Annotated in this window: 41 protein-coding genes and 1 other RNA gene; 11 read left to right on the top strand and 31 right to left on the bottom strand. The window is 71.7% G+C overall.

Going from position 1 to position 57,671, the window contains the following annotated elements; translation table 11 throughout:
- Positions 1 to 169: 169 nt before the first annotated feature.
- The 8 genes from FHS39_RS05660 to ftsE all read right to left on the bottom strand — a co-directional run bounded on the left by FHS39_RS05660 (position 170) and on the right by ftsE (position 6,875).
- Entirely contained in the window at positions 170 to 928 is a 759-nt protein-coding gene (locus FHS39_RS05660) for a zf-HC2 domain-containing protein (RefSeq protein WP_184346871.1), read from the bottom strand.
- A complete protein-coding gene (locus tag FHS39_RS05655) occupies positions 925 to 1,464 on the bottom strand; it encodes a sigma-70 family RNA polymerase sigma factor (protein ID WP_184346869.1) in 540 nt (179 codons plus the stop codon). Before FHS39_RS05655 ends, FHS39_RS05660 begins: the two co-directional genes overlap by 4 nt.
- Positions 1,465 to 1,636: 172 nt before the next feature.
- Positions 1,637 to 2,818 (bottom strand): hypothetical protein, encoded by a 1,182-nt coding sequence (locus FHS39_RS05650; protein WP_184346867.1) that lies wholly within the window; start codon positions 2,816 to 2,818, stop codon positions 1,637 to 1,639.
- Positions 2,819 to 2,945: 127 nt separating this feature from the next.
- Positions 2,946 to 3,315: a transfer-messenger RNA gene (gene ssrA, locus FHS39_RS05645) on the bottom strand.
- 100 nt (positions 3,316 to 3,415) lie between these two features.
- On the bottom strand, positions 3,416 to 3,919 hold the full coding sequence (smpB, locus tag FHS39_RS05640; RefSeq protein ID WP_184346866.1) for an SsrA-binding protein SmpB: 504 nt from the start codon (positions 3,917 to 3,919) through the stop codon (positions 3,416 to 3,418).
- A gap of 18 nt (positions 3,920 to 3,937) precedes the next feature.
- Positions 3,938 to 5,137, bottom strand: a complete 1,200-nt coding sequence (locus tag FHS39_RS05635; RefSeq protein ID WP_184346859.1) for a S41 family peptidase — start codon at positions 5,135 to 5,137, stop codon at positions 3,938 to 3,940.
- Between the two features lie 116 nt (positions 5,138 to 5,253).
- On the bottom strand, positions 5,254 to 6,165 hold the full coding sequence (ftsX, locus tag FHS39_RS05630; protein WP_184346850.1) for a permease-like cell division protein FtsX: 912 nt from the start codon (positions 6,163 to 6,165) through the stop codon (positions 5,254 to 5,256).
- A gap of 20 nt (positions 6,166 to 6,185) precedes the next feature.
- Positions 6,186 to 6,875: a cell division ATP-binding protein FtsE gene (gene ftsE / locus FHS39_RS05625; protein WP_184346848.1), complete on the bottom strand. Its 690-nt coding sequence runs from the start codon at positions 6,873 to 6,875 to the stop codon at positions 6,186 to 6,188.
- A 276-nt stretch (positions 6,876 to 7,151) separates the two neighbouring features.
- On the opposite strand from ftsE, the gene FHS39_RS05620 reads away from it, so the two are divergent.
- Positions 7,152 to 7,346 (top strand): hypothetical protein, encoded by a 195-nt coding sequence (locus FHS39_RS05620; protein ID WP_184346846.1) that lies wholly within the window; start codon positions 7,152 to 7,154, stop codon positions 7,344 to 7,346.
- A 90-nt stretch (positions 7,347 to 7,436) separates the two neighbouring features.
- On the opposite strand, the gene FHS39_RS05615 is transcribed toward FHS39_RS05620, so the two are convergent.
- From FHS39_RS05615 to FHS39_RS05600, 4 genes are all read right to left on the bottom strand, one after another.
- Complete coding sequence (locus FHS39_RS05615; protein ID WP_184346844.1) at positions 7,437 to 8,471, bottom strand: hypothetical protein; 1,035 nt, start codon at positions 8,469 to 8,471, stop codon at positions 7,437 to 7,439.
- A 227-nt stretch (positions 8,472 to 8,698) separates the two neighbouring features.
- Positions 8,699 to 9,814 (bottom strand): peptide chain release factor 2, encoded by a 1,116-nt coding sequence (gene prfB, locus FHS39_RS05610; RefSeq protein ID WP_184346842.1) that lies wholly within the window; start codon positions 9,812 to 9,814, stop codon positions 8,699 to 8,701.
- A gap of 103 nt (positions 9,815 to 9,917) precedes the next feature.
- Positions 9,918 to 11,273 carry a serine/threonine-protein kinase gene (locus tag FHS39_RS05605; protein ID WP_184346840.1) on the bottom strand — a complete coding sequence of 452 codons (1,356 nt, stop codon included), beginning with the start codon at positions 11,271 to 11,273 and terminating at the stop codon, positions 9,918 to 9,920.
- Between the two features lie 173 nt (positions 11,274 to 11,446).
- The gene (locus tag FHS39_RS05600) at positions 11,447 to 13,204 is read right to left on the bottom strand and encodes a protein kinase domain-containing protein (protein ID WP_184346838.1); all 1,758 of its coding nucleotides are present in this window, start codon (positions 13,202 to 13,204) and stop codon (positions 11,447 to 11,449) included.
- Between the two features lie 533 nt (positions 13,205 to 13,737).
- On the opposite strand from FHS39_RS05600, the gene FHS39_RS05595 reads away from it, so the two are divergent.
- The 4 genes from FHS39_RS05595 to FHS39_RS05580 all read left to right on the top strand — a co-directional run bounded on the left by FHS39_RS05595 (position 13,738) and on the right by FHS39_RS05580 (position 21,137).
- On the top strand, positions 13,738 to 17,277 hold the full coding sequence (locus tag FHS39_RS05595; protein WP_184348657.1) for an FtsK/SpoIIIE domain-containing protein: 3,540 nt from the start codon (positions 13,738 to 13,740) through the stop codon (positions 17,275 to 17,277).
- Between the two features lie 240 nt (positions 17,278 to 17,517).
- A complete protein-coding gene (locus FHS39_RS05590) occupies positions 17,518 to 18,897 on the top strand; it encodes an ABC transporter substrate-binding protein (protein ID WP_184346836.1) in 1,380 nt (459 codons plus the stop codon).
- Between the two features lie 18 nt (positions 18,898 to 18,915).
- Positions 18,916 to 20,259, top strand: coding sequence for a carbohydrate ABC transporter permease (locus tag FHS39_RS05585; protein WP_184346828.1), 1,344 nt, complete (start codon positions 18,916 to 18,918; stop codon positions 20,257 to 20,259).
- Entirely contained in the window at positions 20,256 to 21,137 is an 882-nt protein-coding gene (locus FHS39_RS05580) for a carbohydrate ABC transporter permease (protein ID WP_184346827.1), read from the top strand. The genes FHS39_RS05585 and FHS39_RS05580 overlap by 4 nt, the downstream gene beginning before the upstream one ends.
- Before the next feature lie 32 nt (positions 21,138 to 21,169).
- Here the strand turns inward: FHS39_RS05580 and FHS39_RS05575 are convergent, their stop codons facing one another.
- Entirely contained in the window at positions 21,170 to 22,744 is a 1,575-nt protein-coding gene (locus FHS39_RS05575; protein WP_184346826.1) for a glycosyltransferase family 39 protein, read from the bottom strand.
- 83 nt (positions 22,745 to 22,827) lie between these two features.
- Here FHS39_RS05575 and FHS39_RS05570 point away from each other — a divergent pair, with 83 nt between their 5' ends.
- The gene (locus tag FHS39_RS05570) at positions 22,828 to 24,567 is read left to right on the top strand and encodes a glycosyltransferase family 2 protein (protein WP_184346825.1); all 1,740 of its coding nucleotides are present in this window, start codon (positions 22,828 to 22,830) and stop codon (positions 24,565 to 24,567) included.
- A 20-nt stretch (positions 24,568 to 24,587) separates the two neighbouring features.
- Here FHS39_RS05570 and FHS39_RS05565 read toward each other — a convergent pair whose 3' ends face one another.
- The 6 genes from FHS39_RS05565 to manB all read right to left on the bottom strand — a co-directional run bounded on the left by FHS39_RS05565 (position 24,588) and on the right by manB (position 33,405).
- Entirely contained in the window at positions 24,588 to 25,733 is a 1,146-nt protein-coding gene (locus FHS39_RS05565; protein ID WP_184346824.1) for a glycosyltransferase, read from the bottom strand.
- Positions 25,730 to 28,510 (bottom strand): bifunctional glycosyltransferase/CDP-glycerol:glycerophosphate glycerophosphotransferase, encoded by a 2,781-nt coding sequence (locus tag FHS39_RS05560; protein ID WP_184346823.1) that lies wholly within the window; start codon positions 28,508 to 28,510, stop codon positions 25,730 to 25,732. Before FHS39_RS05560 ends, FHS39_RS05565 begins: the two co-directional genes overlap by 4 nt.
- Positions 28,511 to 28,518: 8 nt before the next feature.
- Entirely contained in the window at positions 28,519 to 29,790 is a 1,272-nt protein-coding gene (locus FHS39_RS05555; protein WP_343069381.1) for a glycosyltransferase family 87 protein, read from the bottom strand.
- Positions 29,787 to 31,199, bottom strand: a complete 1,413-nt coding sequence (locus tag FHS39_RS05550; protein WP_246470011.1) for a hypothetical protein — start codon at positions 31,197 to 31,199, stop codon at positions 29,787 to 29,789. The genes FHS39_RS05555 and FHS39_RS05550 overlap by 4 nt, the downstream gene beginning before the upstream one ends.
- A 147-nt stretch (positions 31,200 to 31,346) precedes the next feature.
- Positions 31,347 to 32,207, bottom strand: a complete 861-nt coding sequence (locus FHS39_RS05545; protein WP_184346821.1) for a polyprenol monophosphomannose synthase — start codon at positions 32,205 to 32,207, stop codon at positions 31,347 to 31,349.
- A gap of 118 nt (positions 32,208 to 32,325) precedes the next feature.
- Positions 32,326 to 33,405 carry a mannose-1-phosphate guanylyltransferase gene (manB, locus tag FHS39_RS05540; protein ID WP_184346820.1) on the bottom strand — a complete coding sequence of 360 codons (1,080 nt, stop codon included), beginning with the start codon at positions 33,403 to 33,405 and terminating at the stop codon, positions 32,326 to 32,328.
- A gap of 174 nt (positions 33,406 to 33,579) precedes the next feature.
- Between manB and FHS39_RS05535 the strand changes: the two genes are divergently transcribed.
- Entirely contained in the window at positions 33,580 to 34,080 is a 501-nt protein-coding gene (locus tag FHS39_RS05535) for a GtrA family protein (protein ID WP_045932748.1), read from the top strand.
- Here FHS39_RS05535 and FHS39_RS05530 read toward each other — a convergent pair.
- The 4 genes from FHS39_RS05530 to FHS39_RS05515 form a co-directional block, all read right to left on the bottom strand.
- The gene (locus FHS39_RS05530) at positions 34,008 to 35,108 is read right to left on the bottom strand and encodes a hypothetical protein (protein WP_184346819.1); all 1,101 of its coding nucleotides are present in this window, start codon (positions 35,106 to 35,108) and stop codon (positions 34,008 to 34,010) included. The genes FHS39_RS05535 and FHS39_RS05530 overlap by 73 nt on opposite strands.
- Before the next feature lie 189 nt (positions 35,109 to 35,297).
- On the bottom strand, positions 35,298 to 40,304 hold the full coding sequence (locus FHS39_RS05525; RefSeq protein WP_184346818.1) for an NAD-glutamate dehydrogenase: 5,007 nt from the start codon (positions 40,302 to 40,304) through the stop codon (positions 35,298 to 35,300).
- A gap of 383 nt (positions 40,305 to 40,687) precedes the next feature.
- On the bottom strand, positions 40,688 to 41,350 hold the full coding sequence (locus FHS39_RS05520) for an HAD family hydrolase (protein WP_184346817.1): 663 nt from the start codon (positions 41,348 to 41,350) through the stop codon (positions 40,688 to 40,690).
- Positions 41,351 to 41,473: 123 nt separating this feature from the next.
- The gene (locus FHS39_RS05515) at positions 41,474 to 41,959 is read right to left on the bottom strand and encodes a DUF6912 family protein (RefSeq protein WP_184346816.1); all 486 of its coding nucleotides are present in this window, start codon (positions 41,957 to 41,959) and stop codon (positions 41,474 to 41,476) included.
- 310 nt (positions 41,960 to 42,269) lie between these two features.
- On the opposite strand from FHS39_RS05515, the gene FHS39_RS05510 reads away from it, so the two are divergent.
- Positions 42,270 to 42,707 carry an Rv3235 family protein gene (locus FHS39_RS05510; RefSeq protein WP_045932743.1) on the top strand — a complete coding sequence of 146 codons (438 nt, stop codon included), beginning with the start codon at positions 42,270 to 42,272 and terminating at the stop codon, positions 42,705 to 42,707.
- A gap of 59 nt (positions 42,708 to 42,766) precedes the next feature.
- Here FHS39_RS05510 and secA read toward each other — a convergent pair whose 3' ends face one another.
- On the bottom strand, positions 42,767 to 45,589 hold the full coding sequence (gene secA / locus FHS39_RS05505) for a preprotein translocase subunit SecA (protein WP_184346814.1): 2,823 nt from the start codon (positions 45,587 to 45,589) through the stop codon (positions 42,767 to 42,769).
- A gap of 226 nt (positions 45,590 to 45,815) precedes the next feature.
- Between secA and FHS39_RS05500 the strand changes: the two genes are divergently transcribed.
- Both FHS39_RS05500 and FHS39_RS05495 read left to right on the top strand, forming a co-directional pair.
- Complete coding sequence (locus FHS39_RS05500; protein WP_184346804.1) at positions 45,816 to 46,406, top strand: GNAT family N-acetyltransferase; 591 nt, start codon at positions 45,816 to 45,818, stop codon at positions 46,404 to 46,406.
- A gap of 54 nt (positions 46,407 to 46,460) precedes the next feature.
- Complete coding sequence (locus FHS39_RS05495; protein WP_184346802.1) at positions 46,461 to 47,672, top strand: winged helix-turn-helix domain-containing protein; 1,212 nt, start codon at positions 46,461 to 46,463, stop codon at positions 47,670 to 47,672.
- A gap of 37 nt (positions 47,673 to 47,709) precedes the next feature.
- Here FHS39_RS05495 and FHS39_RS05490 read toward each other — a convergent pair whose 3' ends face one another.
- The 7 genes from FHS39_RS05490 to mtnA form a co-directional block, all read right to left on the bottom strand.
- Positions 47,710 to 48,453 carry a response regulator gene (locus FHS39_RS05490; RefSeq protein ID WP_045932739.1) on the bottom strand — a complete coding sequence of 248 codons (744 nt, stop codon included), beginning with the start codon at positions 48,451 to 48,453 and terminating at the stop codon, positions 47,710 to 47,712.
- Between the two features lie 207 nt (positions 48,454 to 48,660).
- Positions 48,661 to 49,347: a ribosome hibernation-promoting factor, HPF/YfiA family gene (gene hpf / locus FHS39_RS05485; protein ID WP_045932738.1), complete on the bottom strand. Its 687-nt coding sequence runs from the start codon at positions 49,345 to 49,347 to the stop codon at positions 48,661 to 48,663.
- Positions 49,348 to 49,646: 299 nt separating this feature from the next.
- Positions 49,647 to 50,081, bottom strand: a complete 435-nt coding sequence (locus FHS39_RS25980) for a ComF family protein (RefSeq protein ID WP_425507739.1) — start codon at positions 50,079 to 50,081, stop codon at positions 49,647 to 49,649.
- Between the two features lie 483 nt (positions 50,082 to 50,564).
- Complete coding sequence (locus FHS39_RS05475) at positions 50,565 to 52,421, bottom strand: LpqB family beta-propeller domain-containing protein (protein WP_343069378.1); 1,857 nt, start codon at positions 52,419 to 52,421, stop codon at positions 50,565 to 50,567.
- Positions 52,405 to 54,399 (bottom strand): MtrAB system histidine kinase MtrB, encoded by a 1,995-nt coding sequence (mtrB, locus tag FHS39_RS05470; RefSeq protein WP_184346798.1) that lies wholly within the window; start codon positions 54,397 to 54,399, stop codon positions 52,405 to 52,407. Before mtrB ends, FHS39_RS05475 begins: the two co-directional genes overlap by 17 nt.
- Position 54,400: 1 nt before the next feature.
- A complete protein-coding gene (gene mtrA / locus FHS39_RS05465; RefSeq protein WP_010356958.1) occupies positions 54,401 to 55,078 on the bottom strand; it encodes a two-component system response regulator MtrA in 678 nt (225 codons plus the stop codon).
- On the bottom strand, positions 55,075 to 56,244 hold the full coding sequence (mtnA, locus tag FHS39_RS05460) for an S-methyl-5-thioribose-1-phosphate isomerase (RefSeq protein ID WP_045932736.1): 1,170 nt from the start codon (positions 56,242 to 56,244) through the stop codon (positions 55,075 to 55,077). Before mtnA ends, mtrA begins: the two co-directional genes overlap by 4 nt.
- 182 nt (positions 56,245 to 56,426) lie before the next feature.
- Between mtnA and FHS39_RS05455 the strand changes: the two genes are divergently transcribed.
- A complete protein-coding gene (locus tag FHS39_RS05455) occupies positions 56,427 to 57,476 on the top strand; it encodes a DUF7847 domain-containing protein (protein ID WP_246469970.1) in 1,050 nt (349 codons plus the stop codon).
- The last annotated feature ends 195 nt before the right edge of the window (positions 57,477 to 57,671 follow it).

Below are 57,671 nucleotides of genomic sequence, written 5' to 3'. Positions count from 1 at the left end.
GCCACGTGCGCGTCTGTGGCGTTCTGCGCGGCCACCCAGGCCCCCTTCTGCTGTGCGTAGGGCAGCCGTCAACCGTACGCGAACAGGGGGACCGCCCGCACCTGTCAGCAGATGAGGGGTTTGCCACGAGTGTCGGCTGTTGACGGATCAGCCGCAGGCACTCAGAACGTCAGACGCCGACCGTCGCCAGGTGCCTGCCGTCGAGCGTACGGACCTCGAAGCGGGCGATGTCCTGGTGGTTGAAGCCGGTGCCGCCGTGGGTGTACAGCGGCTCCTTGACCCACTTGCCGCCCTGTGTGCTGCCGTCGCCCTTGTCCATGCCGTAGCCGGAGGCCGGGACGGCCCAGGTGGTGACGATCTGCTCCTGGCCGTTCTTGCCGATGGCGACGAGATCGCAGGTCAGCGGGCCTTTGACGTGGGAGAGCTTGAGGGCGACGTGGGTGCCCCAGGGCTTGTCCTGGAGCGAGACGGTCGCGTCGACCTTGGTGTCGGGGTCGACGGCTCCGTACTTGTCGCCGTCCTCGTACATCTGCTTGGCGGCGCTGACGCTGCTGTGGTCCGGGGCGTTCTGCGCGGTGACGGCGGCGCCCGCCAGCGGCCCCGCGACGATCAGGGCGGCGGCCGCGGCGACCAGGAAGCGGCGGCGGGTCCGCTGGGTGCGGCGGGTGGCGGTGACGTCGTCGAGGAGCCGGTCGAGCACCTGAGGGCCGGGCCGGACGGTGAGGACGGCGGGGTCGGGGGTGGCTTCCTTGAGGTCGGCGAGGGGAAGGGCCAGACCCAGCAGGTCGTCGAGGTCCGCGGCGCAGCGCGGGCAGCCGGCGAGGTGCTCTTCGAAGCGGGTCGCGTCCGCCTCGTCGAGGACGCCGAGCGCGTAGGCACCGACGGCGGTGTGCTCGGTGTGCTCATGGTCCGGTGCCGGCTGGATCATGCCGTCACTCCTCGTTCCTCGAGCGAGAGCTTCATGGAGCGCAGCGCGTAGAACACCCGGGACCTGACGGTCCCCGGCGGCACGCCCAGCACCTCGGCTGCCTCGCTCACCGTACGTCCTTTGAAGTAGGTCTCGATCAGGGCCTCTCGGTGGGCGTCCGACAGGTCGCCCAGTGCGTCGGAAATGGTCATCAGGCGCAGCGCCCGGTCGATGTCGTCGGCGGCGGGCAGCAGCTCCAGGGGGCCGGGGTCGACCTCGCGGGGGCGGGCCTGACGGCTGCGGTGGGTGTCGATGACGATGCGCCGGGCGACGGTCACCAGCCAGGGCCGTACGGACCCGGAGGCGCCGCGCAGCCGGTCGGCGTTGCGCCAGGCGCGCAGCAGCGTCTCCTGGACGACGTCCTCGGCCCGCTGGCGGTCGCCCGCCACCAGGCGCAGCACGAAGGCGAGCAAGGGCCCCGCGTGCTCTTCGTAGAGCAACCGCATGAGGTCCTCGTCAGGACTGGTCCTGTCAGCCACGACGGCATCCTTGCGCAAGCCTTCCCCCTGGGTCGATAGCGCGAGTCGGTGATTCGCGAGGCGCTGCCGGGGTCGGGGGCCGGGACCCCCTTCGACGGGGAGTACGGGCCGGCTCGGCGTTCTGTTCAGCCGCGGCTCGAACAGGCCGGAAGGTTCGGACGGTCCTGGAGGTTCAGACGGCCCTGAAGGCTCACGGGGAGGTGCGCAGGCGGGCCCGCCTGCGCAGGAGCAGTACGCCCGCGGCGGCCCCCACAGCGGCCACCCCGGCGCTGCCGCCCGCGATCAGCATCGTGTGGTCCGGCCCGTCGTCCGCCGCGGCCGCGGGTGCGGACGCGGACGCGGACGCGGACGTGATGAACAGCTGGCCGGTCTTCTTGACCCGCCCGTGGTGGCTGACGACCGTGACCGGGTAGCGCCCGGCCTCCAGGCCGGAGCGGACCCGGGCGGGTCCGAAGTAGCGGGGGACGTCGCCGTCGCCGGCCTTGCTGTCGTCCCGCTTGAGCGGCACCGGGCGCTCGAAGGCGGGCGAGGTGGCGGTCAGCCGCTCGTCCTCGCCCGGGTCGGGCCAGGAATCGCGCCAGAGCACGTTGACGGTGCCGCCCGCCGCGACCTTGTGGTCGCGCGTCCTGGCCTTCTCCGGGCTGCCGGAGGCGGGGAAGAAGGCGGGGCCGCGCACCCGGCCCACGTAGTCGCTGTCCCCGGACCGGGCGGCGCGGACCTCCAGTGGCTTCTCCTCGATGCGGCGGCCGTCCGGACCGGCCAGCGCCACCTTGTACGTGCCGTCCTTGACCGTCGTCGGCAGCGCCACGAGCGCGGTGAACATCCGGGGGTTGTTCCAGTCCCCGCCGTTCGGGTCGTGCTTGAGGCGCACAGGGCGCTCGAAGGCGGGCGAGGTGGCGGTGAAGGAGGTGCCGCGCTCACCGGGGTAGAGGTCGTCGAACGAGATGCCCAGCCGCTCCCCCGGCCGCAGCACGTCTCCCGGGCTGGTCACCTGGAACACCGGCCGCTGGGCGGGCTTGACCTCCACCTTGTCCTCGGCGACGGCCTTGCCGCCCACATGGACGGTGAGCGGGTACGTACCGGGCTTGACGGTCATCGTGATCGCGGGGCGGGCGTGGTGGCCACGCCCGTCGTTCGCGTAGGGGGCCAGCCGGATCCTGTGCCGGAAGACGGGCGAGGTGACGGTGACGTCGCCGTGGCCGCGTATGCCCCGCACATCGATATCGATCAGCTCGCCCGGCCGGCTGCCGAAGGCGCCGTTGAGCAGGAGGTGCACCCCGCCCTTGCCGTCGTCGGCCTCGGCGGCGGCGATGCCGCCGAGCCAGAGCGCGCCCGTACCCGCCACGACGACAGCCGCTCGTGTCCACTTCACCGCGCCACCCCCTTGGTCGCTCTGTAAGAGGGCCGGCCCGGCCCGGTGGTTGCGTGCGCGCGGCTACGGCAGGGTACGGCAAAGGCCCCACCGCCGAAGGGCGGTGGGGCCTTTGCCTCACATGGGAAAGTGGAGATGGCGGGAATCGAACCCGCGTCCAACGGTGCAGAACCAGGGCTTCTCCGTGTGCAGTTCGCTGCGATTTTCTCGGCCTCGGAGATCACGCGAACAAGTCTCCGACAGGCCCAGCCACTGTTTGATTTCCCACCAGGTCCCGTGGCCGGACCTAGTGGTTTAGTTCCCTAGCTGATGCCAGGATCCGGGTCGGGAACAGCCCCGGGCTGACACTTCGCAAGTCGCTACTTAGGCAGCGAGGGCGAAGGAATCGCGCTTGGTGTTGGCGATTATTGGTTGCGACATATGGTTTACGAGATCATTGCCGCTTCCTCGACACGCTTCCCCTGCTTCGACATCCGCTGTCGAAACCGATCATCCCCATGTTGTGTTTTCAAGCTGCGCACCGGTTACCAGCCGGTGTGCGGTTCGCCCATCGTACGTGACCAACGCACGACGGTGCCAGCGTATTCCCGGCAGGGGCTAGCCCCGCTGAGCCCGCTGGGCCTGCTGACGCCTGCGGGCGGCCGCGATCGCCCGGTTCGACTCGCGCGTGTCCTGCTTCTCGCGCAGCGTCTGCCGCTTGTCGTACTCCTTCTTGCCCTTGGCCAGGGCGATCTCGACCTTGGCCCGGCCGTCCTTGAAGTAGATGGCGAGCGGCACGATGGTGTGCCCCGTCTCCTGCGACTTCGAGTCGAGCTTGTCGATCTCCGCCCGGTGCATCAGCAGCTTGCGCTTGCGGCGCGCGCTGTGGTTGGTCCACGTGCCCTGGGCGTACTCGGGGATGTGGGCCTGGTGCAGCCAGGCCTCGCCGCCGTCGATCTGCACGAAGCCGTCCACCAGCGAGGAACGACCCTGGCGCAGCGACTTCACCTCGGTGCCGGTCAGCACCATGCCGCACTCGTAGGTGTCCAGAATGTGGTAATCGTGGCGCGCCTTTTTGTTCTGCGCGACCAGTTTGCGACCCGTCTTCTCTTTCTTAGCCATAGCGTCGCCATTCTCGCACTAGGACCCACCCCCGAGGCCACTCAATACTGTGCGGGCCCGCTGCTCGGCGTCGCCGCGCGCGGCCAGGTCCGGCAGGATTCCGGCGCCGTCGACGGTGCGGCCGTGGGGGGTGCGGTAGTGGCCTACGGTCAGCTCGGCGACCGCGCCGCCGGGCAGCCGGCTGGGCATCTGCACCGAGCCTTTGCCGAAGGTCCGGGTGCCGACGACGACGGCGCGCCCGCGGTCCTGCAGGGCGCCGGTCAGCAGCTCGGCCGCGCTCATGGTGCCGCCGTCGACCAGGACGACCAGGGGCCGTGCGGTGTCCCCGCCGGCCTCCGCCTCCAGGGGGTGCGCCCGGCCGTGGACGTCGTAGGTGGCCACGAGGCCGCCGTCGAGGAAGGCGGAGGCGGCGGTGACGGCCTCGGCGACCAGGCCGCCGGAATTGCCCCGCAGGTCCAGCAGGATGCCCTCGCCGGGCCCGGCCGCCCGTACCGCGTGGCGGATGCGCTCGCCGGTGCCCTTGGTGAAGGCGACGGCCTTGATCCGGGTGACGGGCGGGTCCCGGTCGAGGAGCCGGGTCACTTCGACGCTCTCGGCGACCAGCCGCTGCCGGTGCAGGGTCCGCTCCCACCGCTTTGGCCCGCGCTGCAGCCCCAGGCGCACGGGCGTGCCGGGGGTGGCGGCGAGGCCCAGGGGGTTCACGGAGTGCTCGTCGCCCCGCAGCCGGGCGACGACCTCGGTGACCGGGCGGCCGGTGACCTCCACGCCGTCGATCGTGCGGATCCGGTCGCCGGGGGCGATCCCGGCGCGCTCGGCCGGGCTGCCGGACTGCACGCCGTCGACCTCTATCCGGCCGTCCCCGGTGCGCCGGGTGGTGAGGCCGACGCCGACGTACGAGCCGTTCAGCGCCTGCTCGAAGCCCTCGTACTCGCGGGAGGTGTAGACCGCGCTCCACTGGTCCGTGCCGCTGCGGGCCGCCTCGGCGGCGGCATCGGTGCCGGACTTCCCGTCGTCATCGCTCTCGACGGCGGCGCGCTCGACGGGCCTGGCGGCCGTACGGTCCGGCGGCGGCTCCCCGGCGGCCGGGGGCCCCTCGCGCCCGTCCGCGCCCCAGGAGCCGGTGGCGGCACCCACCGCCAGCACGCCGACGAAGACGAGTGTCAGCGCGGCCCCGCGGCGTACGCGGCGTGGCGGAGCGGACAGCGTCGGGCCGGGCATGCGCGTGAGTCTAGGACACGAAAGGGCGCCGTACGGGGAGTTGTCCGTACGGCGCCTTGACGCATGTCACCCCTTGGGGCACCGCCCCTGGGGCGGTGTCGGTGGTTACCGGGGCGTCACACCTTCAGGTACTTCCGCAGCGCCACGAAGGCCGCCAGCGCGGGCATCAGCAGGCCGATGGCGAGCACCAGCGGCAGCTTGGCCAGGACGGCGTTCCAGCCGATGAACTGGATGACGTCGATGTGGTGGGCGAGCCAGTTGTTCACCAGGAAGTACTGGCCGCCGACGAGCAGGACGCAGGCGAAGCCCGCACCGAGCAGCCCGGCGAAGGCGGCCTCCATGATGAACGGGATCTGGATGTAGAAGCTGGACGCACCGACCAGGCGCATGATCCCGGTCTCCCGGCGGCGGCTGAACGCCGAGACGCGGACCGTGTTGACGATCAGCATCAGGGCGACCACGAGCATCAGGGCCATCACGCCGAGTGCCGCGTAGTTCATGCCGTTGAGGAGGTTGAAGAGGTTCTCCAGCACGGTCTTCTGGTCCTGCACCACCTGCACGCCGGGGCGCTGCGAGAAGGCGCTGGAGATGACCGCGTACTTCGAGGGGTCCTTGAGCTTGACACGGAAGGACTCCTGCATCTGGTCGGGGGTCAGTGAGGCGGCGATCGGCGACTTGCCGAACTGCTCCTTGTAATGCTTGAAGGCCTCGTCCGCGGTCTCGAACTGGACGCTCTGGACGACCGGCATCTTCTCCAGGTCGGCCCGGATCTGCTTCTTCTGCTCGTCGGTGGCCGCACCCTTGGTGCAGGACGCATCCGATTCCGCGTCGACCTTGCTGCAGAGGAAGATCGAGACGTTGACCTTGTCGTACCAGTAGCCCTTCATCGTGCTGACCTGCTCGCGCATGAGCAGGGACCCTCCGAACAGGGCGAGCGACAGCGCCACCGAGACGATCACCGCGAAGGTCATCGTGAGATTGCGGCGGAGACCGACGCCGATCTCCGACAGGACGAACTGGGCGCGCATGGCGTCCTTTCAATGCTCTTTCAGTGCTGGTAGCCGTAGACGCCGCGCGACTGGTCGCGCACGAGACGGCCCTGTTCGAGTTCGATGACGCGCTTGCGCATCTGGTCCACGATCTGCTGGTCGTGGGTGGCCATGATCACGGTGGTGCCGGTCCGGTTGATCCGGTCCAGCAGCTTCATGATGCCGACGGAGGTCTGCGGGTCCAGGTTTCCGGTCGGCTCGTCGGCGATCAGCAGCATCGGGCGGTTGACGAACGCACGGGCGATCGCGACGCGCTGCTGCTCACCGCCGGAGAGCTCGCCCGGCATCCGCTCCTCCTTGCCGCCCAGCCCGACCAGCTCCAGGACCTGCGGCACGGCCTTGCGGATCTCGCCGCGCGGCTTGCCGATCACCTCTAGGGCGAAGGCGACGTTCTGGCCGACGGTCTTGTTGGGCAGCAGCCGGAAGTCCTGGAAGACGGTCCCCAACTGGCGGCGCATCTGGGGAACTTTCCAGTTCGAGAGCCGGGCGAGATCCTTGCCCAGCACGTGCACCTGGCCGTGGGAGGCCCGCTCCTCGCGCAACAGCAACCGAAGGAAGGTGGATTTACCGGACCCCGAGGAACCGACGAGGAAGACGAACTCGCCCTTCTCGATTTCGAGCGAGACGTCGCGGAGCGCCGGACGGTTCTGCTTGGGGTAGGACTTGGAGACGTTGTCGAATCGGATCACGAGTGCACCACGCGTCGACCTGGAGAGCGGCACGGAACGCCGCGTTCCGCGGCTCCCGTCGGTGTCCGTGACCATATCGAACCACCCGTGTACGCGCAGTCGGCATCCGGCGTTGACGCGTTTATTGCGGGGTCCACCGGGGACAAACCCAGGACAATCGGGCCCCGTATCGCGCCGAGGGGGACCGCCCGCGCCGGACGGCGGGAAAGCTGGCACAGTGGTAAGGGGAACCGCAGGGGTCTCTCGCGCGTTGGACGTACCGGAGGAGGACATCGCATGACATGCGACCGACTGGTGTGCGCCAATTGTGCGGCCCCCGTCAGCGAGGGCCGCTGCCCTGTGTGCCGGGCGAGCCGCGAGCGGTTGCAGCACCAGGAAGGCATCTTCGGCGGACTGACCCCGGCGGCCCTGGTGGTGCTGCTGGTGGCGCTCGTCGCCGTGGCCATGCTGGCCCGCGGTTTCGCGGGGTAGGCCGTTTTTTCTTTACGCGCGAGGCTTTACGCACAAGGCCCGGGGTGCCATGGCACCCCGGGCCTTGATGTTCTGCGACCGCGCCGGGCGTCAGGCCACGGTGTTGCGGTTGATCAGGCGCGGCAGCATCCGGAAGCCGATGCCGCCCGCGATCATCGTCGCGGCGCCGACCAGCAGGAACGTGGTCTGACCGGCACCGGTCTCGGCCAGCTGGCCGCTGCTCTGGGCCGGCTGAGCCTGGGCGGGCTGACCGGTCTGGGCCAGGTCTTCCTTGGGCTTGCCCTGCTGAACCGGGTTGCTGCCCGCGTTGTCGGTGCCGGTGTTGCAGTTGCCGTCGGTGTCCACCGGGCAGGTGTGGCCGTCGTCGCCGCCGCCGGTGGTGCCGCCGCTGCTCGCGTCGGTGCCGCCGGTGGAGCCGTGGTCGCCGCCGGAGGTGCCACCGCTGGTGCCGTGGTCACCGCCCGTGGTGCCGCCACCGGTCGTGCCGCCGCCGGAGGTGCCGTGGTCGCCGCCGGTCGTGCCACCGCCGGTCGTGCCGCCACCCGTGGTGCCGCCGCCGGTGGTGCCACCACCGGTCGTGCCACCGCCCGTGGTGCCACCGCCCGTCGTGCCGCCACCGGTCGTGCCGCCGCCAGTGGTGCCGCCACCGGTGGTGCCGCCACCCGTCGTCGTGCCGCCGCCAGTGGTGCCGCCGCCCGTCGTGTCGTCGCCACCGGTGGTGCCGCCACCGGTCGTGCCGCCACCGGTCGTGCCACCGCCGGTCGTGCCACCGCCGGTGGTGCCGCCCGTCGTGTCGTCGCCGCCCGTGGTGCCGCCGCCGGTCGTGGTGCCGCCGCCGGTCGTACCGCCGCCGGTCGTCTCACCACCCGTCGTGCCGCCACCGGTGGTGCTGCCACCCGTGGTGCCGCCGCCGGTCGTACCGCCCGTGCCTCCGGTGGCCGTGGGCTGCGGGATCTCGGTGGGGTCGGCGTGCGCGCCGCTCACGCCGGCCTTCACGCCGATCCCGCCGACCTCGACGTCGACACCAGCGGCCGAGGCCGCGCCGGCAGCCGTCAGCGAAGCGCCCGCGACGATCACCGCGCCGGCGGCTATTCGCGCAACGCGCAGCCGAGTCTTGTTGGTCATCTGTCTGCTACCCCCAGTAGCCGATCTCGTCAATGGAGCAGCTATGCACAGGGTGGTGGCGCACCGGGGGCCGCGTTACCGAACCGGCCGTACAAGAAGCCGGGACGCTCGCCCCCCGCCACACGCGCCCCAGTGATACGCATGCCGGACGCCAGCCTTCCCAGTTTTCCGGGCAGCGTCAAGGAAGTTACGGGCGTGATGTCCGGCTATGCAGGGGGTTGTTGGTGTTACTTGTCCTGCTGTTCCTGCTGCTTGCGCCAGCGGATACCGGCCTCGATGAAGCCGTCGATCTCGCCGTCGAGAACGGCCTGGGGGTTGCCGACCTCGCACTCGGTGCGCAGGTCCTTGACCATCTGGTACGGGTGCAGGACGTACGAACGCATCTGGTTGCCCCAGGAGCCGCCGCTGTCGCCCTTGAGCGCGTCCATCTTCGCCTGCTCCTCCTGGCGGCGGCGCTCGAGGAGCTTGGCCTGGAGGACGTTCATGGCGGTCGCCTTGTTCTGGATCTGCGAGCGCTCGTTCTGGCAGGAGACGACGATGCCGGTCGGAATGTGCGTCAGGCGCACCGCGGAGTCGGTGGTGTTGACCCCCTGGCCGCCGGGGCCGGAGGAGCGGTAGACGTCGACGCGCAGCTCGGACTCGTCGATCTCGACGTGGTCGGTCTGCTCGACGACCGGGAGGACCTCGACGCCGGCGAAGGACGTCTGGCGGCGGCCCTGGTTGTCGAAGGGCGAGATGCGCACCAGGCGGTGCGTGCCCTGCTCGACGGAGAGGGTGCCGTAGGCGTACGGGGCCTGGACGGCGAAGGTGGTCGACTTGATGCCGGCCTCTTCGGCGTACGAGGTCTCGTAGATCTCGGTCTTGTAACCGTGGCGCTCGGCCCAGCGCAGGTACATGCGCTGCAGGCGCTCGGCGAAGTCGGAGGCGTCGACGCCGCCGGCCTCGGCGCGGATGTTGACGAGCGCCTCGCGGGAGTCGTACTCGCCGGAGAGAAGGGTGCGGACCTCCATCTCGTCCAGCGCCTTGCGCACGGAGCCCAGCTCGGCCTCGGCCTCGGCGAGGGCGTCCGCGTCGTCCTCGGCCTCGGCGAGCTCGAAGAGGACGCCGAGGTCGTCGATGCGGCCCCGCAGCGTCTCGGTCTTGCGCAGCTCGGCCTGGAGGTGCGACAGCTTGCTGGTGATCTTCTGCGCGGCGTCCGGGTCGTCCCACAGGGACGGGGCCGCGGCCTGCTCCTCGAGCACGGCGATGTCGGCCCTCATCCTGTCGAGGTCCAGGACGGCCTCGATCGACCCCATGGTCGAGGAGAGGGACTTCAGCTCTTCGGATACATCAACGACTGCCACGCACCCAGCCTAACGGCTGCGCCGGGTTACACGGTCCGCCCGGTGCCGCATCGGTTTCCCGGGGCTCCGGGGCCGGAGCCCCGTTCAGGGCGTGTCCGGCCTGCTAGGGCGGGGGTGCCACCGATCCCGGGCCCTGGTCCGCCGGCTGCGGGTCGGTGCGGTGGACCCCCGGCGAGTGGGACCCGCCCGGCTTCGCGTCTCCCGTGTCGCCGCCGCCCGTCGCGAACCAGCCGCCGACCCCGGCCGCCGCGGCGACCGCCACGGCCACGGCCCCGAGCTTGAGGCGCCGCTTGCGCACCGCCTCCGCGGACCGGTAGCGCGCGGAGCCCGCACGGGGCTGCCCCGGCGCCCGGGGGGCCCGTGCCGTGCCGTGCGCGCCTCCTGCCAGCTCCTCCGGGCCGGGCACCCGCATGCTCGTGTGCGTGTCCCGGCTGGAGTCCGAGACGCCTCGCGGGACGAGCGGGACGACGCCGCGCCGCCTCGGTTCGGGCGCCGCCGCGGGGCGCGCGGCCCCGTGCTCGTACGCGCCGTCGGGCTCGGCGGCGGAGGGCGCCGTCTCCTCCTCCGGCTCGTCGATGTCGAGCGGCGGGATGCCGGCCAGGCCGGGCAGCAGCTCGCGCAGCCGCGCGGCCAGCTCCGAGGCGCGCAGCCGGGAGGCGGGGGCCTTGGCCAGGCACTGGACGACGAGCTGCCACAGCTCGTCGGGGATGCCGGGCAGCGGCGCCACGGTCTCCGTGACATGCCGCCTGAGCACCGCGCCGGGGTGCCCGCCGCCGAACGGCGTGAAGCCGGCCAGCAGCTCGTAGAGGACGGTGGCCAGGGCGTAGACGTCGACGGAGGCGCGCGGCGGCAGGCCCTCGATGATCTCGGGGGCGAGGTAGTCGGGGGTGCCGATGACGCTGCGCTGGCCGGAGACGCGGCCGCTCTCGCCCGTGCCCTGCCGCTCGCGGGCGGTGGGGCGGGGCGAGTCGACGAGGCGGGCGATGCCGAAGTCGGTGAGCAGCGCGGGGTGCGCGCCGCCGGGCCCCAGCGGGCCCTGCATATCGAGGAGGACGTTCTCCGGCTTGACGTCGCGGTGGATGATCCCGGCCGCGTGCGCGGCGGCCAGGGCGTCCGCGACGTCGGCGACTATCGCGACGGCGGCCTCGGGGGCCAGCCGGCGCTCGCGGTCGAGCCGGGTGCGCAGGTCGGTGCCGCGGACGAGGTCCATGACCAGGGCGAGGTCGGCGCCGTCGACGACGAGGTCGCGGACGCCGACCACATGGGGGTGGTCAAGGCCGAGAAGGGCCGCGCGCTCCTGCACGAACCGGCCGACGAGCTCCTGGTCGGAGGAGAGGTCCTCGCGCAGGAGCTTGATGGCGACGGGCCCCTCGGGGCCCTCGCCGAGCCACACCGTGCCGGCACTGCCGCGGCCGAGGACCTGGTGGGCGGTGTACCGGCTGCCGATCTTCCGTGCCAAGACTGATCCCCGACTCCTCCGTCATCCGACAGGCTCGCTGGCGACCAAGCTACGCGTCTGAGGGGGCGTTAGGGACACCGATTCAGTGCCAACCGTTACTTCTGAGGCAGAAAACACCCGTCGGGTGTCGACAAATCGACAGCCTTGTGCCCGGCAGTGGCCGTTTCGCCCGGCTACTTCTTCGACGCCACGTCGGAGATCCAGTTCTTGACGCTCGTGATCCAGTCCCACGCGGCATCCCAGAAGCTCTTGCCGTTGGCGACCCAGTCCTTGAGCGGCGTGAACTCCCACACCAGCCAGGACCCGATCACCAGGATCAGGATCATGAACAGACAGCCCTTGAGGCAGCCCAGCCCGGGGATGTGCATCGGGTTCGCGCTGCGCTGCCGCGGCGGGCGCGGCTCGCGGCGCGGGGCGGCGGGCTCCGGCGCGGGCGGCGGGGTGTACGGCTGCGGCTGGGGCGCCTGCGGCTGCTGGTAGCGGGGCTGCGACCGCTGCCGCCGGGGCTGCTGCTGCGGCTGGGCGTACTGCTGGGGCTGCGGCGCCGGGGGCTGCGGGGCGTACTGCTGCTGCCCGTACTGGCCGCCGTACGGCTGCTGGCCGTAGCCCTGGTGCTGCTGCGGCTGCTGGGGCGGCTGCTGTCCGGGGCGACGGGTGGGACGGCGGCGCAGCGGGTCCTCGCCGGGGTCGAGGTACTGCGTCTGCTCGTTGCGGTCGCGGGCGGCGGCCATCTGGTTCTGCCACGGGTGCGGGCCGTCGGACTGCGGCGGACCCGGCGGTACGGGCGGCATGGCGCGGGTGGGGTCGGCGCTGTTACCGGCCGGGCCGGAGCCCGTGGGCAGGACCTGGGTCGGGTCGGCGTGCAACCCCGGGCCGGCCGGCCCGGCACCCGTGCTGGGCAGGACGCTGGTGGCGGCGTTGGGGTCGTACCCGCCGGCGTTCGACGGCAGGACCTGGGTGGGGTCGGCGTCGCCGGGGACCGGGGCGGCGCCCTGGCCGGTGCCGGGGACGGTGGCGGGCTGCGGGTCGGGGGCGAGCAGGGCGCCCACACCGAGCGCGGCCTCCGCCTCGGCCGGGGAGGAGTGCACGCCGACGCCCGCGGCGACCACGCGCAGGGCGCGGGCGAGGTTCTCGGCGCTCGGCCGCTCCTCGGGCCGCTTGCGCAGGCAGCGCTCGATGACCGTCCAGAGCGGTTCGGGGACGGTCGTGGGGCGGCGCGGCTCGGCGCTCAGGTGCTGGTGCAGCACTTCGAGGGCGGTCGCGCCCGCGAACGGCGGGCGGCCGGTGACCAGCTCGTACAGCAGGATGCCCGCGCCGTAGATGTCGACGGCGGAGGTCTGCGGGCGGCCCTCGGCGGACTCGGGCGCGACGTAGGCGGGGGTGCCGACGAACTCGTGGGTGCGGGTCAGGCCGGGCGAGTCCGCCAGGCGGGCGATGCCGAAGTCGGTCAGCATCGGGTGCATCCGGCCGTCGTCGTCCTTCAGCAGGACGTTCGCGGGCTTGAGGTCGCGGTGGACGATGCCGTCGGCGTGGCTGGCGGCGAGCGCGTCGGCGATCTGCGCGGTCAGCAGGGATGCCGCGACCGGGGTGAAGGGGCCGTTCTCGCGCAGGTAGCGGTGCAGGTCCGGGCCGTCGACCAGGTCCATGACCAAGGCGAGCAGGTCGCCTTCGACGACGAGGTCGCGGGTGCGGACGATGTTGGGGTGGGTGAGCCGCAGCAGGACGGAGCGCTCGCGCAGGAAGCGCATCACGACGTCCGCGTCGTGGGCGAGCTCCTCCTTGAGGACCTTGATCGCGACCATCTCGCCGGGCTGCCCGGCCACGGCCGCCTCGGCGCCCGCGGTCTGGTTCTGGCGGGCTCGCCAGACGGTGCCCGTGGCACCGCGTCCGAGCGGCTCCTCGAGCAGGTATTTGCTGCCTACCGGCCGCACGTCATGCGCTCCCTGGTCGTGATCCTGTGGCCTGTGGCTTACTCGGCCCTTTGCCCACTGTAGTGCCGCCGTACGGACGGCCCGGCGCGTTCGATCCGTGGGGCTCCAGGGAAAGACGCGGGGCGTGGGCGGATGGTTGCCGGAGACCGGTGGCCACCCGCAAGGGACGCTCGCAGGACGCGCAGGGAACGCTCGTAAGAAACGACAAGAAAAACGACAGGAGTCAGGGCCGCGACGGACAGCGTTTCGGAACGAATCGGTCATGACTCGGGCGCGACCTGGCGCTTTTGTCTCCCGGTTGCCTCCCGGTCGTTTCCCGGTGCAATCGTTCAAGATCACGAATTGGCTCTCGCCGGGCGAGTCGCCGCGGGCAGGTGCGAGGATGCTCGCAAGCACGGATGCGGCGGGGAGGAGCGGGTGGCCCCGCGCGAACGTGGTGACCTGTACGTGCCGAAGCGCCCGTGCGTGGTGGGGGGAAGCCTGCCCTGGCCCCTGCCGAGCGCACCCCGGGCAGGAAGGGACCGTTGACGGCGATGCAGATCCGGCTGACCGTCCTCGGGCCGCTCAGCGGCCACACCGCGTGCGCTTGCGACGTGCTCGTGACCGCCCCCGCGGGGACCGCCCTCGCCGCCGTGGCGAGCGGCCTCGCCGCCGCCGTCGCGGCGGCCGGCTCCGACCTCGGCAGCGGTGCCGTCGTCGTCTACGCCGGTGCGGAGCGGCTCGACTCGCAGCGCTGCGCGCTGGGTGAGCCGCCGCTCGTCGACGGCGCGGTGCTCTCGCTGGGCGCCCCGGCCGACGTACCGCTGCCCGGCGTGCCGGAGTCCGCCGCACAGCTGCACGTCGTCTCCGGCCCGGACGCGGGCGGGGTGCACCTGCTGCACGGCGGCGAGGTCCGCATCGGCCGCTCCTCGTCCGCGGACGTCCCGCTGGATGACCCCGACGTCTCCCGCCTGCACTGCGCCGTCACCCTCACGGACTCGGGCACGGTGACCCTGCACGACCTGGGCTCGACGAACGGCACGTCCCTGGAGGGCAGCCCCATCGGCGCGGCCCCGGTGCCGCTGCCGTCCGGCGCGCTGATTCGCCTGGGCGAATCCACGCTCTCCCTCCACGACGCGACGGACGCCCGCTCGCGCACGGCGGTGCCGGTGGCACCGGACGGGGAGGGGCATGTGCGGGTGACGCCGGGGGGTGGTGGGGGGCTGCCGGCTTCTGGTGCGGCTGCTGGCATGGCTTCCGGCGCAGGCGAGGCGGGGGGCTGGGGTGCTCCTGGCTCGGGCCGGTACGCCGACAGCGGCGTGAATCCGAGCGGCGCGCCTCGCGATGGCGCAGGCGCGTACCCGAGCCGCGGGCTCCCCGGGCAGTACGGAGGAGACGCCGACCGTGCGCAGGGGATCACGCTCCCCGGGCAGTACGCGGGGCCGGACGAAGTCCAGGGCACGGCCGCCCGCTTCGGCGCCGGTGCGGCAAGCGGGACCGCACATCACGGGCCGGGCGCGCCCTCCGGCGGCACGACTTCCGGGCTCGGCACCGGTGGCCCCCTGGGCACATACGGCGCCCCGGCGGCAGCCGACGGCGCGGGCGGACCTGCCGGGCGGACCACCGGGGCAGCCGGAACAGGCGTCTTCGCCGCCCCCGCCGGGATCACCGCCTACCCCGCCGCGGGATACGGCACCAGCCCCGCCGGGCCCACCGGCGGCGGCACCGGGACCGCGTACTTCGACGGCGGCTCCGAACCGGCCGGCCACCTCACCCGCGGCGGCCGCGGCACCCCCCTGGCGCAGGGCGTCGAGGAAGCCGCACCCGCCCCCGAGGCCAAGCGCCAGCGCAACCGCGGCATAGGGGCCTGGGCGCGCCGCCTCGCCGGAGGACTCGGCGGGCAGCGTGGCACGGGACCCGACGGCATGCCGGGCGACGGGGACGCCGCGCCGGGCGAGGCCGAAAACCCGTACACCACCGCCGCCGCCATGCGCGAGCGCTGGCCCGACCCCGCCACCGTGCTGCTGACCGCCCTCGGGCCGGGCCCGCGGCTGTGGGAGCGCGGGCCGGACCACCCCGACCTGCTGACCGTCCGGCTCGGCACCACCGACCGCGGACAGCTGACCGCCGTGCCCGTGACCGTCGGGCTGCGCGAAGCCGGTTCGCTGGGCCTGGCCGGGCCGCGGCCGCGACTGTCCGGACTGACCCGCTCCGTCCTTGCACAGCTGGCGGCGCTGCACCCGCCCGCCACGCTCGAGTACGTGCTGATCAGCGCGGACCGCTCGCGCCCGATCGAGGAGCGGCTGGCGGAGTGGTCCTGGCTGGGCTGGCTGCCCCAGCTGCGGCCCGCGCACGGACAGGGCTGCCGGCTGCTGCTGGCCTACGACCGCGAGCAGGCGGAGGCCCGTACCGCCGAGCTCGTACGCCGCCTCGACGACGGCCCGTTGGGCCCCGGCTGGCCCACCGCCGCCCCGGAGGCGGTCGCGGCCACGGCGGCCCGCCACCAGGGGCCGTACACGGTGGTGATTGTGGACGGCGACCCCGGTTCGAGTGCGCTGCGCGAGACCGTCGCGCGGCTCGCCGTGAGCGGCCCGGCGGCCGGCATCCATCTGCTGTGCCTGGCGGAGGCCCCGGCCACCACACCGGCCTCGCCCGTCTCCGCCACGCTGGCGACGGCCCAGGCGGCCTCCCCCGCCTTCCCGCACTGCGGGGCGGTGGCGCTGCTCAGCGGGGACGTGGCCACGGTGGTGCAGGTCGTCCACCGCACGCCGGCGCCGGTTTCCGGTCCGTACGGGCCGGCCGTGCCCGCCGTGATCGGCGCGCTCGACGCCGTGTCGGAGGCGTGGGCCGAACGGTTCGCGCGGGCGCTGGCGCCCCTGCGCATGGCGGACGCCGCGGGCGCGCAGGGGCCGCACACCCGGATCGCCGCCGCCCTGCCGCGCACCGCGCGGCTCCTCGACGAACTGGGGCTGGCCCGGGCCACGCCCGCCTCGCTGACCGCCCGCTGGGCGGCCGCCATGGACCGGGGCGCCCGGCCGGGCGGCCGCGCCGTCGCGGTGCTGGGCGCGGGGCCGCACGGGCCGCTGGCGGTCGACCTGGCGGCGGACGGGCCGCACTTGCTGGTGGAGGGCGGTCCCGGCACCGGCAAGACGGAGCTGTTGCGCTCTCTGGCCGCTTCCCTGGCGGCTGCCGACCGGCCCGACCGGCTCTCGCTGGTCCTGGTCGACGGCGCGGCGGCCGAGCGCGGCGAGGGGCTGCGGGTGTGCACGGACCTGCCGCACGTGTCGACGTATCTGGCCGCGGCCGACCCGGTGCGGATGCGGGAGTTCGCGCAGGCGCTGACCTCCGAACTCAAGCGCCGCGCCGAACTGCTCGGCACGCTCGACTTCACCGCCTGGCACGACCGGCACGGCCCGGCCGGCCCGGCCGCCCCACCGAACGTCGTCGGCCCCCGCCGCCCCGCCGAGCCCGCAGGCGGCGACCTCGATCCGGCGCCCAGCGGCACGCTCAAGCTGCGCACGCAGCGCGGCGGAGCGACGCGTACGGCCGAGACGGCGCTGCCCCGCCTGGTCGTGCTCGTCGACGACTTCGACGCGCTCGTCGCCCCCGCACTGGGCAGTACGGGCCGGCCGGCGGCCGGTTCGGTGGTCCGTGCGCTGGAAGCCGTGGCCCGGGACGGCGAGCGGCTCGGCGTCCACCTCATCGCCGCGTCCGGCCGCCCGGACCGTACGGCCGATACGGCGGCCGTCGAACGGGCCGGGCTGCGGGCCGCCTTGGAGATCGCGCCGCCGTCCACGGACGCCGGCGCCTCGGGCGCCGACGGCGAACCGGCACCAGGGCGGGGGCGGCTGCAGCGCCCGGACGACGGGGCTACGACGCCCTTCCAGGCGGGCCGGGTGACGGGCCGCATCCCCCGCACGGCGACGCTCCGTCCGACGGTGGTCCCCCTGGACTGGACCCGCATGGGCGACCCGCCCACCCGCCGCCCCCTCCGCGAGCTGGGCAACGGCCCGACGGACCTGGCCCTCCTGGCCAGCGCCCTCCAGCGCGCCTCCCAGTCGGCAGGCGCAGAAGCGGCACCGCCCCTGCTGTAAGCCGCCCCTGCTGTAAGCCGCTCCTGTTGGAGCGGTCTCCTGTCACAACAAACGCAGTGGGTGTGACACCGCATCACATCCCGGTCACGATCACCGACTTGACGCCGGAGACGGTATTGCGGCCACCCGTCACCGGGCGTAGGACTGTCGCACGGGAGCGCGGGCGGAGCAGGCGCCGGAGCGGATGAGCGGCGCGTGCGCCGGGCCGTGCGACGGGGACCGGGCACGGGAGGTACCGCAATGCACATAGCAACGCGCAGCACACTCGCACTGGCCACCGCGGGGCTCCTGGCCCTGTCCGCCGCCGCTTGCAGCAGCGACAGCAGCGACGACAAGGGGAGCAGCGACGCCAAGAGCTCCAAGCCCGCCCCCGGCAACTCCGACGTCATCACCCACACCGTCCAACTCCCCAAGCTCAACGGCCAGAAGCTCAAGGTGACGGCCGTCTGGACGGGCGCCGAGCAGAAGAGCTTCACCAAGGTCCTCGACGAGTTCGCCAAGCGCACCGGCGCCGAGGTCTCCTACGTGCCCAGCGGCGACGACATGTCCGCCTTCGTCGGATCGAAGGTCGCGGGCGGCAACCCGCCGGACGTCGCCATGCTGCAGCAGCCCGGCGCGCTGCGCGAGTTCGCCCAGAAGGGCTGGCTCAAGCCGCTGAGCAGTGATGTCACAGCCCAGCTGAACAAGAACTTCGCCAAGGGCTGGCAGGATCTCGGCTCGTACGAGGGCAAGCAGTACGGGGTCTATTTCAAGGCCAGCAACAAGTCCCTGATCTGGTACAACACCAAGGTCTTCGAGGCGGCGGGGGTCAAGGAGCCCAAGACCTGGCCCGAGTTCCTGCGCACGGCGCAGGCGATCGCCGACTACGGCGTCTCCCCCGTCTCGGTCGGCGGCGCGGACGGCTGGACGCTCACCGACTGGTTCGAGAACATCTACCTTTCCCAGGCGGGCCGCGACAAGTACGACCAGCTGACCCAGCACAAGATCAAATGGACGGACCCGTCCGTCAAGGACGCCCTGACGGCGCTCGGCCAGCTCTTCGGCAAGAAGGAGCTGCTGGCGGGCGGCAACGACGGTGCACTGCAGACCCAGTTCCCCACTTCCGTCACCCAGACCTTCTCGGGTGGCCAGAAGGCGAAGGCCGCCATGGTCTTCGAGGGCGACTTCGCAGCCGCCAACATCACCGGGACCAAGGCGGAGATCGGCACGGACGCGAAGGTGTTCCCCTTCCCTGCGGTGGGGGCCGGCTCGCCCGTGGTGACGGGCGGCGACGTGGGCGTGGCGCTCAAGGACGGCCAGGCCGCGCAGGCACTGCTCACCTTCCTGGCATCGTCCGACGCCGCGCAGGTGTGGGCCCGGCAGGGCGGCTTCGTCTCGGCCAACAAGAACCTCGACCCGGCCGCCTACCCCGACGACTCCCTGCGGTCCATCGCCAAGGCCGTGGTCGCGGCGGGCGACGACTTCCGCTTCGACATGTCCGACCAGGCACCCGCCGCGTTCGGCGCCAAGCCGGGGCAGGGCGAGTGGAAGGACTTGCAGGACTTCCTGCGCAACCCCGGCGACGTGGCGGGCACCCAGCAACAGCTGGAGTCCGACGCGGCCAAAGCGTTCAAGAGCTGACGGGACGGGGCCGGCACCGTGACCACCGCCACCGCTCCCCCTCCGCCGGCCGCCCCCCGGGCCAAGCGCAAGGGCGTGCTCGGCACCCGGCCCTGGGTGGCCGCCTGCTTCCTGCTGCCCGCGCTCCTCCTGCTCGGGGCCCTGGTCGTCTACCCCATCGGCTACTCCGTCTACCGCAGCCTCTTCGACGCCTCCGGCAACGGCTTCGCCGGCCTCGACAACTACCACGAGGTCTTCACCGACGACCGCATCCGCACCGCCCTGAAGAACAACGTCATCTGGGTGATCGTCGCCCCCGCGCTCGCCACCGCACTCGGCCTGATCTTCGCGGTGCTGACCGAACGGGTGTGCTGGGGCACCGCCTTCAAGCTCGTCGTCTTCATGCCGATGGCGATCTCCATGCTCGCCGCGGGCATCATCTTCCGGCTGGTGTACGAGCAGAACCCGGACCGCGGCGTCGCCAACGCCGTGTGGGTGGGCATCCACGACACCTTCGCGCAGCCCGCGCCCTTCCCCGGCGCGCACCCCCGCCCGACCGGTGACCTCGCGGCCGCCGACGGCGGCTCGTTCGCCACCAAGTCGGCGGTACGGGCGGGCAGCCCGGTGGCGCTGCCGCTGGTGGCCGTCAAGCCCGAGGACGTCGCGGGCGCGAAGGAGGCGATCCCCGCCCGCGAGGTGGCCGGAAAGGTCACCGGCACGGTGTGGATGGACTTCACCCGGGGTGGCGGCGGGACAGCCGGCAAGATCGACGCGGGGGAGAGGGCCCTGGCGGGCGTGAAGATCGAAGCGGTGAAGGACGGCCGGACCGTCGCCTCGGCCACCTCGGACTCCGACGGCACCTTCACCCTGCCGTCCGCGGCCGACGGCGCCCGGCTGCGCCTTCCCGCCTCGAACTTCGCCTCCGTCTACAACGGCGTCGAGTGGCTCGGCCCGGCCCTGGTGACCCCCTCCATCATCGGCGCGTACATCTGGATGTGGGCGGGCTTCGCCATGGTGCTGATCGCGGCCGGCCTGGCAGGCGTGCCGCGCGAGCTGCTGGAGGCGGCCCGTGTCGACGGCGCGAACGAGTGGCAGGTCTTCCGCCGGGTGACGGTGCCGCTGCTGGCCCCCGTCCTCGCGGTCGTCGTGGTCACGCTCATGATCAACGTGCTGAAGATCTTCGACCTCGTCTACATCATCGCCCCCGGCTCCAGCCTCCACAACGCCAACGTCCTCGCTCTCCAGCTCTACCAGTCGTCCTTCGGTACCGACGTCAACCAGGGCGTGGGCAGCGCCATCGCCGTCTTCCTGCTGCTGCTCGTGCTGCCGGTGGTGTTCGTGAACATCCGCCGGATCCGCAAGGAAAGGGAGGGCCGGCGATGACCGCCGTGGACCAGGGCGTACGGGCCCGGCAATCGCTGTCCGCACGGATCGCCGGCCGGCTCGGCGGCGGGCTGGTACGCCTCTTCCTCGTCGTCGTCGGACTGCTCTGGCTGATGCCGACCGCCGGGCTGCTGCTCTCCTCGCTCCGCGACAAGTCCGATATCGCGGCCTCCGGCTGGTGGCAGGTCTTCAGCCACCCCGCCCAGCTGACCACCTCCAGCTACAGCACCTTGTTCGCCAACGACAAGGTGACCCACTCCCTCCTCACCACCGCTCTGATCACCGTGCCCGCAACCGCGCTCGTCATCCTGATCGGCGCCCTCGCCGGATACGCCTTCGCCTGGCTGGACTTCCCCGGTCGCGACTGGTGGTTCATGGTCGTCGTGGGGCTGCTCGTGGTGCCCGTACAGGTCGCCCTCATCCCGGTCGCCAAGCTCTTCAACGCCCTGGGCATCTTCGAGACCACGATCGGCGTCGTCCTCTTCCACACCGCCTTCGGCCTGCCCTTCGCGGTCTTCCTCCTGCGCAACTTCTTCGCGGAGATCCCGCGCGAACTGCTGGAGGCAGCCCGTCTGGACGGGGCGGGCGAGCTCCGGCTCTTCACCCGTGTGGTCCTGCCGCTCGGCGGTCCCGCCATCGCCTCGCTCGGGATCTTCCAGTTCCTGTGGGTGTGGAACGACATGCTCGTCGCACTGATCTTCGCCGACAGCGGCAACCCGCCGATCACGGTGGCGCTCCAGCAGCAGGTGCGGCAGTTCGGCGACAACGTCGACATCCTCGCCTCGGGCGCCTTCCTCTCCATGATCGTGCCGCTGGCCGTGTTCTTCGCCTTCCAGCGGCAGTTCGTCAGCGGGGTGATGGCGGGCGCGGTCAAATAGCCCGGTGACCGCGCTCAGCGGCGTATGTACGTTCAGCGGCGTATGTACTGCGACACCGCGCCGCCGTGGACGAACACCGTCGGCCCTTCGCGGTAGAGGGCGTCCAGCACCCGGGTCTTGGCCGCCTCGGCGCGCTGTGCGCGGAACCAGCGGGTGCCCACGGTGTTCGTGTCCCACACCACCCACAACCGCTCGCGCGGGGAGAGCGCGGCCAGCCGGGCCCGCAGTTCACCGGCCGTGACCTCCTCGCCGAAGAGGGTGCCGGAGGCCGCGGGCGACCGCTTGAGGGTGAGATCGCGCAGGCCGTCGAAATCCTCCGGGTAGAAGAGGGATATCCGGCGCTCGTAGAGCGGAAGGAAGAGCACCGCATCGCCCGGCCCGGCCAGCCGGCCCACCACCGAGGCGACCCGCGCGGGCTCGTCGCCCCGGCTGCTCGGCAGCCGTTCGCGCTCCTGGTAAGGGATCCGGCACACGAACCCCGCCGCGACGGCGACGACCCCGGCCGCCGTCACCCACCCCCGCCACGGCAGCACCCCCAGCAGCCGCTCGGCCCCGGCGGCGGCGAGCAGCGGCACCCCGGCCAGGCAGAACAGCAGATACCGGTCGAGGAAGAGCGGCTGGCGCTGCGAGGCCGCATAGAGCAGCACGGGCGGCACGAGAGCCAGCGGCAGGGCGACCGCGGGCAGCCGCAGCGACCCGGCACGAGCACGCGGCAGCGGAGCGACCAGCGCGACCCCCGCCAACAGGAGGGTGACCGCCAGCACGGGCTCGCCCGGCCCCGCGAACGCCTCCCCCAAGGCCTTGGCCTGAGGGTAACCGGGCGTCGGAATCCAGGACACCTGGTCACTCTGCCGCTGCGAGAGCACCACCAGCGGCACCAGCACCGCGCACGCGACCACCGCCGCGCACCCCCAGCCCCGCCATATCCGCCACGGCACCCGGGACACCAGCAGCGTCACACCGTGCGCGGCGAGCAGCAGGATGGCGAACTCGTGCAGCAGCGCCGTGACCGCGACCACCGCACCGTACCCGGCCCACCGCCGCCACGAGCCGCGCTCCACCGCCCGCGACAACTGCCAGGTGGCCAGCGCCGCCCCGGCCGCCACCAGGGCGTACGAGCGCCCCTCCTGCGCATAGTGGCTGACGAACGGGGTGGCCGCGTAGAGCAGCCCGGCCCACAGCCCCACCCTCGGGCGGGCCAGCCGACAGCCGATCGCGCCCACCAGCCCCGCCGTGACCGCCGCGGCCACGGCCGATGGCAGACGCAGCGTCACCTCGTCTGCGTGCAACGCCAGGACGGCGTGCATCAGCAGGTAGTACAGCCCGTGGACGGCGTCGATGCTGCCGAGCAGATGCCCGATCTCCGGCAGGGACCGCTGCGCCACCTGGAAGGTGGCCCCTTCGTCCCGCCACATCGTGCCCCGGTCGATTCCCCAGAGCCCGAGGACGAGCATGACGACCGCGGGAACGGCAGCAGCGGCAACGGCCGCGCGCCGGCTGCCTCTCTCGGCGGACGGAGGCGCCTCCGCCTCAGCCCCCGCCTCCGCGCGCCCGGTCGCGTGGGCGTGGCGCTTGGTCAGCGCAGTGTGCAGCGCCGTACGTGCCATCTGTGCCCCGCCCCCTTCCGGCCGACCGCGCCCGAGCGCAGAATGCCCCGAATATCCATACTTGTTGGATAAGACTGTGTTCCATGGCAGTGAACGACAGCGGAACACCGGCCCCCGCCGCCCGGGTCAGCGTGATCGTCATCGGCTACGACGACGCCCGGCACATCGGCGCCGCCGTTCGCTCCGCCCTGACCCAGGGCCCGGCAGTGGCCGAGGTCATCGCCGTGGACGACGCCTCCACCGACCGCACCGCCGCCGTCCTGGCCCGGCTGGCCGCCCGCGATCCGCGTCTGCGCGTCATCCACCGGGCCGTCAACAGCGGGGGCTGCGGCACCCCCCGCAACGACGGGCTGCGAGCGGCCGGCTCCCCGTATGTGATGTTCCTGGACAGCGACGACGTGCTCCCCCACGGCGCGGTGGCCGCGCTGCTGCGTGCCGCGCTGCACCATGGCGCGCCCGTGGCGGCGGGCCTGTGCGTGCGCCGCGAGCTTCCCCGGCGCCGCGAGACCCTCTGGCAGCCCGCCCTCTATCGCCGGGCCTCCGTCCACGACGCCCCCGAAGACCGACCGGAACTGCTGCACGACACGCTGTGCGTCAACAAGCTCTATGCCCGCGCCTTCCTCACCGGGCACGGCATCACCTTCCCCGAAGGCCGCTTCCCCTATGAGGACTTCGTCTTCACCGCCCGGGTCCTCGCGGCGGCTCCGCGCATCGCGACCGTCCCCGACCCGGTCTACATCTGGCACGTCCGCCGCGATGCCGCACGGCCGTCGATCTCCCTGGACCGCGAACGGGTCGACAACTGGCAGGCGCGGGTCTTCGCCCACCAGCGCGCCGTCGAGGTCTTCCTGGACGCGGACCGTAAACCGCTCGCCCGCGCCGCGCGCGTGAAGTTCCTCGACCACGACCTGCGCCTGTACGTCCGGGAGCTGCCCGGCCACGGCCCCGCCTACCGACGGGCCTGGTGGCGCGTGGCCCGCGGCTGCCTGGCCGCCTACGGGGAGGCCGAACTGACCGCCGCCCGCGCCCCCGCCCGCTGGATCGCCCGCGTCGTGCTCGCCTCCGAGGCCCCGCGGGACCTGGACCGCCTGGCCCAGCTGGCGGCCCGCCCCGCCCGGCTGCTGCCGCCCTATGCCGAGGCAGCGGGCTCCCCGGTCTGGGCGGAGGACCTTCCGCAGGCCGTTCTCGACGGCCTCACCGGCTCGGCCGCCAAACCGGCCCGCCGCCTCCCCGTCGCCGTCGACGCCCGCCTGCGCGTCCTGGCCAGGCCCCGGACCCGCGCCGAACTGCGGCTCCACGTCCATGAGCTCTACGGACGCCTGGCCGCAGCCGAGCCCCGCACCCTCGATGTGGAACTGCGCCTGCGCGACGGCACCACCATCGTCGAACGCACAGCTCCGCTCAGGGCGGACGGCGACGGCTGGACCGCCCGGCTCACCGTCGACCTGGCCGCCTTGGCGGCGCTCGGCCGCCACGCCAAGCCGTCCTCCGCCTCCCAGGCGTGGGACGTGCGCGTACGGCTCCACTTCACGCACGGCGGCACCCTGCGGACGGCCGTACGGGCCGTGGGGGACGGACGTCGGCGGTGCATCGTGCCGGGCGCGCGCAACGGGGTGCTCCTGGTCCAGCCCTATGCCACGGCAAGCGGTTCGCTCGCGCTGCGGCTGGCTCCCGGTGTGCGTGGCGCGCTCGGCATCGCCTCGCGCAGACTGCGCGGCCCGCTCCTGCGGCGCGCGGACCGCCTTGCCCGCCGGTTTCGCCCATTGCCGCGCAGCTCTCGCAAGCAGCGCGCCGCGCCGCCTGACGGCGCCGATGGCTCCTAGCCTCATCCCCCCGCCCTCCCCTACCGGTCGATTTCCTCGAACAGCGCTTCCCACCTGTCCAGCACGGCTGACAGCGCCAGCGGTGCGACATGCTCCCGGCCGGCCCACCCGTAGCGCTCGCGCAATCGCCCGTCCTCCACCAGCTCCCTCAGGGCCGCCGTGAACGCGCTCGTGTCCCCGGGGGGCACGAGCGTGCCCGTACGGCCGTGGGCGACCAGCTCCCGTACGCCGCCCGAAAGGTCGAAGCTCACGCACGGCACCCCGGCGGCGGCCGCTTCGGCGAGGACCATGGGACGTCCTTCGCGTTCGCTGGTGAGCGCCACGACCGACAACTCCCGGTAGGCCGCGGCCATATCGCGCACGGTGCCGCGGAAGCGCACCCGCTCCCCCACTCCGAGGCGCCCGGCCTGGGCCTGCAGCTCCTCCTCCAGCGGGCCGTCCCCGAAGAAGTGCAGCTCCCAGCCGGGGTGGTGGTCCGCGCAGACGGCGGCGAAGGCCTCGACGAGCCGGTCCGGCCGTTTGACCGGGTCCAGGCGCCCGACCGCGCCGATGCGCCGGGTGTCCAGAGGGGCGGGCGCGGCGGGCCGGAAGGGCAGCGGGTTCGGCATCACTGCGACGTTGGGCAGCTTGCGCCTGCGGAACTCCGCCGCGTCCGGCTCGCTGAGGAACACCGCTTTCTCCAGCTCCGGGTAGTGCCGCAGGATCAGTTCGAGGTTGGGGGAGTTGCACGCCTGGAGGAAGGACTCGTGGTACTGCCCGACGGCCTTGATGCCGCGCGGCCGCCCGACCGACTCCAGCCAGACCGCGGCCCACGGCGACCCGATGACGACACAGCCCTCCGGGACCTCGGCGAGCCGGCGCGCCATCGCCTCGCGGGCCCGCTGCCGCTCCAGCCGCCCTGCCCTCGCTTCGCGTAGCCGTACCGGGTGGAACCGCTCGGCCAGCGAGGCGGCCTGCCAGGAGGCGGCTGCCGGTGAACGGTAGAGGGTGGTGTGCCGGTAGGCCTGGTCCGTGACGTAGGTGTGGGGTTCGGGGCTGGGCCGGATGCCGACGAGCTCGACGCTGTGGCCGCGTTCGGCGAAGCCCTGGGCGAGCGTGTGCAGCACCCGCTGGGAACCGCCCATGGAGTCGACGTCGATGCCGACGAGGAACAGATTCCGGCTCATCGCCCCTCGCTCCCCTCGAAGAAGAGGTCGACGACGGCCTTGCTCGCCCGGCCCGTCTCGTACGGGTTGAACCGCGCCTGGAAGCGTGCGTATGCATCGGCCCACTCCTCCTGGACCGCGGCCACGTCGCGGAGTGCGCGCACCAGTGCGCCGGTGGTGGAGAGCACGGGGCCGGGGGCGATGTCGTGCAGGTCGTAGTACGTCCCGCGCAAGGAGGAGCGGTAGTCCTCGTAGTCGTCGGCGTAGAGCAGGATGGGGCGGCCCAGGTTGGCGTAGTCGAACATCACCGACGAGTAGTCCGTGAGCAGCGCGTCCGAGGCGAGCAGCAGGTCGTTGAGGTCGGTGAAGCTCCGCCCGTCGCGCAGGGCGTGCCCCAGTTCGCGCTCCACCGTGAAGTGCTCGTAGTAGTGCGGGCGGACGACAGTCGTCCATTCCTCGCCCGTCTCGCGCACCAGCTCCGCCAGGTCCACGCGGATCGACTCGCCGCTGTCGCGGGCCCCGTCGCGGAAGGTGGGCGCGTACAGCAGCACCTTGTGTCCGTCGGGGATCTGGAGCCGTTCGCGGGTGGCGGCGGCGCGGTCGCGCTGTTGGGGGTCGTTCCACCGGACGAGGGGGTCGTTGCGGGGCAGTCCGGTGCGCAGCAGGGTGCCTGTGTATCCGTTGGCGCGGACGAAGGTCCGCTCGAATTCGTCGCTGGGCGAGATCAGTGCGTCCCAGCGGGCCACCGCCTCGCGGTGCCGGCGCTGCCGTTCGGGCCCGGCGAGGCGCAGCTCCGGGATGTCGAATCCCATGCGCTTGAAGGCCTGGCCGTGCCAGGTCTGCAGATAGCGGGTGCCGGGCCGCTTGGGGAAAGGCATCGGGAAGCCGTGCGAGTCCACCCAGTACCGCGCGCGGGCGATCGTGCGGACGTATTCCCAGCTGCCGCGTCTGACCAGCTGCACTCCCGGCGGGTAGGAGGCGCGGCTGCCGGAGTACGACCACACGGCGCGCAGCGGCAGGCCCCGGCGCTGCAGCTCTTCGTGGATGTAGCGCGGGCTGTCGGCGTAGCCGCGGCCTTCCAGCGCCTCGAAGACGACCAAGCCGTCGTCGATGGGGAGTTTGTGGAGCTCGTGGCAGGCCATGGTCTTGGCCCGGGGGCCGGTGAGCCGGCGGCCCAGCCGGTCGGCGCGGCGGCGTACGGGCGCCAGACGCGGTGCCGCTGCTTCGGCGCGCCCGCGGAGTCCGGCACGCTCCCAGGTCAGTTCGAGGCTCCCCTCGCCGTGCCTCTCGCAGGCCACGCTCACCGTGTGCCCTGCGATCCGGGCCCGGAGGACGGGCAGTTCGGCCGGTGCGAGGAGGGGGTCGGTGCGGGTGAGGCCCAGCCGGTCGAGGACGATCGTGGGCCGACTGCGCCCCTGGAACCCGGTGATCCCGACGGGGACCAGGCGCAGGTCGATGTCGATTTCGGCGGTGTGGACGTGCTCTTCGCCGTCTGCCGGGGTGTAGTGCACGGGCACGGCGAGGGGTGCGGCTGCGGCCGTGATGTGCAGTTCGGCTGTGACGGAGACGGGTCCGGCCAGGATCCGGCAGGGGTCATGGGTGCGCAGGCCGATGCGCAGTCGGTGCCCGTCCGGTTCGACCCGGGTGACCTCGTGCCGCAACGGGCCGGTGGTGAAGGGCTGGCGGTCCAGGTGCCAGGCGGTGATGTCCAGCGCATCGGCGGCCCGCTCGTCCGCGGGCAGTTCGCGGCCCCAGTACGTACGCCCGGCAGGGCCCCGTACGACATGGCGGGGGGCGATGCGGGGGCGGTCGAGGGTGCGGGCGCATTCGGCGGCGTCCTCGATGCGGCCGGTCTGCAAGAGGTACTGACAGATGCGCTGTTCGCGCGGAATCGCATCGAGGGCGGAGGCGGCGATGCCGTCGAGGCAGGGTGTCACCGCGGCGACGAACTCCTCGGTCCAGCGGCGGTCGCGGAAGGGCAGGTCGCCGAGGTAGAGGCGCAGGTCGTGGCGGAGGAACTTCGCGTCCTTGGCGGGCCGGAGGTCGGCGTTGCCCGTGCGCTCCAGGAAGTCGTCGATGCGCCGGGCGACGGTGACGCGGTCCGTGACGTGCCGCATCTCGTGCCGGCTGGAGGTGATGGACGGCCCGGCCGGCCCGTCGGCGAGCCGCCAGGTGTAGACGGGCCAGGGGACGACGGCGAAGGCGCGGGCGAGGGTGAAGGCCTGGGCGGTGAAGAGCTGGTCCTCGTAGTGCAGGTCCTCGGGGAAGCGCAGGTGGTGGCGGGCGAGGAAGTCGGCACGGTAGAGCTTGTTGGTGGAGAGGGCGTCCAGGAAGTACTGGGGAGCGGTGCGGATGCCTTCCACCAGGCGGGCGTCCTCGAAGAGTTCGGGGTACCACAGACCTGTGGTGACGGTCGCCTCGAAGAGGCGGGTGACCTCGCCGGTCACGAAGTCGGCGGCCGTCTCCTCTGCGGCCAGCAGAAGGGATTTGCAGGCGTGGTAGGGCAGTTCGTCATCGCTGTCGAGGAACATGACATGGGGTGCGCGGGCGGCGTCGATGCCTGCGTTGCGCGGCGCGCCGCAGCCGCCGCTGTTGAACGGCAGCCGCAGGCAGCGCACCCGGGGGTCGGCTTCGGTCAGCTCGCGGGCGGCGGTGAAGGTGTCGTCGGTCGAGCAGTCGTCGACGACGATCACTTCGAGGTTGCGCAAGGACTGCCCGAGGACCGACCGCACCGCGCGCGGCAGGCGCACCGCGTCGTTGTAGACGATGACCACTACGCTGACGTCGGGAACGGGCATACGTCACCTCACTTCGGAGTCGGCACTTCTGAGTCGGCGACCCGGGACTCGAGTCCGCTACACAGAGAGTAACCATGACTACTCTGCGTGACAACCCCTTTCTCCCACGCCCTCCTCCGCCACGCCGTGACGGCCAGGACCGCCGCCACCCCGCCGAACATCACGATGTCCTTGAACGCGTGCCGCTCCGCGCTGTCCAGGCCCGGCCACGGCACTCCGCCCAACTCCGGTACCAGCGCCATCCAGAACCACACCGACCTCGCCGCCGCCTCGGGCACCACCGCAGAGGCCGCAAGCGAAGGCATCACCACGAGCGCGTAGTTCAGGAAGGACGGGCGGGCCACCACGAACGCCGCGAGCATCAACAGCGACGCACACTCCACCACCCTCAGCTCATCGCCCCACCCCCTGCCGTCCCTGAGGTCACTGCCGCCCCTCCCCTCCCACCGCACCCAGGCGCAACCCAGCACCGCCGCTCCCGCCAACGCCGCCAGCGCGAGAGCCGGCAGGTGCGGCACCCCGATCCGTGGCAGCACCGCCGACCACGAGGCGTCGTACGGGCGGGCGTAGGCGTCCTGACCGTGCAACAGGAACGGCAGAGTCCGGGTGAAGAAGAGGCTCGGGCGGGGCATGGCCGCAGCGGCCACCAGGGACACCGCCACCGGCACCCCCACCGCCCAGGCAAGACCCCGCCAGCGCCGCGCGAAGACGAACAGCAGCAGCACGGGCACCAGCATCGGCTTGAGCGCAATCGCCGCCCCGACCACCACTCCCGCCGCAGACCACCGCCCCCGCCCCGCCAGCAACAGCGCCGCGGGGAAGGCCACCACCGACGCCGCCGTCCAGTTCCCCAGACAGACCAGGCTCTGGAACGGCAGGAAGAACGCGAGCCCCACAGCCGTCGCTGCCGCCATCCGGCTGTCCGCCGGGACCCCGAAGATCCGCAGCGCCAGCACCGCACCAGCCGCCACCAGCACACCCGTCACAGGCGGCACGGCGTAGTACAGCACTCGCTCGGAGAGAAACGTCTCGGGAACGGCCGCGAACACCGCACCCGGCAGATACAGAAACCGTTTGTCCGCGTACGGCGAGCCGCCGTCGAGCAGGGTACGGGCGGCACGCACCACAACCTCGTTGTCGATGCCGATGTGGTCCTTGGCGTACGGCCTGAGCGAGCTCAGGCCGTACAGCACCACCGCGGCGACCAGCACCGGCCGCCCCACGCGCCCGCGCAGCCACCGCCGCGCCGCATCCCCCCACTCGTCGGCGGTTCCGGTCACCCGACGACCTCCAGCAGGGTGAATCCCCCCGGCCCCCGGGCCGCGGTCCTCAGGGCGGGATCGCCCTGAGGCAGGCCCGGGCCGCCGTCTTTCCGCAGCACCCATCGCACGCCGTACTCCTTCAGGATGCCGAGCCGTTCGGCCCGGGGGGTGGCAGGGGCGAAGTAACGCCGGGTCGCGTCCCGGCGCCGCTTCTCGTCGGGAAGGAAGAGGTCGGGGTAGGCGGGCGCGACGGTATACGGCCCGTAGGCGGGGAGCGTGCGCAGGGCGTAGTAGTCGTCCGTCATCACCGTCGCCCGCTTGGGCACCTTCGCGGCGGCCCAGGCGAAGTGCGGCCACAGTCCGACCGTGGGTGCCTCACGCAGCCCGGGCGGGATGGCGTCCGCCCGGAGGACGTACGACAGCACCCCGGCCTGCGTCCACGCCCCCACGAGCAGGGCGGCGGCCGTCACCGTGGTCAGGGCGCGGCGCACCCGTCCCGCAGTGGCCTCGGCCGTCTCGATGGCGAGGGCGATCTGGGCGGGGAGGAGCACCGCGGGCAGGACGCGGCCCCAGGCCTGATGCCCGCTCAGCCCCCCAATGGCGTAGCCAGCCAGACCCAGTGCGAAGAAGAGGGCGAGCGGGTCGCGGCGGTCGCGCCGCCAGCGCAGGCCCAGGGCCACGACGCCGAGCGCCACCAGGCAGAACCGCCCCACGACATGGGCGTAGAGCGGCCGGTGGATGTCGTCCAGGCCGTCCGCGCCCAGCAGGGAGAAGAAGGAGTAGTACGGCCAGACCAGCGGCACCGTCAGCGCCACCAGCCCCGCTGCCCCCACCCGCAGCCACACCTCGCGGGAGGGCCACGGCCGGGCCCCCAGCAGGACAGCCGTCACACCGAGCACCGCCACCGCACCCGTGAACTGATGACACAGGAGCACCATCGCCAGCAACAGCCCCAGCCACAGGAAGGCGGCCGCCCTCCACTCGTCCGCCACGGCGCGGCGCAGCAGCGCCCACAGATGGAAGGACAGGCCGAGGGCGAACGTACTCGGATAGGCGAGCGTCAGGGACAGCGACGTCAGACCGGGCACCCCGCTCCACGCGAAGAGCCGCACCCCGTACAGCAGCAGCACACACAGCCACGCGAGCGCAACCGCCGCCCTTTTAGCGGTGAAGGTGCGAACGAAACCACCCACACCGGTGACGAGTAGCGCGAGACCGGTCAGCGCCGCCAGACGCAGCACGGTGAACGTGCTCCAGCCGGTCACCGACCCGGCCAGCGCGAGGGCGACCGTCCACGGCGAGTAGTAGGGGCTCGGGGTGTCCTCGTCCACCAACGGGTTGCCGGGGTGCAGGAGGTCGGCGCGCAGCCGCTCCAGGACCGCGCCGTGCATTCCCAGGTCACCGGACCAGGGCAGCCGCACCACCATGAGCAGCAGCAGGACGCCCAGCAGCAGGACGGCGACGGTGGCCGCCCCGCGCGGCAGCCGCGCGATGGCGAGGGTCGCCGCCCTGGCAGGGGCCGGCACGGCGGCCGGGGCCAGAGGCGGTGACGGGGCCGGTGACCGGATCACGGCTCAGCGGCGGTGCTCGGCGCTCCGGGCCCCGCCCGCGGAACAGGATCCGCCTGCGGAACCGCCCCGCCCTCCCCCGCGCAGCGCCTTCGACCGCAAGCGCCACGGCATGGCCACGGATTCGAGCTGGACCGCCAGGTTCATCTTCGACTCGCCCACCGTGCGGTCCTCGAAGTGGATCGGCACCTCCATCACGGTGAATCCGGCCTTGAGCGCCCGGTACTTCGTCTCCACCTGGAAGCTGTAGCCCGCGCTGTCGACGGACGCGAGGTCGATGGCGTGCAGCGCCTGTGCGCTCCAGAGGTTGAAACCGCTGGTGATGTCGCGGACGCGGGTGCCGAGGATGCTGCTGGCGTAGGCGTTCGCCCAGCGGGAGAGCAGCTTGCGGTGGGCCTTCCAGGCGTCGGAGAGGGTGCCTCCCGGCACGTACCGGCTGCCGACGACGACCTCCGCCCCGGTGGCCAGCGCGACGCCGAGCATCTCCGCGATCTTCTCGGCCGGATGGCTGCCGTCCGCGTCCATCTGCACGACGTAGGCGGCGCCCTCGGCAACCGCCCGCTCCATGCCGGCGGCGTAGGCGCGCCCCAGGCCCTCCTTGGCGGTGCGGTGCAGCACCCCGACGCGGGGGCGGCCGGGCTCGTTGTACTTCTCGGCCAGTTGCTCGGCGACGTCTCCGGTGCCGTCGGGGCTGTTGTCGTCGACGACCAGCAGCCGCAGCCCGTCCAGCGGAAGCGCCATGAGCGCTTCGGCCATGGTGGGCAGGTTCGCCGCCTCGTTGTAGGTCGGCATCACGACGGTCGTCACGGTGGCGGCCCACTCCGCGGGGAGCGGGGTCGCGGCGGTCGTGCTACTCAAAGTGCTCATGAGCTGATCCTTTGCCACGGGGGTTTCCAGTGGGGACGCGCACATCGATTCATCAACCTCATTCATGTCAGGACGTACAGCATTCATGTGAGGCATGTGAGGACGCACAGCGCGTCGCTCAGACGGCGGAGAAGCGGATCGCCGCGTCCGGGATGGCCGTGCCGCACCAGATGCGGGCTCCCTCGCGCAGTTCGTTGTCGGCGCCGATCTCGGAGTGGTCGCCGATGACCGCCCCGTCGAGCACCGTCCGCGGGCCGACGCGGGCGCCGGTGCCGACCATGGAGGCCCGCACCTGCGCCCCGGCCTCGATGCGGGCGCCGTCCAGCACGACCGAGCCCTGGACGTCCGCGCCGTCCCCGACCCGCGCTCCGGCGCCCACGACCGTGCCGCCGCCGAGCCTGGCCCCGCGCTCGACGTGCGCCCCGGGCAGTACCAGGTACTCGCCCGGCTCGCCGGGGACGGCCGGGGAGCGGACGATGCCGCGCACCAGGTCGGCGGAGGCCTGGACGAACGAGGCGGGGCGGCCCAGGTCCAGCCAGTACGAGCCGTCGACCACGCCGTGCAGCAGGGCGCCGTCGGCCAGCAGGCCGGGGAAGGTCTCGCGCTCGACGGAGACCGGACGGTCGTCGGGGATGCCGTCGATGACCTGGCGCCGGAAGACGTAGCAGCCGGCGTTGACCTGGTCGGTGACGATCTCGTCCGGGTGCCGCGGCTTCTCGGTGAAGGCCAGGACGCGGCCCGTGGCGTCGGTGGGGACCAGGCCGAAGGCCCGGGGGTCGGCGACCCGGGTCAGGTGCAGGGTGACGTCGGCCTGGGCCCGCTCGTGGCGCAGCAGCAGGTCCGGGATGTCGAGCCCGGTGAGGATGTCGCCGTTGAAGACGAGCACGGGATCACCCGGCCGGGCGGACAGGGCGCGGGCGGCGCTGCGGATCGCCCCGCCCGTGCCGAGCGGCTCGTCCTCGGTGACGTACGTCAGCCGGATGCCGTGCGCGGAGCCGTCGCCGAAGTAGGGCTCGAAAACCTCGGCGAGGTAGGAGGTGGCGAGCACGACGTGGTCGACGCCGGCGGCTCTGGCGCGCGCCAGCTGGTGGGCGAGGAAGGGCACTCCCGCGGCCGGGACCATCGGTTTCGGCGTGTTGATGGTGAGCGGCTGGAGGCGTGTGCCCTTGCCGCCGACGAGCAGTACCGCCTCTGTCATGCCAGTTCCTCGCCCATTGTCGTCGCACCGTCGCACTGCGTCAGTTTTTGCGGCAATTTACACTACAATCACTTGTCTACGTGAAATGTCCGCTACGCGTGGCGACCGTATATGGAGATGCCCGTGCGACCGACGCAATCGAGGGGGAAGCGCACACGCGGCCGGCTCGGCCTGATGGCGCTCGGACAGGAGTTCGCAAAGTTCGGCACCGTGGGCGGACTGGGGATCTTCGTCAACCTCGGGGTCTTCAACGTGTGCCGGGGTGCCACCCACCTGCCGGTGGTCCGCTGCAGCGTGATCGCGACCGTCGTCGCCATCGCCTTCAACTACCTGGGGCTGCGCTACTTCACCTACCGGGACCGCGACAAGACCCGCCGCAGCAGAGAGGTGGTGCTCTTCGCGGTCTTCAGCACGGCCGGCCTGATCATCGAGAACGGTGTGCTCTACACCGCGACGTACGGCTTCGGCTGGGGGGACAGCCCGGTCCTGAGCAACCTCTTCAAGTTCCTGGGCATCGGGACCGCCACCCTGTTCCGCTTCTGGTCCTACCGGGCCTGGGTCTTCCGGACCCTGCCCCGCGGCGGCCCGGAACACGGCAGCCGTCACGGCGATCCCACGAACAGCACCAGCAACCCGGCCGCGTACCAACCCGAGACCACCGCACCTCCACCGTAGAGACAAACGCGCACCACCAGCGGAGCACGCGCGAGCGGCCGGGCCACCAACAGCAGCAGAACCGGCAGGAACGGCAGCATGAAACGTGGCTTCGAGAACGGCGAGCCGGGCGTCCCCACCATCAGTACCCACGCCCCGGCGACGAGCACCACCAGCGGCCACGGCACGCTCCGGTCGAGCGCCAGGGCGAGCACCCCGACGGCCGTCAGCAGGACCAGCGCCAGCACCACCGCGTGCCGCACGTCATCGATCCCGTGCAAATGGCGGAAGGCCAGGATGTCACGCAGGACCTGCCAGGTGCCCACCCCGAAGTCGAACGACTGCCCCCACGCCCGTTCCGCCTCGAACCAGCCGTCCCAACGGCCCACTCTGCTTCCCAGGAACAGCCAGCTCCCCGCCAGCCCCACCGGCGCCAGCAGCAATGCCACCCACGGCCGCCACCCGTCACGCCGCTGCAGCACCGCCCACCCGGCGGCCGCCAGCACCGTCGCGATCAGCACCACGGCCGTCGGACGCACCGTCCCCGCCAGCGTGCACAGCAGCGCCGCCGTCAGCCACCGGCCCGCCAGCAGGGCCACCACGGACCACACCAGCAGCGCACTGAAGACGGCCTCCGAATAGGGCACCCACAGCGCGAACGCGTACGGCGAACAGGACCACAGCGCCACGCACGCGTATCCCGCGCCCCTGCTCGCGCCCACGGCCCGTACGAGCGTGTACACCCCGGCCGCCGCCACCGCCGCCGCACACCAGGACACCAGCACCCCGGCGTAGGCGTACGGCAGCGTCGTCGCCAGGTGGACGCTGCGGATCAGCGCGGGGACGAGCGGGAAGAAGGCGAGCCGGCTGTAGTCGGGCATCCCGCTGGGGCGGTACGCGATGGCGCCCGGGTAGCCGCGCTCGGCGACGCGGAGGTAATTGCCGCTGTCCCAGCGGTAGAGCACATAACGCACCCCGTGCCCGAGGTGGTGATTGATGAGCAACAGGACGGTGAAGCCAACGGCGGCCAAGGTGAGATGAACGGCCACCGCAATGGCCCTCTCGCGGCGCATCGGGGTGGACACGAGCCGTGAAACGACCTTCATCCGTCTCTCTTAGCATGCGCAAGGGGCGGCCCTGGGGGTATTTCCCAGGACCGCCCCATTTACGCCACAGCTGATCGCATGGCTGCCGTGCTGCTCACCGGGGTGGCGTCACCCTGCGGCAGCCGGCCCGCATCACGAGTGCGTACGCAGCAGCGTTCGCATCGTCCGCATGGCCACCGACAGGTTGGCGAGGTCGAAGGCGTCGGAGCCCCGGATCTCGTCCAGCGTCGTCCGTGCGCGGGTCAGGATCGCGGTGTTCTTCTCCTCCCACTCGCGGAACCGCTGGTCCGGAGTGGAGGAGCCGTTGCCCACCGAGAGAACCTCAGCGGTGAGCGCCGCGTGAGCCGAGTACAGGTCCTCGCGGATGGAGGCACGGGCCATGGACTGCCAGCGGTCGGCGCGCGGCAGCTCGATGATCCGGTCCATCAGCTGGGTGATGTGCAGCCGGTCGCCGAGGTCGTAGTACACCTCGGCCACGTCCAGCGGGTCCTTGTCCGTGCGCTCCGCGGTGGCCACGATGTCGAGCGCCGGGAAGACGGACGAGAAGCCCGCCACGCGCACCGCCAGCTCGCCGGGGACGCCGGCCGCCACGAGCTCGTCGTGGATGGACTGCCACCACTCGAGGTCTGCGCCGCACACCAGCTTGGGCAGCTCGCCCCAGACCGTCTCCACGCCGTCACGGAAGAACTCGATGGTCTCGGCCAGCTGCAGCGGCTGCGGACGGTTGTTCAGCAGCCAGCGGGTGCCACGCTCGACCAGGCGGCGCGAGTGCAGCCGGATCCGGGTCTGGACGTCTGCCGCGACCACGTTGTCGAGCGCCTCCACGGCGTCCCACACCGCGTTCAGGCTGAAGATCTCGCGGGCCGCGGTCTGCGCCCGGACGATCTCCTCCAGCGAGGCTCCGGTCTCCTCCCGCAGTCGGTGCAGGAACGTCGAACCACCGGAGTTGACCGTGTCGTTGACCAGGACGGTCGTGACGATCTCGCGACGCAGCGCGTGGTTGTCGATCTGCTCGCCGAACGACTGGCGCAGCGCCTGCGGGAAGTAGGCGTACAGCAGCCGCTGCAGGTACCGGTCGTCGGGGAGCTCCGTGGCGAGCAGCTCCTCGGCCGTGGTGATCTTGATGTAGGCCAGCAGGACGGCGAGTTCGGGCTGGGTCAGGCCACGGCCCGTGGACAGTCGCTCGCGGATCTGCCGGTCGTTGGGCAGGAACTCCAGGGCGCGGTCCAGGTGACCGTCGCGGCTGAGCCTGCGCATGATGCGCTGGTGGGCGTGGAGCAGGCTGGGGGCCTGGGCCACGGCGTTGGCCAGGGCGACGTTCTGCGCGTAGTTGTTGCGCAGCACCAGCTCGCCGACCTCGTCGGTCATCTCCGCCAGCAGCTTGTTGCGCTGCTTGACGGTCATGTCGCCGTCCGTGACCAGGGCGTTGAGCAGGATCTTGATGTTCACCTCGTGGTCGGAGGTGTCCACGCCCGCGCTGTTGTCGATGGCGTCGGTGTTGATCCGGCCGCCGGTGGAGTCCGGGCCGCCGGCCAGCGCGAACTCGATGCGGCCGAGCTGGGTCAGGCCCAGGTTGCCGCCCTCGCCGACGACCTTGACCCGCAGGTCCCGGCCGTCGACGCGGATCGCGTCGTTCGCCTTGTCGCCGACGTCGCCGTGCGACTCGGTGGAGGCCTTGGCGTAGGTGCCGATGCCGCCGTTCCACAGGAGGTCGACCGGGGCGCGCAGGATGGCCTTCATCAGCTCGGCGGGCGTCATCTTGCTGATGCCCGGCTCGATGCCGAGGGCTTGGCGCACATGGGCGTTGACCGGGATCGACTTGGCCGTGCGCGGGTGGACGCCGCCGCCCGCGGAGAGCAGCGAGGTGTCGTAGTCCGCCCAGGAGGAGCGGGGCAGCTCGAACAGGCGGCGGCGCTCGGCGTAGGAGACGGCCGCGTCGGGCGTCGGGTCGAGGAAGATGTGCCGGTGGTCGAAGGCGGCGACCAGGCGGATGTGCTCGGAGAGCAGCATGCCGTTGCCGAAGACGTCACCGGACATGTCGCCGACACCGACGACGGTGAAGTCCTGCGTCTGGGTGTTGTGGCCCAGCTCGCGGAAGTGCCGCTTGACGGACTCCCAGGCACCGCGGGCGGTGATGCCCATGCCCTTGTGGTCGTAGCCCGCCGAGCCGCCGGAGGCGAAGGCGTCGCCGAGCCAGAAGCCGTAGGACTCGGCGACCTCGTTGGCGATGTCGGAGAAGGTCGCGGTGCCCTTGTCGGCGGCGACGACCAGGTAGGTGTCGTCCTCGTCGTGGCGCACGACGTCCTTGGGGGGCACGACCTCGCCGCCGACCATGTTGTCGGTGATGTCGAGCAGGCCGGAGATGAAGGTCTTGTACGAGGCGATGCCCTCGGCCAGCCACGCGTCACGGTCGACGGACGGGTCCGGCAGCCGCTTGCCGACGAAGCCGCCCTTGGCGCCGACCGGCACGATGACGGTGTTCTTCACCATCTGGGCCTTGACCAGGCCGAGGATCTCGGTGCGGAAGTCCTCACGCCGGTCGGACCAGCGCAGACCGCCTCGGGCGACCTTGCCGAAGCGCAGGTGCACGCCCTCGACACGCGGGGAGTAGACCCAGATCTCGTAGGCCGGGCGCGGCGCGGGCAGCTCCGGGATGGCCTGCGGGTCCAGCTTGATGGACAGGTAGCCGTGCGGCTTGCCCTCGGCGTCGCGCTGGAAGTGGTTGGTGCGCAGGGTGGCCTTGATGACGGTGAGGAAGGCCCGCAGGATGCGGTCCTCGTCGAGGCTGGCGACCTGGTCCAGCGCGCCGTCCAGCTCCTCCAGCATGCCGTCGATCAGCTCGTTGCCGGCGCGCTGGAGCGCGGGCGACATACGGGCCTCGAAGAGGTTGACCAGCAGGCGGGTGGTGTGAACGTTGTTGCTGAGGGTGTCCTCCATGTAGGCCTGGCTGAACGGCCAGGCTGCCTGCCGCAAGTACTTGGCGTAGGCCCGCAGCACCATGGCCTGGCGCCAGTCGAGACCGGCGCGCAGCACGAGGTTGTTGAAGTTGTCGTTCTCCGCGTTGCCGGTCCAGACGGCGGCGAAGGCGTCCTGGAAGCGGCCGCGGGCGTTGTCGCCCTCGATGCGCTCGGGCATCCGCAGGCCGAAGTCGTAGATCCACGCGTTGGACCGGTCCGAGCAGCGCAGCTCGTACGGGCGCTCGTCGACGACCTCGACGCCGAGGCGCTGCAGCACCGGCAGGACGGCGGAGAGGGAGACCGGCTCGCCCGTGCGGTAGATCTTGAAGCGGCGCTCGCCCGGGGCCGCGCCCACGGGCTCGTAGAGGCTGAGCTCGAAGTCGTGGCCGCCGCCCGCGGTGGTGAGCTTCTCCAGGTGACCGAGGTCGGAGACGGCGGCGCGGGGGCTGTGGTCGGCCTTGTAGCCCTCGGGGAAGGCCTGGGCGTAGCGGCGCAGCAGCTCCGCAGCGCGCTCCTCGCCGACCTCGGCGGTCAGCGTCTCGGCGAAGCCGTCGGCCCAGGAGCGGGCGGCCTCCACCAGGCGGGCCTCGATGCGCTCGACATCGGCGTCGGTGAGGTCGGGCAGGGTGGCGCCCGGCTCGACGCGCACGACGAAATGCAGGCGGGAGAGGACCGACTCGGTGTTCCAGGCGGTGAAGTCGACGGAGGTGCCGCCGAGCTCCTCCTTGAGGATGTCGATCAGACGCAGCCGGACGCCGGTGGTGTAGCGGTCGCGGGGCAGGTAGACCAGGGCGGAGTAGTAGCGCCCGTACTCGTCGCGCCGCAGGTACAGCCGCAGGCGGCGACGCTCCTGCAGGTAGAGCACGCTGGTGGCGATGGGAAGCAGCTGCTCGCTGTCCGTCTGGAACAGCTCGTCGCGCGGGTAGGTCTCCAGGATCTGGAGCAGGTCGCGGCCGTCGTGGCTGTCGGGGGTGAAGCCCGCGTCCTCCAGGACCTGGGCGACCTTGCGGCGGATGACCGGGACGCGGCGCACGGACTCGGTGTACGCGGCCGAGGAGAACAGGCCCAGGAAGCGGCGCTCGCCGATCACGTTGCCGGCGGCATCGAACTTCTTCACCCCGATGTAGTCGAGGTAGGAGGGGCGGTGCACGGTGGCGCGGCTGTTGGCCTTGGTGAGGACGAGCAGCTTGTGCTCGCGGGCCTTGGCACGGGCGTCCGCCGGGAGCCGGTTGAAGGACGACGACGAGAAGCGGGCGAGCGGGGCGTGGTGGCCGTCGTGGTGCCCGTCGACGGTGTGCGAGGGGTCGGAGCGCAGGATGCCGAGGCCGGTGCCGGGGACGGCGGTGAGCACGTCCTCCTCCTCGCCGTCCTCGGTGGCGACCTTCGTCAGGTCGTACTCGCGGTAGCCGAGGAAGGTGAAGTGGTCGGCGGCCAGCCAGCGCAGCAGCTCGCGGGCCTCGTCCAGCTCGGTCTCGGGGATCTCGTCGGTCGGCTCATCGGCCAGGCCGTCGGCGATGCGCAGCGCGGCGTCGCGCATCTTGCCCCAGTCCTCGACGGTCTCGCGGACGTCGGACAGGACGCGCAGCAGGTCGGCGGCGATCTGCTTGAGGTCTTCGCGGTCGGTCTCGCGGTCGATCTCGACGTGGATCCAGGACTCGACGAGCGCGTCGTGCGGGCGGGCGGCGTCCTTGCCGGGGCCGTGGGCGTCGCACGAGGAGCCGAGGACCTCCAGCAGCCGGCCGGTGACGTCACGGCGAACGATCATCTGCGGGTGGATGACGACGTGGATGCCGCGGTTCTGCCGGGAGAGCTCGTTGGTCACGGAGTCGACCAGGAAGGGCATGTCGTCGGTGACGACCTCGACGACGGAGTGGCTGGAGGTCCAGCCGTTCTCCTCGACGGTCGGGGTGTGCACGCGGACGTTCGCGGTGCCCTGCGGCCGGTTTTCGGCGAGCCGGTAGTGGGAGATCCCCGCGCCGTAGACGTCGACCGGGTCGCGGCCGGTCAGGTCTTCGGGCGCGGTGTGCAGGTAATAGCGCTGGAGGTAGGCGGTGAGGGTGCCCTGGTCGAGGCCGCCCTCGCCCTTGGGCCCGGTCGGTGGTCCCCCGGCCGGGCTGTTCTCAGCGACGCGGACCGCCCGCTCGAGCAGCTCGGCCTTGGCTTCGTCCAGCTTGGTCTGCATGTCCTCTGGCTCCTGTCGCGCGCCGTTGCGTGACATAGGTGGTGATGGCATCGCGTCGCGGCGCGGGGTGTCCGGTCGTCATCGACGGTATGCCTGGATGAGGGGCGACCGGGGGGTTCTGACGCAACTTCGTCAGACGCGCCCGGTTCCGGGAATCAGCGGCGGCCCGGGCGCTGTGGCACTCCGGGCGCAGGGCAGGGGCGTCGGCGCCCCCGCGGGATATCGCGCTGATCACCTGGTAAGGCTATCGCTCTTACCCCGGAGAACGTCACGAGCCGTTTGTGTACAAAACCTGGGCCCGAACTTTGACGCTCTGGACAGCGACGTCGCGCCGGCCGTCGTACTCCCATGCGCATCCCCGTTTCCCCCATGCCCGACATGCCTCAGCCTACGAGGCGCTCCGCCTCGGCGACGGCCTCGGTCAGGCTGTCCACCACGGGCACACCCGCCTCCACCAGACTCGCCCGGCTGTGTGAACCTCCGGTGTAGAGCACGGCGTGCGCACCCACGTGCGCGGCCGCCACCGCGTCGTCCACGGCGTCGCCGATCACGACCGTGCGGCCCGCCGCCACCCCGCCCAGGCCCGCGATGTGCCGGGCCATGTGTTCGGCCTTGCTGCCGCCCGACGGGCCCGTACGGCCGTCCACCCGGACGAATCTGCGCTCGATGCCGAAGCCGCGCACCAGCGGGATCAGGTCGTCGTGCCCGTACATCGACATGATCGACTGGGTGCCGCCCGTCGTCTGCCAGCGCTCCAGCAGCGACTCGGCGCCGTCCGCAAGGGCGCAGCGTATGTGGTGGTCGCGGTAGTGGCGGTGGAAGACCACGTCCATGTGGTCCCACTCGGCCTGGGTGGGGAGGCGGCCCATCAGGCGCTCGTAGAAGCGGGGGATGGGCACGCAGTACAGCTCCCGGTAGCGGGCGAGCGTGAGGGGCTCCAGGCCGATCTCGGCGAAGGCGGCGTTCGTCGCCGACATCACCGCGTCGATGTCGTGGAACAGCGTGCCGTTCCAGTCCCAGACGATGTGCGCCGGGTGCTTGCCCATCTCGTGCTCCCCCAGTCCGTGCCGGTCCGCAGCGGGCACCGCGCGGACGCGCAGGGCTCACCAAAGACGGTACCCGCCGGGTACGACAACGGCTCCGGACCAAGGTCCCGGCCGGCCGGGACCTCAGATCAGGTTGGGGATCTCCTGCACGCCGAACCACATCAGCTCGTGGTCGTCGGCGCCGTCCACCGTGAACTGCGCGTCGTCGTCCCCCTGGTCCGCCGCACCCAGGGCTGCGGCGGCCGCGGCCACGTCCTGCTCCGCGTCGTCTGCGTCGACGTGCACGGCCGCCGCCTTCTTCAGCGGCACCGCCGCCGACAGCCGCACCTCGCCGGGCGCGTCCGGGTCGGCGCTCACCAGCTGGTCGGCCACGTCGACCGCGACGACCACGCGGCGGCGCGGAGCGCCCGGGTCGGCGGCCAGCCGGCGCAGCGAACCCTGGGCCGCGCGGCCGAGCGCCGCGTACTCCAGCTCCTCGACGTCGTCGGAGACGTACCACTCGCGCAGGGCGGGGGTGATGGCAAAGGCGTCCAGCGGAGCCGGGCCCAGCTGGCCCGCCTTGTACGCCTCGGCGAGACCGGGGAGGGTCAGGGGGACGTAGACGCGCATGACCGCCGCTTTCGCTTTCGTGGAGAACACTTACGGACCTGGCCGACCTTGGAGATCGTGGGGCCAGCATACGGGCGCGAGTCCCCCTTCGAAGTGCCGGTGGCCTGCGCGTACCGGCCCGGCTCCGGCGCCCCGGCACGGCCTCCCGACCTTGAACGCCCGGCCGACCCCCCGGATAGGTGAATCCGCCCTGCGCCCCGGTCGGCCCGCCGACGTCCTTGCCGCCCCCGGAACGCCGCCGGTAGAAGATCCCCGATCGAAGCTACCGCCCGGTACCGGCACCGGGCCCGGCATCACGGGGGACACGGCCATGCACACGAAGACGCGCCCGGCACCACGCGGCGGGACGGCACCGCCACGCCGTACGGACTCCCGGCGCCCGGCGCCGGACCAGACGGCCCGCCGCCTGGCACGCGAGCGGCTGCCGCGCTACTGGTTCGCCGAACGCCTGCTGCTGACCCTCAGCGGCCAGCGCCCGGTGCACTGGATGCTCGGGCACACCGTCGGCAGCGCCTACGACCGGCTGGCCGAGCTCGCCCCCGAGGCACCCCTGCGCCCGGCACCTCCCGGGCGCGCCGCACCGGTCGTACGCGACTGCGGCGAGTTCCGGCCCCGGCCGGGTGTGATCGAGGCGTACGCGCGGATCGCCTCCGGCGACCGGCTGCAGGCGCTCGCCTTCCGCCTGGAGCGCTGTCCGGACCTGCGCTGGCGGTGCTCGGCCGTCGAGCTGGGCGGGGCCCGCGCATGAGCCCGCGGACACGCGAAAGGGGCGGGACACCGGGTGTCCCGCCCCCAGGCCCTGGGGCCTTACTTCTTGCGTCGGCGTCCGCCGCCGTTCTTCTGCGCCTTGCGGCGCTCGGCGCGGGTCATGCCGTCCGCCTCGGAGCGGAACTCGCCGGTGTCGTCGTTGACGAAGTCGCCCTCGATGGTGTCGCCCTCGCCGTCGACCTTGGGGGCGGAGAAGTGCAGCCGGTCCGGGCGCTGCGGGGCCGCGAGGCCCTTGGCGCGGATCTCCGGGCGGGCGGCGGGCACGGTGTCCTGGACCTTCTCCAGGGACGGACGCTCCGCGCTCTCCTCGACGGGGACCTCTTCGAGCTGCTGGTCGACCTGGACCTCAAGGTTGAAGAGGTAGCCGACCGACTCCTCCTTGATGCCCTCCATCATGGCCGTGAACATGTCGAAGCCCTCGCGCTGGTACTCCACCAGGGGGTCCTTCTGGGCCATCGCGCGCAGGCCGATGCCCTCCTGGAGGTAGTCCATCTCGTAGAGGTGCTCACGCCACTTGCGGTCCAGGACCGACAGCACGACGCGGCGCTCCAGCTCGCGCATGATGTCGGAGCCCAGCTGCTCCTCGCGGGCCGCGTACTGCTCGTGGATGTCGTCCTTGATGGACTCGGCGATGAACTCCGCGGTGATGCCCGCGCGGTCGCCCGCCGCCTCCTCCAGCTCCTCGATGGTCACCTTCACGGGGTAGAGCTGCTTGAAGGCGCCCCACAGCCGCTCCAGGTCCCACTCCTCGGCGAAGCCCTCGACGGTCTCCTGGCCGATGTAGTCGTCGATGGTGTCGTCCATGAAGTGCTTGATCTGGTCCTGCAGATCCTCGCCCTCCAGGACGCGGCGGCGCTCGCCGTAGATGACCTCGCGCTGGCGGTTGAGCACCTCGTCGTACTTGAGGACGTTCTTGCGGGTCTCGAAGTTCTGCTGCTCGACCTGCGACTGGGCGGAGGCGATGGCGCGGGTGACCATCTTGTTCTCGATCGGCACGTCGTCGGGGACGTTGGCCATGGCCATCACGCGCTCGACCATCTGGGCCTTGAACAGACGCATCAGGTCGTCGCCCAGCGAGAGGTAGAAGCGGGACTCGCCCGGGTCGCCCTGACGGCCGGAACGGCCGCGCAGCTGGTTGTCGATGCGGCGCGACTCGTGCCGCTCGGTGCCCAGGACGTACAGCCCGCCGAGGTCCTTGACCTCTTCGAACTCCGCCTTGACCGCGGCCTCGGCCTTCTCCAGGGCGGCGGGCAGCGCGGCCGCCCACTCCTCGACGTGCTCCACCGGGTCCAGGCCGCGCTGGCGCAGCTCCGCCTCGGCGAGGTCGTCGGGGTTGCCGCCGAGCTTGATGTCCGTACCACGGCCGGCCATGTTGGTGGCGACCGTGACGGCGCCCTTGCGGCCGGCCTGCGCGACGATGGAGGCCTCGCGCTCGTGGTGCTTGGCGTTGAGCACCTCGTGCTGGATGCCGCGCTTGGCCAGCTGCTGCGAGAGGTACTCGGACTTCTCGACGGAGGTCGTGCCGACCAGGATCGGCTGGCCCTGCTCGTGCTTCTCGGCGATGTCCTCGACGACGGCGGCGAACTTGGCCACCTCGGTGCGGTAGATCAGGTCCGACTGGTCCTTGCGGATCATCGGCCGGTTGGTCGGGATCGGCACCACGCCGAGCTTGTAGATCTGGTGGAACTCGGCGGCCTCGGTCATCGCCGTACCGGTCATGCCGGACAGCTTGGAGTAGAGGCGGAAGAAGTTCTGCAGGGTGATCGTGGCGAGGGTCTGGTTCTCGTCCTTGATGTCCACCCCTTCCTTCGCCTCGATCGCCTGGTGCATGCCCTCGTTGTAGCGGCGGCCGGCGAGGATACGGCCGGTGTGCTCGTCGACGATCATGACTTCGCCGTCCATGACGACGTAGTCCTTGTCCTTCTTGAACAGTTCCTTCGCCTTGATGGCGTTGTTCAGATAACCGACGAGCGGGGTGTTGACCGACTCGTAGAGGTTGTCGATGCCCAGCCAGTCCTCGACCTTGGTGACGCCCGCCTCGTGGATGGCGACCGTGCGCTTCTTCTCGTCGACCTCGTAGTCGCCGGTCTCCTCGATGCCCTTCTGCGGGTTCGCGGGCTCGCCCTTGGTCAGACGGGTGACCAGCTTGGCGAAGTCGCCGTACCACTTGGTGGCCTGGTCGGCCGGGCCAGAGATGATCAGCGGCGTACGGGCCTCGTCGACCAGGATGGAGTCGACCTCGTCGACCACGGCGAAGTTGTGGCCGCGCTGCACCAGCTCGTCCTGCGACCACGCCATGTTGTCGCGCAGGTAGTCGAAGCCGAACTCGTTGTTCGTGCCGTACGTGATGTCGCAGCCGTACTGCTCGCGGCGCTGCGCCGGGGTCATGTTGGCCAGGATGCAGCCGACCGACAGCCCCAGGAACTTGTGCACCCGGCCCATCAACTCGGAGTCGCGCTCGGCGAGGTAGTCGTTCACCGTGATCAGGTGGACGCCCTTGCCGGACAGCGCGTTCAGATACGCCGGGAGGGTGCCGACGAGGGTCTTGCCCTCACCGGTCTTCATCTCCGCGACGTAGCCCAGGTGCAGCGCGGCGCCACCCATGAGCTGGACGTCGTAGTGACGCTGGCCGAGGACGCGCTTGGCGCCCTCGCGGACGGTCGCGAAGGCCTCGGGCAGCAGGTCGTCCAGGCTCTCGCCGTCCGCGTAGCGCTGCTTGTACTCCTCGGTCAGGGCGCGCAGCTCGGCGTCGGAGAGGTGCAGAAAGTCCTCTTCGATGGAATTGACCTGGTCCGCGATGCGGTGCAGCTTGCGCAGGATCTTGCCTTCTCCTGCACGCATGATCTTGCCGAAGACGGACACGTAGGCTGGCTCCTTGCCGGTCGGGCCTGGGCACGGTGGGGTGCGCGGGCACGACGGGACAGTCCCCGCCGCAACGGCCATCGTAAGCGAGGACCCCACCGCGCCGGGAGGTCCGTCATCCCTGAGGCCGGGTGTCACCCACAGCAAGAACGAATGGCACTCGCCGAAGGTGCCGGGCGACGGAAATCCGGACACCGTTGACGAAGCGGCTCCCTACACTCCGCACATGGAGCCGATATCCCTGACCACGGAGCGTTTGCTGCTCCGTCCCTTCGTCCCGTCCGACGTGACGGCGCTGCAGGCCGCCTGCCAGGATCCGGATATTTCGCGTTATACGAACGTCCCGTCCCCTTACACGCTCGAACACGCCCGGACCTTCATCGAGGAGCGGTGCGTCGACGGGTGGCGCGACGATTCGGTGTACGCCTTCGGCCTCTTCAGCCGTGAGGACGGCCGGCTCGTCGGCTCGATGGCTCTGGTACGGCTCCAGCTGCCCGGCCCCGAACGCCAGGCCGAGCTCGGCTACTGGACGGCCAAGGAGGCGCGCGGCCGCGGCTACACCGTGGAGGCGGCGCGCGAGGTGATCCGCTGGGCCTTCGAGGATCTCGGCATCGAGCGGATGGAGTGGTACGCCGAAGCCGGCAACGAAGGCTCCCGCGCGGTCGCCCTGAAGGTGGGTTTCCGGATGGAGGGCACCATGCGCGCGAAGATCCCCTACGCCGGGACGCGCCGCGACGCCTGGGTTGGCGCCCTGCTGCCCTCGGACCTCGGGCTGCCGACGCCGGCCCCCTACCTGCCGTACCCCGAGCGCGGCTGATCCCCGCGCGGCCGCCGAAGGGCATTGTCAGTGGCCGCCTCTAGGGTGCTCGGTATGACAACTGCCGCACCGGTGAAGGTCCGTACGACGAGCCGTAACGGCCCCGCGCCCCAGGCCGAGGTCCGGCTCTCCGCCGATGAGGCGCGGCGGCTGGCGCTGCGCGCCCAGGGCCTGCTGGGCGCCCCGGACCGGCGGTCGGGGGCGCGCGGGGTGCTGCGGCGGCTGGGCGCGGTCCAGCTCGACACGATCTCGGTGCTGGCGCGCTCGCACGAACTGGTGCCCTACGCACGGCTGGGGGCCGTGCCGCGAAGCGCGGTGGAGGAGGCGTACTGGAGCGGTGACCACGCCTTCGAGTACTGGTCGCACGCCGCCTGCATCCTGCCGGTCGAGGAGTGGCCGCACTTCGCCTTCCGGCGCCGGGCACGGCAGGCCCGCGGCCACCGCTGGCACGTGCTGGAGGACGTCGAGCGCTCCTGCGCGGCCGTCCGCGACCGGCTGCGGGCCGAGGGCCCGCTGACGGCAACGGAGTTGGGCGGCGCCAAGAACGGCGGCGAGTGGTACGACTGGTCCGAGACGAAGATCGCGGTCGAGTGGATGCTCGACACGGGCGAGGTGGTGTGCACCCGGCGGCGCGGCTGGAAGCGGGTCTACGACCTGGCCGAGCGCGCAGTGCCGGACGCCCTCTTCCATGACGACCTCGACGACGCCGAGTGCATACGGCGCTTGGTCGCCCAGGCCGGTGCGGCGATGGGGGTGGCGACGCGCGCGGACCTGGCGGACTACCACCGGCTCAAGGGCGAACAGGTGGACACGGTCCTGGAGGGCACCGGGCTGGTGCCGGTGGAGGTCGAGGGCTGGTCCAAGCCCGCGTGGGCGGCCCCCGAGGCGCTGGCCGCCGAGCCGCGCGGACGGCACCGCACAACCCTGCTCTCGCCGTTCGACTCGCTGATCTGGGACCGCCCGCGGACCGAGCGGATCTTCGGCTTCACCCACCGGCTGGAGGCGTACGTGCCCAAGGCCAAGCGCATACATGGGTACTTCGTGATGCCGCTGCTGTCGGGGGGACGGCTCGTCGGCCGGGTCGATCCGGCGCGGGAGGGGAAGACGCTGGTGGCCCGGCAGGTGTCGCTGGAAGGGCCGAAAGCGGTGGCACCCATGGCGCGGGCGCTGTGGGAGGCGGCGGAGTGGGTGGGCTGCGACGCCGTGCGCGTGGAGCGCTGCGACGACGCGAAGCTGGCGGCGGCTCTCGTCGACGCCTTGGGCTGAGCGGATCCCCGGGCCGGACGGGCGGCCGGGGCCGGGGTCAGCGGATCTCCAGGATCTTCTCCCTCATCGCATAGACCACGGCCTCCATCCGGGAGTGCAGCTGCAGCTTCTCCAGGATGTTGCGGACGTGGTTCTTGACCGTGTTCTCGCTGATGAACAATTCCTTGGCGATGTCACGGTTGTTCATCCCGGTGGCCACGAGCTTGAGGACTTCCAGCTCACGGTCGGTCAGCCGGGGCGCGGGCACCAGCCGGCGCTCGTCGGTGCGCTGGATCATCGACTTGAACTCGGTGAGCAGCTTGGACGCCATGGACGGGCTGATCTGGGACTGGCCGTCCGCAACCGCCCGGATCGCCGTCGCCACCTCGTCGGTGGAGATCTCCTTGAGGAGATAGCCGGTGGCCCCGGCCTTGATGGCGTCGTAGAGATCGGCTTCCTCGTCGCTGATGGTCAGCATGATGATTTTCGCGCTGGGAGCCACCTCCTTGATGGAGGTGCAGGCCTCGATGCCGCCGCGCTTGGGCATCCGCACGTCCATCAGCACGATGTCGGGCAGCAGATCGGCAGCCTTGTCCACGGCTTCCGCGCCGTCCCCGGCCTCGCCCACGACCTGGATGTCCTCCTCGTGGGCCAGCACGATCTCCAGGCCGCGGCGGAAGAGCGCGTGGTCGTCCACGACCAGGACCCTGATGGGCTCCTCGCGGGTGGCACCCCGGTCCGTGCGGGTGCCCTCGTCGTCTTCCTCGCCGGGCACGAGTACGGGCCCGAACCTGTCCGCCATTGTTCCTCCCCCTGAAGGCCATGGCCCCTCGCGGTTGCACACTGCTGCGCCACCCCAACCGGTTCCGGCCCACCGGCGATTGGCCGCACGGCCATGATTCCATGCCCTGGCCACCGGTCGGTGCTCGATGGCCGCACGGTGGTGCCCCGGGAGCACCGCGTGCTCCCGGGGCACGTCACGGGTGGCTGCGCGGCTCGCCCTGGGGGCTCAGCCGCCGAGCGCCCCGCCTGCACCACCGGGCTCCGCCTCGAAGAGCGGGTCGGCGTTGAGGTGGATGACGCCGTAGTCGTACGCGTGCCGCCGGTAGACGACACTGGGCAGCTTGGTATCGGAGTCGACGAACAGGTAGAAGTCGTGACCGACCAACTCCATCTCGTAGAGGGCCTGGTCGAGTGTCATGGGGGCTGCGGTGTGGGTCTTCTCGCGGACCACCAGGGGGCCTTCGCCCCGGACTTCCAGCGGCCCGATGTGCGTGACCGGCACCCCGCCGGACGACTGCTCGGTGGTGAGCTGACCGCTGTCGTTGAGCTCTGCGGCACCCACGGTCACCGCGACGCCGCTCGCCGGAATGCGTCCGTTGCCCCGGCGGGTGTGGCGCTTGTCGTGCTGCTTGCGCAGCCGCGCCTCCAGCTTGGCCGCGGCCAAGTCGAGCGCGGCATAGGGATCCGTCGCTGCGGCCTCCGCCCGGATCACCGGTCCACGGGAACGCACGGTGATCTCCACACGGTCGGAGCGGTCGGACTGCCTGGGGTTGGGCTCCTTGGACACCTCCACGTCGAGGCTGATCACCTTGCCGTCGAGCTTCTGGACCTTGTCCAGCTTCAGCTTCTCGGCCACGTGCTTGCGAAACCGCTCGGGCACCTCTGTCTTGCGGCCCTTGACGACGATGTCCACGCAGAACTCCGTTCCCGGATCGCCCCGCCGAAGGTGCGGAGCGCATCCCTCTTGCATCAAGCCCCGGGGGTACCCGGAGCCACCGACTAGGCGGTTTTCACCTCCTCCTCCCCCGTCGACAAGATCTACATCCCACCGACCGCGCGCTTCTTGAACCTTCCTCAAGCTGCTACAAGCTTCTTCGAAGGCACGCGAAACGCGCCATTCGGAGATATGAGGCATAGCTTGCGCCATTCCTCACAACCGAACATATCTCGCTCGGAAGGCTGTCGGTACCCCCTACCGCAACGTACCTCCATTCAGGTGTTTTCCTGCCGTTTGCCTATGGAACGCTGCGCCTTCCCGGTCGGTTCCGACCGCTTTTCGAAAGTCCGCCAGGGGGCGGCGACCACGGCCGCACCCACCACCGGCCCGCCTGCCCCGGACACCGCACGCGCCGCCTCCGCGAGCGTCGCCCCCGTCGTCATCAAGTCGTCCACCAGCACCACCGGCTCGCCCTGCCGCCACAGCCGCTCCGCACCCCGTGCCACCCCCATCGCACCTGCCACATTGAGCCTCCGCTGCCGGGCGTCCAGGCCGGACTGGTCGGCCACCGCCCGCCGCAACCGCAGCACCGCGGCCACCCGGACCGGGAACCCGGCACCTCGCAGCACCCCGGCGGCGGCCCACGCCACCCGCCGCCCCGCGTCGTGTCCCCGCCCGGCCACCGCGTACCGCGCGGAAGGCACCGGCACGAGCAGCAATGGGCCCCTCCGGTCCCGCACGCCCGGGCCCGTGTGTACACGCCCCGCCCTCAGCACCGCGCCCGCCAGCGCGCCGCCCAGGGGCTTCGCCAGAGCCAGCGCTCCCCGCTCCTTGTGCGCAATCAGCAGCGACCGGACACTCTCCGCATAGGGCGCCGCCGCATGCACGGGTGGCAGCCCCACCGGCTCCGGGTCCGGCCGCACCCGCCGCGGCCCACGCCCGTACAGCTCCCCGCGGCACCTTTCGCACAGCACGGACCGCGGCAGACCGCACCCCGCGCAATCGGCCGGGAGTACCAGACCGGCAATCTCCTGCCACCACCCGCGCATGGATCCACTGTCCCCCGGCCGGCCCGGCCCCGCCACCCCTGTGGATAACCTCCGGCCACACCCACGACCTGCAGCGACGCCACACCCACGCAACGCCACGGCGGCAAGAAACACCACCATGACCCCATGGGCGGCCAGGCCGCGTCAGCCCGGATAGACCGGCGCCGAACCGTCCCTCGTGACCAGCTTCCAGTTCGCGTCCGGCAGCAGCCGCACGAGCCCGCCGTCGCCCTCGGCGACCAGCGCCTGCGCCTTGACCGGGTTCTCCGACGCCGCGACGGCGCGCACCCCGGTGATCCCGGGCAGCGCCGAGCTGTTCGAGAGCGATCCATCGGTGTCGATGTACTGCAGCTGCTGCAGACCGCCCTGCTCGCTGCCGGCCACCAGCAACCGGCTGCCGCCTGCCCACGACACCGCGTCGACGTCCTCGAGCCGGGGCGCCACGGACCGCAGCTCCTGGACCGACAGGTCAGGCCGCGCCGCACTGCCGCCGCGCTCGACCCGGCCCAGCCGGAGGGCCGTCCGGTCGCCCTTGGTCACCAGCAGCGCAATGCGCACGCCGTCCGCCGCGACCCGCAGCCCCGTGATCCGTCCGCCGTCGAGTCCGGGCACCCGGACCTCCTCCGGCGTGCCCGTACCGCTCGGCAGCCGCAGCAGCCGCGGATGCTCCGGATCCTGGTCGGCGACCCACAGGTCACCGAGCCCGTCCCAGCTCGGGGCCGTCAGCCCCGCCTTCGCCGTCTCGTGGACGCTCAGCCGAGCATCCCCCAGCGCACCGCCCTGCTGCAGGGCCGCCACATAGAGCGACTGACCGTTGGCGGAGACACCCGCCGCCCGGCGCTCGGAGCGGTCCACGGCCGCCGACCGCAGCTGGACGCCGCCGTCGCCGAGCGGCCCCGGCACCTGACGCGGCTTGTCGTCGGCGTCCGCCAGACTCGCCAGCCGGTGCTGCCCGTCCACGAAGTACTGGCGGTCCGGCTGCCCGGCCGTGTGATCAGGGGCGTACCACTTCGCCTGTTCCTTGCCCAGGACGCACAGCCGCGAGCCGTCCTTGCGCTGCAGCGTCACGTCGGTGACCTTGGCGGACTCCTGCACGGTGTAGAGCGTCTGCGCGGCCATCCGCAGGCACTGCTCCTGGTTGACGCCCGCGGCCCGGTCGTTGAGTCGCACCTTCAGGGCGTTGGAGTCGTCCAGCGTGAGCCGCTGGTCCTCCACGCGCGTGCCGGTCGGAAACGCCGTGGCCGCCACCGGTCCCAGCCAGGTGGTGGGCCCGTCCAGCAGCGCCTTCACCGTCGACGTCACCGGGTCTATCCGCTTGCGCAGGTAGACGGGGTCGGCGACGAGCACCGCGCGCATACGGTCCTGGCTCGCGCCGCCGGAAGCCGTCCCGGGCCCCAGCTCGGCGAAGTAGTACTTATTGACCGACCGATAGATGCGCTGGAAGTCCGAGACACCCAGCACCAGTCCGCCGGGCAGCGCGTCAATGCGCCACTCGCCGCCCTCACGCGCGAGGTGGAGCTCCGCCTTGTACTGACGCTCGTCCGGGGTGTACGCGTGCTTGGCATCCACCGTCGCCACCTGCCTGCCGGTCAGCGTGACCGTGTAGGCCTGGTCGCGGTCGCCGCCGCTGCGCTCCGCCTCCACCCGCACCTGCGGCATCTGCGAAAGCACCGTCGTCGACTGCGACGGGTCCCACTGCCGCTTCACGTTCTTCGCCAGGTACATCCGGGCGGTGTCGTAGTCCGGGTCGTCGCTGGTCGTCGCCTCCAGGAAGCCCGCCACGAGCTCCTGCGGCTGCTCGTTCTTGCTCGGCGGCACCCCGTAGACGCGCACCTGCGCGTCCGCGTCGGCGCGCTGCGAGGAGTTGACCGAGGTCACGTCCCCGCTGTCCGGCATCGACGCACAGCCCGCCAGCAGCGCGCCGCTGACCGCGGCCGCCGCAAAGCCCAGCGTCCGGCGCAGCCGACGACCGCGCCCGTCGGCTCTACCCCTGACGGTCACGGTCGCCTCCGGTCCTGCCCGCGCTCCCCGCGCCCTTGTCGCCCAGCACACCGCCGGGGCGCGCCACCACGCGCGCACCCGTGCCCGGCAGCGCCGTCGGATCGGCAGAGGGGCGCACGTTTCTCGCCTGCGCCGGTACAGCAGCTGCGCGCCCCGGCAGTGCCAGCGGCACCCCGGACTCGTTCAGCCCGCGGTTACGCCGCGAGTCCTCCGGCTCCAGCGGGATCGGCGAGCCGCGCAGCGTGTCGCCGGCCGTACGCGGCAGCGTCAGCCGGAACTGCGAACCGCCGCCCGGCTCGCCCCATGCCTGCAGCCAGCCGCCGTGCAACCGGGCGTCCTCGACCGCGATCGACAGCCCGAGCCCCGTACCGCCGGTCGTACGCGCACGGGCCGGATCGGCCCGCCAGAAGCGGTTGAACACCCGCGTCGCCTCGCCGGGCTTGAGCCCCACGCCGTAGTCGCGCACGGCCACCGCGACCGCCCCGCCCGCCACCGCGAGCCGCACGATCACATCCCGTCCCTCGCCGTGCTCCACGGCGTTGACGACCAGGTTGCGCAGCACGCGCTCCACACGCCGGGCGTCCGCCTCCGCGATCACCGGCTGCTCGGCGCCCCGCACCAGCAGCCTGCTGCCCTTGCGGTCGGCCAGCGGCAGCGCGCCGTCCACCACCCGGTTGACGACGTCGCGCAGGTCTATCGGCTCCGCCTCCAGCGCCGCCGCCCCCGCATCGAACCGGCTGATCTCCAGCAGGTCGGCGAGCAGCGACTCGAACCGATCCAGCTGCCCGAACAGCAGCTCGGCCGAGCGCGCGGTCACCGGATCAAAGTCGTCGCGCGCCTCGTGGATCACCTCGGCGGCCATCCGCACCGTCGTCAGCGGCGTCCGCAGCTCGTGCGAGACGTCCGAGACGAACCGGCGCTGCATCCGCGACAGCTCCTCCAGCTGCTGGATCTTCACCTGGAGGGTCTGCGCCATCTTGTTGAAGGCTTCACCCAGACGGGCGATGTCGTCCTCGCCGGTGACCTTCATGCGCTCTTGGAGCACGCCCGCCGCAAGCCGCTCGGAAATCCCCGCGGCCATCCGTACGGGCGTCACGATCTGCCGGACCACCAGCCACGCGATGGCCCCCAGCAGCACCACGACGAACACCCCGGCGGTCGTCAGCGTGCCCTTGACCAGGCTGAGCGACTTCTCCTCCTGTGTGAAGGGGAAGAGGTAGTAGAGCTGATACGGCTTTCCGTTGACGTCGTAGAGCCGCTTGCCGACCACCAGCGCCGGCTCGCCCTCGTCGGACCCGCTGCGCTTGACCGTGCCGGGCTTCTCGTACGTGCCCGTCTTGCTGTCCAGCTGCCTGCGCAGGTCGGTGGGGATGCTGTGCTCGGGGTCGATGTCCCCCGAAGCCCTCGGCCCGCGCGTGCCGGCCGTATAGGCGCCGCCCGCGTACGAACTGTCGCTGTCCCCCGCGCTGAGCGCCACCACGTTGTACACGCCCTGCCCGCCACTGGCGAGCTGCTGCACCAGGGCCGTCAGCCAAGCACCCGAATCCTGGCTGCCCCGGCCACCGGACTGCGAGGGGTCCTGCCCCCGGCCGTCGGCACCGGCGTCGGCGGCCTCCCTGGCCGCCTTGAAACCGCCCTCGGCCTGGCTCTGCGAGGCGTGCCGCTTGGCGTCCAGCAGGCCGTTGCGCACCTGCCCGATGACCACCACGCCCAGCAGCAGCACCACACCGAGCGACATCAGCAGCGTGGTGGCGACCACCCGCAGCTGGATGTTGCGCCGCCACAGCCGCATCGCGGGCAGCAGCGGCCGGCGCACCCAGCGCACGTACAGCCGCAGCAGCGGATGGACCGGAGCCGCGCCCGCGCCGTCGGAGAGCAGCCTTCCGGCGCGCCACAGCCGCCGGAAGAGAGATATCCCGCCCGCCGACTCGACGGGCCGCCCCGCGCCCCGCTCGGGGGCGGCACCGCCGCCCGTCATGTCAGCTGGGCCCCGCCTTGTAGCCCACGCCGCGCACGGTCACCACGATCTCGGGGCGCTCGGGGTCCTTCTCGACCTTCGAGCGGAGACGCTGCACGTGCACGTTCACCAGGCGGGTGTCCGCCGCATGGCGGTAGCCCCACACCTGCTCCAGGAGCACCTCACGGGTGAACACCTGCCACGGCTTGCGGGCCAGGGCGACGAGCAGGTCGAACTCCAGCGGCGTCAACGCGATCGACTGCCCGTCCCGCTTGACCGAGTGCCCGGCGACGTCGATGACGAGGTCACCGATGGTCAGCTGCTCCGGCGCGGGCTCCTCGGACCTCCGCAGCCGCGCCCGGATGCGGGCCACTAGCTCCTTCGGCTTGAACGGCTTGACGATGTAGTCGTCCGCGCCCGACTCCAGGCCGACCACGACATCGACCGTGTCGCTCTTGGCGGTCAGCATCACGATCGGCACACCCGACTCGGCCCGGATCAGTCTGCAGACCTCGATGCCGTCCCGGCCGGGAAGCATCAGATCGAGCAATACAAGATCGGGTTTGGCCTCCCGGAAAGCAGCAAGTGCCTTGTCGCCATCCGCTACGAACGACGGCTCGAAACCCTCACCACGAAGCACAATTCCGAGCATCTCGGCCAGTGCTGTGTCGTCGTCGACGACAAGGACGCGTCCCTTCATATCGACATCATCCCATTACCCGATCGTGACCCGTCGCACAGCTCCGCCAAACCCGCCTCCGTCACGGGTGAAAGAACACCGTTTTCCGTGACAATCGCGGTCACCAACTCCGGCGGTGTGACATCAAACGCAGGGTTGTATGTCTGTGTCCCCAGCGGCGCGACAGCCACTCCCGTACCCGCCTCGCTGCCCCCTTCCGGCACACCGGGCACGGCGAACTCGGTCACCTCGTGTCCCGGCCGCTGTTCCACCTCAATAGCCGAACCGTCGGGCGTACCAAGATCAATCGTTGTGGTCGGGGCGACGACGAGGAACGGAACGTGGTGATAGCGGGCCAGAACCGCCAGCGGATAGCTGCCCACCTTGTTCGCCACGGATCCGTCCGCGGCTATCCGGTCCGCGCCGACCAGCACCGCATCCACTTCTCCCGCGGAAAACAGCGAGCCCGCGGCATTGTCCGTGAGCAGCGTGTACGCCATTCCGGCACGGGCCGCCTCGTACGCGGTCAGCCGGGCGCCCTGCAGCAGCGGGCGCGTCTCGTCCACCCACAGCCGCCGCAGCTCGCCGGCCCGGTGTGCCGCTCCCGCCACGGCGAACGCCGTGCCCGTGCCCCCGGAGACCAGGGCTCCGGTGTTGCAGTGGGTCAGCATCCGGTATCCGCCGCCGGGCAGCAGCTCCTTCAGCAGATCGAGGCCGTGCGCGGCCATTCGGGCGCTGGCTTGGGCGTCCTGGCGGTGCAGCGCCCGCGCCTCTTCCAGCGCGGCGGCAGCCGCGCCCGTGAGGTCCGCACCGCCCTTCAGGGCGTTGCGGTACGCACTCAGGGCGCGCCGGACGCCGTATGCCAGGTTGACGGCTGTGGGACGGGCACAGGCGAGCTTCTCGGCCGCTTCCTCCACGTCGAAGCCCCGGACGGCCGCCAGCGCCAGCCCGTACGCCCCTGCCAGCCCCAGCAGGGGCGCGCCGCGCACTGCAAGCGTGTGTATGGCGTCCACCAGGGCCGGTACGTCCGTGCAGACCAGCTCGACCTCCTCGGACGGCAGTCGGCGCTGGTCCAGGAGGACGAGCACGGGGCCTTCCGGAAGTTCCTCCCAGCGCAGGGCGGGGACGAGCGAGGAGTCGGTGTGGGCCACGGATGCCGCGTTCTGAGCCGCGTACTGATCAGCCATTGGTCCAGTCTGCCCCGCACACAGCAACTATTGAAGGTCGCCCTTGGCCCTCTCCCCCGTACGAGCCCGGCGGCGGGCGCCCGTACGCCCCCGGGGCCCCGAACGGCGCCGTGACACGATGCTGGCTGGCAATGGCTCGCCGACGCCTGGCGGGGGCGGGCCCCGAGAAGGAGCGCACACGAATGAACGACTCTCCGGGCTGGAACCGGGCACGCGCGGACAGCTCCGGCGGGCAAGGCGGCTGGAACAACCCGCAAGGCGGCTGGGGCGGTCCTCAGTGGATCCCTCCGCAGCCGCTCGCACCCCAGCCGGGTGTGATCCCGCTGCGTCCGCTCAGACTGGGCGAGATCCTGGACGGGGCGATCAACACCACGCGCAAGTACTGGCGGCCGGCGCTCGGTGTTTCGCTGGCGGTAGCGGCTGTCACACAGACCGCGGCCACGCTGGTCACGGGGCTGTGGTTCCGGGACGCGACGGGCCTGGAGAGCCTCAAGGACCCCGCAACGCCGCGGGAGGTCCTGCATGCCTTCAAGGACAGCATGAGCAGCCTGGCGCTCGCGGGCGTCGTCGGATTCGTCGGCTCGATCATCGCGGCCGGGGTTCTCACGATCGTGGTGAGCCGCGCGGTGCTGGGTCGCGAAGTCACCACACGTGAGGCGTGGCGCGACACCCGGCCTCGGCTGGGGCAGATGGCCGGGCTCTTCTGCCTGCTTCCGCTGCTCCTGGGCGCGATCCTGGCGGCGGGCATGGCACCGGGGCTGGCGCTCTTCGCGGCCGGCTCGGAGGAGGCGGGGGCGCCCGTGCTGGCCCTCGGGGGCATGGCGGGGATCGTGGCGGCCGCGTGGTTGTGGATCCGCTACAGCCTGGCAGCGCCGGCTCTCATGCTCGAGAAGCAGGGCGTGTTCGCTTCTCTCCGCCGTTCCGCAAAGCTGGTACGCGGTACGTGGTGGCGCATCTTTGGGATACAGATTCTGGCCGCACTGCTCGTATCGATGGTGTCCGCAGCCATTCAGACTCCGCTCAGCCTCTTTGGGCCTGTCGTGACCGGCACGAACACCGCGGCAAGCTCTATGAGCTGGCATTCTTTGATCATCGCGGGTATCGGCGACACCATCGCCTCCACCATTACGCTGCCGTTTACGGCGGGAGTGACTGCGCTGCTCTACATGGACCAGCGAATCCGTCGCGAATCTCTTGATCTTGAACTCGCCCGTGCGGCAGGGAACGAATAGAGAAGTTCCGCGTATTCGTTTCGGGGAATTGCAGGTCGGGGGATTGCGGGATATCGCAATCCCCCGGCGGCGGCCAGGCACCTGGGTCGGGGCCGGGATATTGGTCCGGAAATGCAAGAAGGCCCCGGCAGTATCCCTGCCAGGGCCTTCTCATCACAATTAGTTCGGCGGCGTCCTACTCTCCCACACGGTCCC

Source organism: Streptomyces olivoverticillatus (assembly GCF_014203555.1).
Classification (GTDB): Bacteria; Actinomycetota; Actinomycetes; order Streptomycetales; family Streptomycetaceae; genus Streptomyces; species Streptomyces olivoverticillatus.
Note: the sequence above shows the minus strand (reverse complement) of the source record. Positions and strands in the feature narration are given on the sequence as shown.

Excerpts from the sequence above, each read along its gene's own strand:
- FHS39_RS05590 (WP_184346836.1), top strand. The coding sequence starts at position 17,518 with ATGCACATAGCAACGCGCAGCACACTCGCACTGGCCACCGCGGGGCTC.
- FHS39_RS05660 (WP_184346871.1), bottom strand. The coding sequence starts at position 928 with ATGATCCAGCCGGCACCGGACCATGAGCACACCGAGCACACCGCCGTC.
- FHS39_RS05635 (WP_184346859.1), bottom strand. The coding sequence starts at position 5,137 with ATGCCCGGCCCGACGCTGTCCGCTCCGCCACGCCGCGTACGCCGCGGG.
- FHS39_RS05560 (WP_184346823.1), bottom strand. The coding sequence starts at position 28,510 with ATGCCCGTTCCCGACGTCAGCGTAGTGGTCATCGTCTACAACGACGCG.
- FHS39_RS05545 (WP_184346821.1), bottom strand. The coding sequence starts at position 32,207 with ATGAGCACTTTGAGTAGCACGACCGCCGCGACCCCGCTCCCCGCGGAG.
- mtrB (WP_184346798.1), bottom strand. The coding sequence starts at position 54,399 with ATGACGGGCGGCGGTGCCGCCCCCGAGCGGGGCGCGGGGCGGCCCGTC.
- mtnA (WP_045932736.1), bottom strand. The coding sequence starts at position 56,244 with ATGGCTGATCAGTACGCGGCTCAGAACGCGGCATCCGTGGCCCACACC.
- FHS39_RS05575 (WP_184346826.1), bottom strand. The coding sequence starts at position 22,744 with ATGGCACGTACGGCGCTGCACACTGCGCTGACCAAGCGCCACGCCCAC.
- ftsX (WP_184346850.1), bottom strand. The coding sequence starts at position 6,165 with ATGCGCGCCCAGTTCGTCCTGTCGGAGATCGGCGTCGGTCTCCGCCGC.
- FHS39_RS05570 (WP_184346825.1), top strand. The coding sequence starts at position 22,828 with ATGGCAGTGAACGACAGCGGAACACCGGCCCCCGCCGCCCGGGTCAGC.
- FHS39_RS05550 (WP_246470011.1), bottom strand. The coding sequence starts at position 31,199 with ATGGTGGTGCGGCTGCCCTGGTCCGGTGACCTGGGAATGCACGGCGCG.
- FHS39_RS05620 (WP_184346846.1), top strand. The coding sequence starts at position 7,152 with ATGACATGCGACCGACTGGTGTGCGCCAATTGTGCGGCCCCCGTCAGC.
- FHS39_RS05500 (WP_184346804.1), top strand. The coding sequence starts at position 45,816 with ATGGAGCCGATATCCCTGACCACGGAGCGTTTGCTGCTCCGTCCCTTC.
- FHS39_RS05535 (WP_045932748.1), top strand. The coding sequence starts at position 33,580 with ATGGCGCTCGGACAGGAGTTCGCAAAGTTCGGCACCGTGGGCGGACTG.
- FHS39_RS05495 (WP_184346802.1), top strand. The coding sequence starts at position 46,461 with ATGACAACTGCCGCACCGGTGAAGGTCCGTACGACGAGCCGTAACGGC.
- FHS39_RS05565 (WP_184346824.1), bottom strand. The coding sequence starts at position 25,733 with ATGAGCCGGAATCTGTTCCTCGTCGGCATCGACGTCGACTCCATGGGC.
- mtrA (WP_010356958.1), bottom strand. The coding sequence starts at position 55,078 with ATGAAGGGACGCGTCCTTGTCGTCGACGACGACACAGCACTGGCCGAG.
- FHS39_RS05490 (WP_045932739.1), bottom strand. The coding sequence starts at position 48,453 with ATGGCGGACAGGTTCGGGCCCGTACTCGTGCCCGGCGAGGAAGACGAC.
- manB (WP_184346820.1), bottom strand. The coding sequence starts at position 33,405 with ATGACAGAGGCGGTACTGCTCGTCGGCGGCAAGGGCACACGCCTCCAG.
- smpB (WP_184346866.1), bottom strand. The coding sequence starts at position 3,919 with ATGGCTAAGAAAGAGAAGACGGGTCGCAAACTGGTCGCGCAGAACAAA.
- FHS39_RS05510 (WP_045932743.1), top strand. The coding sequence starts at position 42,270 with ATGCACACGAAGACGCGCCCGGCACCACGCGGCGGGACGGCACCGCCA.
- FHS39_RS05520 (WP_184346817.1), bottom strand. The coding sequence starts at position 41,350 with ATGGGCAAGCACCCGGCGCACATCGTCTGGGACTGGAACGGCACGCTG.
- FHS39_RS05525 (WP_184346818.1), bottom strand. The coding sequence starts at position 40,304 with ATGCAGACCAAGCTGGACGAAGCCAAGGCCGAGCTGCTCGAGCGGGCG.
- FHS39_RS05515 (WP_184346816.1), bottom strand. The coding sequence starts at position 41,959 with ATGCGCGTCTACGTCCCCCTGACCCTCCCCGGTCTCGCCGAGGCGTAC.
- FHS39_RS05580 (WP_184346827.1), top strand. The coding sequence starts at position 20,256 with ATGACCGCCGTGGACCAGGGCGTACGGGCCCGGCAATCGCTGTCCGCA.
- FHS39_RS05595 (WP_184348657.1), top strand. The coding sequence starts at position 13,738 with ATGCAGATCCGGCTGACCGTCCTCGGGCCGCTCAGCGGCCACACCGCG.
- FHS39_RS05455 (WP_246469970.1), top strand. The coding sequence starts at position 56,427 with ATGAACGACTCTCCGGGCTGGAACCGGGCACGCGCGGACAGCTCCGGC.
- FHS39_RS05615 (WP_184346844.1), bottom strand. The coding sequence starts at position 8,471 with ATGACCAACAAGACTCGGCTGCGCGTTGCGCGAATAGCCGCCGGCGCG.